Here is a 55,704-nt window from a genome sequence, read left to right on the forward strand (position 1 = left end):
GAGCCGGTCCTTGGCCACGTCGATGCCGATGTTGAGAGCGTCCATCCGATCCCATCCTTGCGCAAGCGGGCTTCGCTTCGAGCGGCCCAAGCGACTGTTCGGGTTCGATGGAACGGCGGACGAGGACCCTTGCTCTCCCACGGGCTTGGGGTCCCTCAGGGGCACCGGTCTCCCGTCCGCCACCGCAACCGGGACTATACCCGATCCGGCAGAGCCATAGTTACAAGGGGTGCGCCGGGTAAAGGATCGAGCGCCTGCAACGCGGCGCGCCTGCGCCGCCCGCCGCCAGGGCGAACGCCGTCCTCAGGCGGCCGCGCGGCGGCTCACCACCAGGACGTCACCACCAGGACGTCACCACCAGGACTTGCCGATGTTGAAGGTGTAGCTGACCGAGACGCCGGCCATGAACTGGTTAGCGTCGCTGGTGAGCGGCGAGGACGCGGCGTCGCCCAGGAGGCGGCCGTAGCTGGCGAAGGCGCCGGTCTCGAAGCCGTTGCGGAAATTGTAGGTGAGCTGCGCGGTGGCGCCGACCAGGTCGAACCCGGCGCCCGCCTTGTAGGCCGGCATGGGATTGCCGAGGAAGGTGGCGACCGCCGCCTGCTGCGGCGTGACGCCGAAGAAGGTCTCCATGTAGCCGGCGCCGCCATAGGTCAGGCGCGGGCCGATGGCGAAGCGCCACTGGCCGTAGGGCACGATCACGTCGGCGCCGAGCAGGCCGCGGACGGCCTCGAAGCCGCCGACGCCGTAGCGCAGTTCCGCGCGGGTGCGCAGCCAGTCGGTGACGTACCACTCGGCAAAGCCGCCGGCCTCCACCGAGGCGCCCACGTCGCCGAGGCCGGTGAGTCGCGACGAATCGCTGGCATTCCGCCCCCAGTCGATGCGGCCCACCGCGCCGACGCGGAAATTGCCGGTGTCGAAGAAGGCCAGCGACGGGTTGTCGTCGATGGAGCGGAACACGTTGAGCTGGCTCGCCTTGCGGACGGAGAAGATGAGGCCGGGACGAAAGGAGTAATTGTCTGCGCCGGGATAGCTCGGCTCGGCTGAGCCGGAGACGCCGATGGTCAGATACCAGTCCTCGTTCACCGACGGCGCCACGGGCGTCGCCGGCGGCGGCGAGAACATGTCGGCAGCCCCCGCGGCCCCGCCTGCTCCGGCGGTGAGCGCGGCGGCGAGCAGGACGGAACGCAGGCGGGGCAACGCAACCATGGGGGAAACCTCTGACAGAACCTGCGGCCATTCTGCGGCCGGCGGCTTTAGGAAGTCCCAAGACAAGCGCGCAGGCGCGGCGCGGCGGGACCGGAAAAGCCGTTGATGCAAAATGAGGTTAACGCTCTGCCGGGTCAACGCCGCCGGCACGATAGCCGGGCGGCGTTGCAGATCGGCCACGCGGGCGCCCCGCCGGCGGTGCCGGGCGCGGGGCGACGGCGGCCGGAACGGCTTCGGGCTGCGCCTCCCCGCCCCTCACCTCGGCGCGCGGCGCGGCCCGCACCGACAGTTGGGCGCGCCAGACGGCGGCCATGTCGGCAAGCGCCGCCAGGGTGCCGCGCGGCTCCAGGGCCAGGAAGGGCTGGAGCAGCGCCAGCCGGTCATCTCGGCCGCCGATCGCCTCGGCCACCAGGGCCGCCGTCAGCAAATGCGCGGACACCGGCTGGAGGCCGAGGCCGGCGATCACGTGGACGCCCTTGTCGATACGCCCGGCCACCGGCATTCCGTGCGGCGCCGAAAGGATGCGGTAGCCGCGCCCCTCCGGCCGGCCGGCCGGCCCGTCCGGCAGCAGGCCGCGCGCAGTACGAGACAGGATGCGCGCGGCACCTGCGGCGGTCCGCACGGGCAGCGCCGTCTCGACCGCGAGCACGAGCCCGCTCTCGTCCGCATGGTAGTCGATGCCGAGGCCGCCATATTCGCGCACCCGCCCGCCATAGGCCGGCGGCGCGCCGGCAAGCGGCACCCGGCCGGCGGCGAAATGGGTTGCCTTCAGCCCCGCCGCGAGGTGCGGCGCGCCCGCGCGCAGGATGGCGGTGCCGCACAGGATGACCTCGAACGCGCGGATGCGCAGGTTCGGCAGGTCGACATATTTGCGCAGGCCCTTCAGGTCGCAAGCGACCGCGCCGTCGGCGGCGATCTCCTGGATGCCCACCGAGGCGGCCGCCCGCGCGAGCGCTGCGGCCAGCGCCCCCGCCGGAATGCGCACCGCCGGCACGAGGCCGAGCGCCGCCACGAAGCTGCCGCTGCCGATCAGCCGTTCGAGGTCGGCGCCCGCCACGAGGCGCGCCGTGCCCGGCGCGATATGGGCGAGCAGTTCCTGCTCGTCGGCGAGACGGCCGGCCGCGTGCGGGCGCGCCGCCAGCAGCGCGCCCTTCGGCCCGAGCGGAACGCCAACCGCCTTGGCGAGATCGCGCCCCTGCGCCGCCGCCTCGCGCGACAGCGCCCACAGGGCGCCGGCATCGTCCTCGCCAATCCGGTGCACCAGCGCGCGGGCCGGCATGGCGAAGCCCGGCGCCAGCAGGTCGTCGAGCGGCAGCGCCGGGTCGGCGGGAACCGCGAGCCGCACCACCTCGCGCCCCGCCCCCGCCAGCCGGTGCGCCAGCGCCAAGGCGGCGAGGTCGGAGCCGACGACGACCACCTCGCAGTCGAGGATGCGCCGGCGGTCCGTGCCGCGCTCGGCGCCCGGCGCGCCGTTCGGGGATGCGCCCGTGCTCTTGGGGCGGGGCAGTATGCTGGTCATGGGGTCCTGCTTCGAACGGCGACTATGGGGCGATTCGGCGCCTGCGTGGCGCCCGATCGCGCGCCTTGTGGGACGCGGCTGTGGCGCCGCCGTGACGGGGCGGTGACGGGGCGCGCGCCGTCCGCTGGCTTGCGCGGCGCCCGCCGGCACCATAAGGGAGGGCCAGTCGTTCCTCGCCGGGACATCGCCATGCGCCGCCTCATGCTGTTGCGTCACGCCAAGTCCGACTGGCCCGATGGCGTCGCCGACCAGGAGCGGCCGCTCGCCGCCCGCGGCCGCGCCGACGCGCCGCGCATGGGCGCCTACATGGCGGCCGAGAACCTCATCCCCGACCGGGTGCTGGTCTCCCCCGCCCGCCGCACCCGCGAGACCTGGGAACTGGTGGGCGCCGCCCTGCCGCAGGTGGTGGACATGGCGAGCGAGCCACGGCTCTACGAGGCGAGCGCCGCGCGCCTTGTCGCGGTGCTGCGCGAGCAGCCGCGCGGCGCGCACACCCTGATGCTGGTGGGCCACAATCCCGGCCTCCAGGACCTCTCCGACCTGCTGGTGGCGTCCGGGCCGATCCGGCCGATCGAGCGCATGGCGGAGAAGTTCCCCACCGGCGCGCTGGCTGTGATCGACATTCCGGTGGATGACTGGGCGGAGCTGGCGCCCGCCTCCGGCCGGCTCGACCGCTTCGTCACGCCCCGCACCCTCGCCCCGGACAAATAGGCATGGCCGCCTGGAGCGACGCCATTGAGGGCGCGCGCATCGCCGTGATGTCGCTGGCCGACCGCATGGAGGGCCTCGCCCATCCCACGCTCCGGCTCGGCGTCACCGGCCTCTCCCGGGCGGGCAAGACGATCTTCACGACGGCGCTGATCCACGCCCTCACCAGAGGCGGGCGGCTGCCGGTGTTCGAAGCCGCCCAATCCGGCCGCATCGCCCGCGCCGTGCTGGAGCCGCAGCCCGACGACGCGGTGCCGCGCTTCGCCTATGAGGACCATCTCGCGACGCTGGCGCAGGAGCGTGCCTGGCCCTCCTCCACCACGCGGGTGAGCGAGCTGCGCATCCTGGTGCGCTATGCGAGCCCGCGCGGCGCCATGCGCTCGCTCACCCTCGACCTCGTGGACTATCCCGGCGAGTGGCTGCTCGATCTGCCGCTGCTGGACATGGATTTCGCCGCCTTCTCGCGCCAGAGCCTGGATCTGGCCCGCGCCCCCGCCCGCGCGGCGCTCGCCGGCCCCTATCTCGCAGCGCTGACGGCCGCCGACCCGACCCGGCCGGCGGACGAAAGCAAGGCGCGCGAATTGGCCGGTCTGTTTACCGCCTATCTCGCCGCCTGCCGCGCCGAGACCGTGGCCATGAGCCTGCTGCCGCCGGGCCGATTCCTGATGCCGGGCGAGCTGGAAGGCTCCCCCGCCCTCACCTTCGCCCCGCTCGACCCGCCGGAGCGCGCCTTCCCTTCGGGCTCGCTCGGGGTGATGATGGAACGCCGCTTCGAGGCCTATAAGAGCGCCGTGGTGCGCCCCTTCTTCCGCAACCACTTCGCCCGGCTCGACCGGCAGATCGTGCTGGTGGACGCGCTCGCCGCGCTCAATGCCGGGCCGGCGGCGCTCGCCGACCTCGAACGCGCGCTCGACGGTATCCTCGCCGCCTTCCGCACCGGGCGGAACAGCCTCGTCAGTGCGCTGTTCCGGCCGCGCATCGAAAAGGTGCTGTTCGCCGCCACCAAGGCCGACCACCTGCACCGCACAAGTCACGACCGGCTGGAGGCGATCCTCGCCCGTCTGGTGGACCGCGCCCGCGGCCGGGCGAGCGAGGGGGGCGCCGCGCTCGACGTGGTTGCGCTCGCCGCCATCCGCGCGACACGCGAGGCGCGGGTGACGCGCGGGGGCCACGAGCTGAGCGCCATCGTCGGCACTCCGGAGGCGGGCCAGGAGGCGGGCGGCCACGTGTTCGACGGCATCGAGGAGGTGGCGGTGTTCCCCGGCGAGCTGCCGGCGGACCCGGACGCGCTGTTCGACCCCTCCGGCGCCGGGTTCCGGGGCCTCGCCTCCGCCAGCGCCGAGGACGCCGACTTCCGCTTCCTGCGCTTCCGCCCGCCGGCCGGCATTGGCGCGGACAAGCCCATTCCCCATATTCGCCTGGACCGGGCGCTCCAGTTCCTGCTGGGCGACCGGTTCGGCTGACGGCTGCGCCGCGGCAAGGAACGGAAGGCCCCATGAGCCAGGATCACGGCGCCCGCCCCCCGGGGGCGGCCAAGCCCCAAGCGGCGCCCCACCCGGCGGCGCACACCGCCCAGCGGCGCCACCGGCCGCAGGTGTTCAAGCTCGACGAGGCCGAGGTCACGCTGGCGCCCGAGCCGATCGAGGCGGAGATCGCCGCCCTCGATTTGCCGGCCGAGGCGCGCCCGCGCCGCCGGGGCCTCTCCTGGAGCGGCCTGTTCTGGTCGGCCGTCGGCGGGCTCGCCAGCCTCGGCCTCTATCTCGCGATCAGCCGGCTGATCACCGACCTGTTCGCCCAGGCCGAATGGCTCGGCTATGTGGGCCTCGCCCTCGCGGGGCTTTTGGTGCTGGCCGCACTCATCATCGTCGGCCGCGAGGTGGCCGGCCTCTCGCGCCTGTCGAAGCTGGACGACATCCGCACCCGCGCCGCCGCCGCCATTGCCGCAGACGACCGGCCCGTGGCCGAGACGGTGGCGCGCGACATGCTGCGCCTCGCCGCCGAGAAGCCGACCCTGGCGCGCGCCCGCGCCGATCTCGACGGCCATATGAGCGGCATCATCGACGGCGCCGACCTGGTGCGCCTCACCGAGCGCACGCTGCTGCCGGCGCTGGATGCGCGGGCGCGGCAGATGGTGTCGGATGCGGCCAAGAGCGTTTCCGTGGTCACCGCCGTCTCGCCCAAGGCATTGATCGACCTCGCCTTCGTGCTGTTCACGGCGGCCCGGCTCGTGCGGTCGCTGGCGCTGCTCTATGGCGGACGGCCGGGTGCGCTCGGCATGCTGCGGCTCGCCGGCCACGTGGTGGGCCACCTCGCCATCACCGGCGGCATGGCGGCGGGCGATACGCTGGTGCAGCAGATCGTCGGCCAGGGGCTGGCCGCGCGGCTCTCCGCCCGTCTCGGCGAGGGAGTGGTGAACGGCCTCCTGACGGCCCGGCTCGGCCTCGCCGCCATCGCCGTGACCCGGCCCATGCCCTTCGCCGCTTTGCCCGCTCCCCGCCTTGCGGACGTCGCCACCGGCCTCCTGAAGAAGGCCGAGGAGGAGGAGGCGGCGGCGCCCGCCTCAACCCGGTAGCAGGCGCTCGGGCAAGGCGCGGGCGGTGTAGCGCACGGGGCGGTTGCGGGCGATCATCTCCACCGTGGGCCAGGCGACGAAGGCCGACACCACGGCGAGGAAGGCGGCGAAGTTCCATTGCCGGTCGATGAGGGCGATGCCGAAGATCGCCACCAGCCCGGCCAGCGTCGCGAAGCCCAGTACCGCCACCAGCCACCAGCGCAGCGCGGAGAAGCCGCCGCGATAGACCACCGGCGGCTGGCCGCGGAAGCCGCCCGCCGTCTCCAGATTTGCAAGGCGCTCATGCAGCGCGCGCACGAAGGCGGCATACTCGGTCCCCTGGTCCTTCACGCCGGTGATCGAGGTGCGCGAGGTGGAGCCGAGCTTGAGCTTCTCCCCGCCCCAGGTGCGGACCTCGGTCTCGTAGCTCGAATGGGCGAACTTGGCCGGATGGAAACGCAGCCGCACCCCCGCCACGTCGCGCAGCGAGAGCCGGCCCTCGCGCGGGCCGACGGCATAAGCCAGCGCGTCTCCGGTGAGCGTGACCCGCGTGCCCGGCCCGCCGAGGCGCGGCTGGTAGGCATAGGTCGCGTCGGCGCCCCACCACACGCGCTCGGCAGCCTGGGCGGGGCTCGGGCGGGCGTCCCGGATATCGGCGCTCACGTCAGCTCCCGCATGGCGCCATCCAGACCTTCGACGGTGAGCGGGAACATGCGGCCCTCCATGATATGGCGCACGAGGCGGATGGATTCGGTGTAGCCCCAATGGGCTTCCGGCACCGGATTAAGCCACACCGCCTTCTGGTAGGTCGAGAGCAGGCGGGAAAGCCATACCTTTCCCGGCTCGGCGTTGGAATGCTCCACCGAGCCGTTGGCCATGGTGATCTCGTAGGGGCTCATGGAGGCGTCGCCGACGAAGATCAGCTTGTAGTCGCCGCCATAGGTGTGGAGCACCTCGTGGAGCGGGGTGCGCTCGGCGGCGCGGCGGCGGTTGTCGCGCCACACGCTCTCATAGACGCAATTGTGGAAGTAATAGTGCTCCAGGTGCTTGAACTCGGAGCGCGCGGCCGAGAACAGCTCCTCGCACTGGGCGATGTGCCAGTCCATGGAGCCGCCCACGTCGAGGAACAGCAGCACCTTCACCGCATTGCGCCGCTCGGGGCGCAGGCGCACGTCGAGATAGCCCTGGCGGGCGGTCTCGCGGATGGTGCCGTCGAGGTCCAGCTCCTCCGCCGCGCCGATGCGGGCGAACTTCCTGAGGCGGCGCAGCGCCACCTTGATGTTGCGGGTGCCCAGCTCGACCTCGCCGTCGAGGTCGCGGAACTCGCGCTTGTCCCAGACCTTCACGGCGCGGAAGTTGCGGTTGCCGTCCTGGCCGATGCGGATGCCTTCCGGATTGTAGCCGTAGGCGCCGAACGGCGAGGTGCCGGCGGTGCCGACCCATTTGGAGCCACCCTGGTGGCGCCCCTTCTGCTCCTCCAGGCGCTGCTTGAGTGTCTCCAGCAGCTTGTCGAGGCCGCCCAGCGCCTCGATCTGGCGCTTCTCCTCTTCGGTGAGGTGCTTTTCGGCGAGCTTGCGCAGCCATTCCTCGGGGATGGCGTGCCCCTCCTCGCCGAGCGCCGCCTCCAGGCCTTTGAAGCACTGGCCGAAGACGCGGTCGAAGCGGTCGAGGTGGCGCTCGTCCTTCACGAGGCAGGCGCGGGCGAGAAAGTAGAAGGCGTCGACCTGGCGCTCGGCGAGGTCGGCGTCCATCGCCTCCATGAGGGTGAGATACTCCCGCACCGAGACCGGGACGCCGGCGGACTTCAGGGCCTCGAAGAAGGCGATGAACATGGCACCTCGTCGTGTCTGTCGGTCCTCACGGACAAAGCGGGCCGGCGCACGGCGAAAGCCGAGGTCCGCGGTCTTTCGCTCGCGCGAGCGCCCATCCTAACAGAAGCACGGACATGTCGCGCGGGAGGCACCCCGATCCATGCGGATCCGCAGATGAGTGCGGGTTCAAATGCCCGCCGCATCCACCGAACCGCCGTCATGCTCCGGCTTGACCGGAGCGTCCACCCACCCTGCCCGCCGTGCGCCCGGCTGGAGGATGGGCCCTCCGGTCGAGCCGAGGAGCGACGGTGGGGAGAAGGGTGGCTTCTGGGAAAGGGGCGACAGCGAGACGCAGGCCCGCCGCATTCCTCCAGATACCGCCGTCATGCGCTCGGCATGACCGTAGCATCCGAACAACCGCCCGGAACCCGGCCGGGCAGATACCGGGCCGGTGCCGAAGGTGTGTCCGAGACCCCTGTCAGGGCACCAGGACGTTCTGGGCGTCGCCGATCTCGCGGGCCGTGGTGGCGGCGAGGAGCACGATCTGCAGGAACTTGGCGAGGTCGACCGCGCCAGCGTTCGAGATATAGATGATGTCCTTGTCGCGCATATAGACCTTGGACGCGAGCAGGAAGCCGGTGGGATCGCCGAGATTGACCGTGTAGATGGTCGGCACGCGGCCAGCTCCCGGGGGCACGTCGCTCACGTCCACGCCCATGCGCTCCAGCGTGCTGCGCGCCTCCATGCGGAACATGAAGACCGACTGCGGATCGGCCTGACCGTCCGAAAGGCCGCCGGCCTTGGCGAGCGCCTGGCTGAGCGTGACGGTGTCGTCGCCGAACGCGAACTCGCCCTGCGCTCCGGAGGCGCCGAACGCCAGGAACTTGCGGGCGCGGGCATAGATGTAGATCGTGTCGCCCGGCTGCAGATAGACGTTGTTGGCCGGCTCGCGGATCAGGCGGTTGAAGCTGATCGTCCCCTCGCGGCCATTGCGCTGCAGGGTCAGGAAGGTGTCGTAGCCCTTGTTGGCCAACGATCCGGCCTGGCCCACCGCGTCGAGAACACGTTCTCCGGTGGAGCGGAGCGGGAACTTGATGGAGCCGCTGGTTTCGCCGATCACCGTCACCCAGGACGAACGCTGCTGCGTCACGGACACCACCGCCTGGGGCTCGATGGCGCGGTTGCGCAGCCGCTCGACGATCTCCGCCTCGATCTGCGCCGGCTCGCGGCCGACGGCCTTGATCAGGCCGGCATACGGGACCGAGATGTTGCCGTTGTTGTCCACCGTCTGGCGGGGAATGTCGACGAAGTTGCCGGCGCGGGAGGCGGCCTCGGCGGGGATGAAGAGGCCGCCGGACGACGCTTCGAAGATGCTGACCGCGACTTCGTCGCCCATGCCCACCTTCACGCGGGGCGGCGGGCGCTGGTCGCCGCGGAAAGTACCGATAAGGCCTTCACGCTCCTGGAAGGAGAGTACGCGAACCGCTTCCGCGCCCATCGGCACGAGCTTGTAGTTGAAGCCGTCCGTATCCTTCCGGTTGTTCTGGATTTCGCTGGTATAGGGACCCGAGGCGGGGAGGAAGTTGCATCCGGCAAGCGCGCCGAGCGCGGCGAGACTGCCCGCCGTTGCGCATAGACGCAAAATGTCCCGAAGCTTCGACACAGCCCACCCCTCTTTCGGTCCGTAAAGGCTAGTAGCACGGGCGTCCGAACTCGAACATCGACCGGGGGTTTCGGGGGTCGGCGGTGGGACGATTGGATAGCGCCTGTGCCCGGAATGCAACAGGTCGCCACGATCTTAACGTTCCATGATACCTCACCTCTACTCGTTAACCTTTTGTTAATAAATTGGCGCCCGTCAGAAACCCGCGAATCTCGTCGCCACAACGATTCTCGCGGCATTGCCGTAGCGGAAAGTGATGTCGGGTTAAGGCCTTGGGGCGGGCGGGATCATTCCGTCGGGCCGGTGCGCCCGGCGCCTCTCCGACGCCCAGGCGACATCACGCCCGAACGGCGCGCACGGTCCCCCATGGCGGCTCAAGGACCGCACGGGCGGGGGCGAGCGGCGCGGGGTCCCTCAGGTGGAAATCAGGAACCGGTCGACACCCTCAAGCACGAGGCAGGTGAGGTGTCCGGTCGCGTAGGCGCCGGTGTCGATGTTGATCCGGTTGCTGAGAACCTCGGCGCTGGGGATGGGCGTGTGCCCATGCACCACCAGATGGCCGAAGGAATGCGGGTAATCCAAGAACTCGCGGCGGATCCACAGCATGTCGCTGCGGCTCTGGGCCGCCAGGCTCACGCCCGGCCGGAGGCCGGCATGCACGAACAGATAGTCGCCGCACACATAGGTCGTGGGCAATTGGCGCAGGAAGTCCACATGGTCGACCCGCATGCCGGCACGCCACTCGGTCCACAGCTGCGACTGGTCGAGCATGCCGGAGGGCTGCACATAGGAGAACACGGTCTCCACTCCGCCGAGGCGCAGCCAGTTCGCGAACGCCTCCTGGGAGGTGAGCGCGTCCAGCATGATCTCCTCGTGGTTGCCGGCGAGGCAGATCGCGTTGCGGGTGCGCACGCGCTCCATGAGCACGTCGATGACGCCGGCCGACTGGGGGCCGCGGTCTACGTAGTCCCCGAGATAGACCTCGATGCACTGAGGGCCGGGGTGAAGCTCGATATCCTCGTCGATCGCCTCGTGGAGCGTGGTCAGCAGGTCGAGGCGACCATGGATGTCGCCCACCGCATAAACCCGCAGATTGTCCGGAATCATGGGCACAGTCGGCTCTCGAATATCCTCGGCCTGCCAGCCGGAGCGGGATTTCAGGAGAGAATTGACCGCCATGTCGTACTCCCAGGGCCGCACTGAACGGCCGAGCCTGGAAATGCTAACATCGTTTCCGCGTGTGTTGCCAAGAGATTGTTGCAACGCACCATTCGGAACCGGTGATTGGCGGTATCTTCCTGGGGTGACTCACAGGGGTTTGATCGACACGGTTAGTTCGCCGCAAATTGCGGCGCTGTCCAGGCCAAGGTGCCGGCGCGCGGGGTGGGGAATGGCATTCGAGATTGCGGCGCTCGCTATGGTGATCGAGCTTCTGGTCGGGTACCCCGACTGGCTGGTGCGCCGGATCGGCCATCCGGTGATGTGGATCGGCCGGCTGATCGGGCTGCTCGACCGCGCGCTCAACAGCGAGAGCCTGCCCGAAGAGCGCCGGCGCAAGCGCGGCGTCGTCGCCATCGGCTTCGTCGTCCTCGCCGCCGCGCTGCCCGCACTGCTGCTGCAGCTCGCGCTCGCCGGCAGCGCCCTCGGCCTCCTCCTGCTCGCACTCATGGGCAGCACGCTGATCGCCCAGCGCTCGCTGCACCAGCATGTGGAGCGCGTCGCCGAGGCGCTGGAGGGCGGCGACCTCGCGCAGGCCCGCAGCGCCGTCAGCCACATCGTCGGGCGCGATCCGCAGACGCTGGACGCGCACGGCGTGGCGCGCGCCGCCATCGAGAGCCTCGCCGAAAACTTCTCCGACGGCGTGGTCGCTCCGGTGGTCTGGATGGCGGCAGCGGGCCTTCCCGGTGCCGCGGCCTACAAGGCGATAAACACCGCCGACAGCATGATCGGCCACCTCACGCCGCGCCATTCCGCCTTCGGCCGGGCCGCCGCCCGGCTCGACGACGCGGTGAACATGCCGGCCTCGCGCCTGTCCGGCTGGCTCCTGGTGGGTGCGGCCGCGCTCATGCCGGGCGCCTCTGCCGGCCTCGCGACCGAGGCGATGCGGCGCGACGCGCTGCGCCACCGCTCGCCCAATGCCGGTTGGCCCGAGGCCGCCATGGCCGGGGCGCTGGGGCTCAAGCTCAACGGCCCGAAGGTCTATGCCGGCGTGCCGACCGAGGATGCTTACATGGGCGACGGCCGCCGCGAAGCGGGCGCCGCGGACGTGAGGCGCGCGCTCGCGCTCTACCGCCGGGCGGACGGCATGCTGATCGCCCTGATCCTTCTCGGCGCGATCGTGCAGACGGTGCTGTTCAGCTGATTGCGTCCCCCCGCGCCGCATGCCGCGCGCTGTCAGCGGGCGGCAGCCAGCAAGGCGTCGAGGTCGAGATGGGCGGCGAGGTGGGCCGCGAGGGCGTCCAGCGCGGCGTCGACCCGCGCCTCGAAGTTTGCGCCGTCCGCTGCCGCTCCGATGTGCGCGAGGAAGGCCGACCGGAAGGCATCCGCGGCGAACAGGCCGTGCAGATAGGTGCCGGCGATGCGCCCGTCCGCCGAGGTCGCACCCTCCCCTGCCCCGCCCTCCAGCCGCGCGAAGGGGCGCGCCGTGTCTGGGCCGGTGGTGACACCCATGTGCATCTCGTAGCCGCGCACCGGCGCGCCGAGCGCCGTGCCCGCCACCTCCACCAGCCGCTTCTCGCCGGAAAGCACCGTGTGCACGTCCAGGAGGCCCAGGCCGCGGGCGATCCGCGCCTCGCCCTCGACGCCCTCCAGATCGGCGATGGTCCGGCCCAGCATCTGGTAGCCGCCGCACAGGCCGAGCACCCGCCCGCCGCGCCGGGCGAAGGCGAGGATGTCGTGGTGCAGCCCGCCTGCCTTGAGCGCCGCAAGGTCGGCGAGCGTGGACTTCGAGCCCAGCAGCAGCACCAGGTCGGCATCCGGCGGCAGGCATTCATGCGGGCGCAGGCGGCGCACCTCGATGTCCGGCTCGGCGTCGAGCGGGTCGAGATCGTCGAAGTTCGACACGTGGGGCAGGATCGGCACGCACACGCGCCGCCGCGCGCCCGCCTTGGCGGGCGGCGGGGCGGCAAGCGCCAGCGCGTCCTCGGCCGGAAGCCGCACGGCATCGGCAAAATGCGGCACGAGGCCGAAGGGCCGCCAGCCGGTCAGCTCGGCGATGCGCGCCATGCCGTCGGCGAACAGCGCCGGATCGCCCCGGAAGCGGTTGACGATGAAGCCTGAGATCAGCGCCGCATCGGCCGGATCGATCACCGCCTTGGTGCCGACCAGGCTGGCGATGACGCCGCCCCGGTCGATGTCCCCGATCAGTACCACCGGCACGCCCGCGGCCTGGGCGAAGCCCATATTGGCGATGTCGTTGGCGCGCAGGTTCACCTCGGAGGCGCTGCCCGCGCCCTCCACGAGAACGAGGTCGGCCTCGGCCTTCAGCCGCGCGAAGCTGTCCAGCACCTGCGGCATCAATTGCGGCTTCAGCGACTGGTAGGCTGCCGCGCGTGCGGTGGCGAACACCTTGCCCTGCACCACCACCTGGGCGCCGGTCTCCCCCTGGGGCTTCAGCAGCACCGGGTTCATGTGCACCGAGAGCGGAACCCGAGCCGCCCGCGCCTGGAGCGCCTGGGCGCGGCCGATCTCGCCGCCGTCCGCCGTCACCGCGGCGTTGTTCGACATGTTCTGCGGCTTGAACGGGCGCACGGCGAGGCCCCGGTTCGCGAAGGCGCGCGCCAGCCCCGCCACCAGCAGCGACTTGCCCACATCCGAGCCGGTGCCCTGGAACATGAGCGCGCGCGCCGCCACGGGCTAGAACTCGATGCCCGGCTGCGCCTTCACCCCGGCGGCGAAATGGTGCTTCACGAGGCCCATCTCGGTGACGAGGTCGGCCGCCGCGATCATCTCAGGCTTGGCGTTGCGGCCCGTCACGACCACGTGGAGGCCGGGCCGGCGCGCCGTCAGTGCGTCGATCACTTCGGAAAGATCGAGATAGTCGTAGCGCAGTGCGATGTTCAGTTCGTCCAGGACAACAAGGCCGATGCTCTCGTCGGCCATCAGTTCGCGCGCCTTGGCGAAGGCGCGGGCGGCGGCGGCCCGGTCGCGGGCGAGGTCCTGCGTTTCCCAGGTGAAGCCCTCGCCCATGGTGTGCCAGGCGACGCGGTCGCCGAAGGCGGCGAACGCCTCCTGCTCGCCGGTGGACCAGGCGCCCTTGATGAACTGCACCACCCCCACGCGCCCGCCGCGCCCCAGCGTGCGCAGCGCGAGGCCGAAGGCGGCGGTGCTCTTGCCCTTGCCGGGGCCGGTATGGACCAGGAGCAGGCCCTTCTCGATGGTCTTGCCGGCCACCTCGGCGTCCTGCACCGCCTTGCGCTTCTCCATCTTGGCGCGGTGGCGCTCGGCTTCGCCGGTGGATGCGGGATCGGGGGTGAGATCGCTCATGGGGCGCCTCCCGGCGTCTTGAGATCGAGCGGCAGGCCGGCGACCACCAGCGTCACGCGGCCGGCGATCGCCGCGACTTGCTGGTTCAGCCGGCCAGCGGCGTCGCGGAAGCGCCGGGCAAGCGCGTTGTCCGGCACGATGCCGAAGCCCACCTCGTTCGAGACGCAGACCGTGAGGCCGGCCCGCGCCGCAAGCGCCGCCAGCAGGCGCTCCGCCTCGGCGTCGAGGTCATGGTCCGCCAGAAGATGGTTGGTGAGCCAGAGCGTCAGGCAGTCCACCAGCGCCGGCCGGCCATCCGGCAGAGCCGCCAGTGCGCCGGAGAGGTCGAGCGGGGCGTCCAGCGTCTCCCACCCCGCGCGGCGGCGGGCGCGATGGAGCGCGATGCGCGCCGCCATCTCGCCGTCGTGCGCCTCGGCGGTAGCGATATAGGCCCAGGGACCGGGCGCGGCCTCCACCAGCGCCTCGGCGAACCGGCTCTTGCCCGAGCGCGCTCCGCCGAGGATGAGGACGAGACCGCCCTCAGGCGTTGCCACCTCAGCCCGGAATGATCTGCCCGGCGAGCGCGGCGATGCCGATGCCTGCCACGGCGGCGCCGGCGAGGCGCGCATTGAGCGACACCGGGGCCTCCTTCACCGAGCGGGTGGCGAGCGCCACGCCCACGGCGATCACGCTCTGGATGATGACGAGGCCGACCAGATAGGCCACCAGAGGTGTCTGCTCCGCGCCGAAGATCGATTCGCCATAGGCATAGCCGTGGAACAGGCCGGCCACCGCGAACAGCGCGGCCCAGGCTGCCGGCGAAACCTTGGCGGCGCGCGCAAGCAGCACGCCGAGCAGCACCACCGAAGCCGCGACCACCAGTTCGGAGGCCGGCAGCGAGACGCCCGCCACGTGGATGGCGACGCCGATCGCCGAGGCGGCGACGAACAGGGCCGGCAGAGCGAGGTTCAGCCCGAACGCGCCCACCACCACGCCGATGCCGACGATGAAGGCCAGATGATCGAGGCCGATCACCGGATGGCCTAGACCGGAAAGCAGGCCCTGCGCGAAGGTGGACGGCATCTCGCCGCCCATCATGTGATGGGCCTGGGCCGGCGCGGAGGCCAGCACCGCCAGTGCGGCGGCGACAGATGCGGATACGGCGTGGAACGTCTTGGAACGTGACATCTTACCCCCTCGCCCTCCCACCGAGGGCGCCCTGGATGTGCCCGCGAGCGGGCGATGCGGCGGCGGCAGGTCTCCTGGCTTGCGGATCACCGCCCGCCCCGCGCCTTCCCGGATCGCTCCAGTGGCCCTTGCGGGGGGACTTTCCGCCTACAGTTGCGGGGGCAGCCGCGGCATAAGGCGACGAGCGCCCGCACCGCATTCCCTCTTTACGGCCCGCCGAAGCGGGCACCGACACCGGAAGCGACTATAGGGACGTCGTCCCGTGCACGGCAACTCGGCCGCGGGACTTTTTTGTGCGCCGCATGCAGAACGCCGCACGGCACGCCTTGGCCGGATCGACAGCCATCACCCAAGGCCCGCGGCTGGGAAGCACCGTCAGGCCGCGCCTACCCCTTCGCCTTCGCCACCAGCGCCGAGGTGGAGCGGCCCGCAACCAGCGGCACGAGGGCAACCCGGCCGCCATAGGCCTTCACCACGTCCGCCCCCACCACCTGGTCCTCGCGGTAGTCGGCCCCCTTCACCAGAACATCCGGCTTCAGCGTCTCGATGAGGCGCAGCGGCGTGTCCTCGTCGAACAGCACCACGAGATCGACGCAGCGCAGCGCGCCCATGACCCGGGCGCGCGCCGCCTCGTCCTGAACCGGGCGGCCCTCGCCCTTCAGCCGCTTCACCGAGGCGTCGGTATTGAGCGCCACCACCAGGCGGTCGCCCTCGCGCGCGGCCGCTTCCAGCAGCGCGACGTGGCCGGGGTGCATGAGATCGAAGCAGCCGTTGGTGAACACCACCCGCGCGCCCGCCGCGCGCCACTCGGCGAAGACGCGGGCCGCCTCGTCGGTTTCCAGCAGCGCGCCGGGCGGGATGCCGGGCGTGCCCGCCTCCTCCAGCGCCGCCAGAAGCTCTGCGCGGGTGACGACCGCGGTGCCGAGCTTGCCCACCGCCACCGCGGCGGCGGCATTGGCGAGATGGACGCAGGCTTCCAGCGGCTGGCCGGCGGAGAGCGCCACCGCCAGGGCGGCAAGCGCCGTGTCGCCGGCGCCGGAGACGTCGAACACCTCGCGCGCCTTGGCCGGAACGTGCAGCACCCGGCCGCCGCGCCGCCAGAGCGTCATGCCCTTCTCGGCGCGGGTGACGAGCACGTCCCCGCCGAACTGGGCCGATGCGGCCTCCGCCGCGCGGGCGGCTTCCGCGTCGGTGGTGTCGGGCAGGCCGGTGGCGGCGGCGAGTTCGCTGCGGTTGGGGGTGACGAGGCTGGCGCCGCGATAGGCCTCGAAGGTGCGCCTCTTGGGATCGACCACCACCGGCACGCCGGCCGCCTGGGCGGCGGCGATGGCAGCGGCGATCACGTTGTCCGAGAGCACGCCCTTGGCATAGTCGGACAGCACCACGACGCGGGCGCCGCGCACCGCCTCGGCCACCGCGCCGATCAGGGCCTCCAGCATCTGCGGCCCCGGCGGGGCGACCGTCTCGGCGTCGATGCGCACGATCTGCTGGCGCCCGCTCATGACGCGGGTCTTGGTGATGGTGGGCCGGCCGGGGTCGCGCACCAGGAGATCGAGCACGATGCCCGGATGGGCGGCGAGGGCCGCATTGAGCAGGTCCGCCTCGCGGTCGCGCCCGACGAGGCCCACCAGCGTCACCCGCGCGCCGAGCGCCGCCGCGTTCGCGGCGACGTTGGCGGCGCCGCCGGGGACGATGCGCTCGTCGCCATGCACGAGAACCGGCACCGGCGCCTCGGGCGAGATGCGCGAGACCGAGCCGGTGATGTAGCGGTCCACCATCACGTCGCCGATGACGACGATGGGACCGGGCGCGCCCTCAGGCACCATGGGGCATCCTTCCCTGCGCACCGGTCACGGCGTCGCCTCGTTGCGGCCGGAGAGATGGCCGGTCACGTAGGACGCGACGCCCTCCTCCAGCGAGGTGAAGGGGGCGGAATAGCCGGCCGCGCGCAGCTTCCCCATGTCCGCCTGGGTGAAATACTGGTAGGCGCCGCGCAGGTGCTCCGGCATGTCCACATAGGCGATGCGCGGCTCCCGGCCGAGCGCCGCGAACACCGCCCTGGCGAGATCCGCGAAGCTGCGCGCCTGCCCCGTGCCGACATTGAAGATGCCGCTCACCTGCGGGTTCTCCAGCAGCCACTGCACCACGGCGACGCAGTCGCGCACATGGATGAAGTCGCGCAACTGGCCGCCGTCGCCATAGGCCGGGTTGTGCGACTTGAACAGCGTCACGCTCTCCCCCGCCGCGGCGGCCGGGTGGATCTTGTGCACCACCGAGCGCATGTCGCCCTTGTGGGCCTCGCCGGGGCCATAGACGTTGAAGAAGCGCAGGCCCGCATATTGCGGCGGGCACGGCCGGCCGGCGCGCACGTCGGCCATGATGCGGCGGTCCACGAACAGCTTCGACCAGCCATAGGGATTGAGCGGCGCAAGGCGCGCCAGCGTGCCGTCGTCGTCCGCATCGGCGAAGCCTTCCGAACCGTCGCCATAGGTGGCGGCGGAGGAGGCGAAGACGAACGGCAGGCCCTTGGCCGCGCACTGCGCCCACAGATCGAGCGTCGCGCGGATGTTGCGGGCGACGATCTTGTCGCCGTCGCGCTCCGTGGTGGCGGAGATCGCGCCCATGTGGACGATGCCGCCGAGCCGGCCGCCCTCGCGCGCCACGAAGCTCTCGACCGCCTCGGGCCGGATCACGTCATCGAGCGGGATGTCCGCGATGTTGCGCCATTTCGGCCCGTCCTCCAGCCAGTCGGAGACCACCACGCGGCGGCCCTCCGCGGCGAGCGCGCGGGCGATGTTGGAGCCGATGAAACCGGCGCCGCCGGTCACCAGCATCAGGTCGCGGCCAGGGCCGCGGGAAAGCGTCATGGGGCTCGGCACCTCGCAATGGTGCCGCCGATGTGCCACGCCGCCTCGCCGCTTGTCCATAAGGGCGGCAGGGCGGGTGCCTCAATGCGGCGCCGACAGATCGCTCAGCGCCCGCCACACCGTCGCGGCCGCGAAGTCGGCGAGGCAGGGCGGACCCTCGATGGTGGCGGGGGCGATGCGGCAGCGGCCCTTCTCGCAGGGCGCGCAATCGCGCCGCGAGACCAGCTCGCGCACCCGCGCGCCTATGAGGCCGGTGAGGCGCGGATCGGTCGGCCCGTAGAGCCCGACCGTCGGCACGCCGAAGGCGGCGGCGAGGTGGCCGAGTCCGGTATCGACGCTCACCACGCCGGCAGCGGACGCGATGAGCGGAATGAGCGTTGCCAGCGGCTGGGGCGGCAGCGGCTCCACCGCCGGCCGGCCCTCGGCAATGGCAGCCGCCCGCGCCGCCTCGGCCGCGCCCTGGGTGAAGACCAGCGCCTGCATGCCGGCGGCCTGCGCCTCCCGCGCCAAGGCGCGCCAGCCGGCGACGGTCCAGGTCTTGGTGGGCCAGGTGGTGCCGTGCAGGAAGACGAGGTGCGGCGGGTCGCCCCCCGGCAGCGGCAGAGGCCGCAGCCCGGTGTCGAGCGGGCGTCCCTCCAGGGAATAGCCCAGCGCCGCGGCGAACAGCTTGCGGATGCGCTCCGCCATGTGCTCGACCTCGGGCACGCGGTGGCGGCCGTGATAGGCGATGGCGGCGAGCCCCTCGCGGGCGCTCTCGCGGTCGAAGCCGTGGCGCGGCCCCTGGGCGATCATCGACACGAGCGCGCTCTTCACCAGGCCCTGGGCGTCGATTACCACGTCATAGCGCCGGCCGGCGAGCGCGCGGCGGGTGGCCGCGGCCTCCCCGCCCGCGAGCGCGGCAAGCGGGCGCTTCTTCAGCCGCCGCAGCGGCACGGTGATGGTCTCGCGCACCGCGGGATGCAGCCGTGCGATGGGCGCGAACGCCTCCTCCACCGCCCAGTCCACCTCCAGGCCAGGCACGGCATGCATGGCGTCGGTCAAGGCGGGAAAGGTGTGGACCACGTCTCCGAGCGAGGAGAGCTTGACGACCAGCACCCTCATCGGGCGATGCGCTCGGCCGCCTCGAACACTTCGCCCGCGTCGATGCTCTCCAGGCAGGCCAGCGTGCCCAGCGGGCATTCGCGCTTCATGCACGGCCGGCAGGTCAGAGGACGCGAGATCACACGCGCGCCGGGCGAGGTGGGCGGCGTCATCTTCTCGGAGGAGGAGCCGAACACAGCCACCACGCGGCGGTCGAGCGCGCTCGCCACATGCATGAGACCGGAATCGTTGGTCACCACCACATTGGCCGCGGCGAGCACGGCCGCCGCCTCCATGAGGTTGGTGCGGCCGGTGAGGTCGTCGATGCCGGGCGCGGCGGCGGCGATCACCGCCCCGGCGGGCGCCTCCTTGGGCGAGCCCACCACGCGGACATGCCAGCCGGCGGCGACCGCGCGGGCAGCGAGCGCGGCGAACTTCTCGGCGGGCCAGCGCTTGGAGGGGCCGTATTCGGCACCGGGGCAGAGCGCCAGAACGGGCCCCTCCCCCGGCAGGGGAAATTTCGCGGCGGCGAGATCGGCCATCCCGTCGGGCAGGAACAGGCGCGGGCGCGGCGCGGGCGCGGGCGGCGTCCCCTCCGGCAGGCCGAGGGCGACGAAGCGGTCGATGGTGCGCGCGCTCTTGCGGTCGCGGTCGGGTCGCGCATCGGTCAGCAAAGGCGAGCGCATCTCGCCCTGGTAGCCGACGCGCTCAGGGATGCCGGCGGCGAACGGAACGATGGCGGCCTTGAACGCGCGCGGCAGGACGATGGCCTTGGAGTATCCCTCTTCCTTCAGCGCCCGGCCGGCCTTCCATCGCGCGACGAGGCCGAGTTCGCCATGGCCGAGGCCGAGGGGGATGGTGCGCCGCACGCCGCGGATCATGCGGGCGACCGGGAGGGCCGCCGCCGGGGCGATCACATCCACCGGACGGCCCGGCTCGCGCAGGCGCAGCACCTCGATGAGGCTCGCGGCCATGACCATGTCGCCCACCCAGGCGGGGCCCACGAGAAGAAGCGGCGAGACGGAACCGATGGCGCGCATGATCTGATCGCCGGGGAGCGCCCGGCCTGGAGGAGACCCCGTCTCCGGCGCCCACCCCGGGGGGCGCGGCGTGGACCTGTGTCCCGACCTTTTCAGCCATCCCGTCGCGGGCCGCTCGGCGGCGCGATCGGCCCGCAGTGCGAGCCGACCGGAACCTGCGCCAGGAGCGCCGCGCCCGTCAAGGGCGAGCGACGGGCCGCGCGCGATCCCAGTCGATTTCGGCCGCCGGCAGCAACCCTCCTGCCCGACGAGGACACCGTCCTGAAACCAAACCGCCGGCGCTTGCGGCGCCGGCGGTCGGTATCGAACCAGGATAAGGCCGCGCTTGCGGTACGCAGCGCAGGCCGGCCATCAGGCCGCCGGGCGCACCGACTTCTCGACCGTGCTCTTCAGGGGCTCGGAGGTGTCGGCCGCAACCTTCTGCGCCAGGGCCGAGAGATCCTTGGCCTGCGCCGACACGATCTCGAACTGCTTGCGCGCGTGGCCGGTGGACAGCTCCACCGCCTCCGCAAACGTCTTGGCCGACAGCAGCGCGTTGAAATAGTCGAACGAGGAATTCATGTTGGTCTGCAGCGCCTCGAGCATCTTCACGTTGAACGTGGAGACGCCCTTGCTGGCGGTGGTGCAGGTGTCCTCGATGGCCGCGTTCATCTGCTCGGCCGAAGACTTGATCTTGTCATAGTTGTCGCGGCAGGCGGAAAGGCCCTTCTCGGCGGCCTCGCGCATGGCCGGCGGCACCTCGAAGGCGGGCATGCCGTTGGCGGAGAAGGCCTTCTTGGCCGCGTCCAGTTGGTCCTGATAGGCCTTGATAAAGGTGTCGTTCATAGCATCCTCGGGTCGCTCGGGGGGCGGCTTTGGGAGGACGGGGGCGTGCGCGGGACGGGTGGCGCAGTCGACCGTCCGGCAAGCGAATGGCTCCACGCGACACGGCTCCGGGCACAGGCCCTGACCCCGGAACCGTTATAATCGAGGCCATCGTGCGGCGCAAAATCATTTTTGCGCCGCACAACATTTTAGGTATTTTAAAACCGCCTTACTGGCGGAGATTGGGGTCGACGGCCTGCTCGGTTGCGCTCTTGGCATCGCGCATGGCGGTCTCGCCCATGGACTTGAGATCCTGAGCCGCCTCCTGGGCATTCTGGGCCGCACTGGCGCTCAGCGCCTTCACCCGCTCCGCCAGGGCGCGGGCGTGCTCGTCGAGGGTGCGCACCGTGGTCTCGCCCAGCGCCTTGGCCTCGGCGCCGAGGCTTTTGGCCTGCTCGGCCACCGCCTGCATCTGGCTCGACAGGAACTCCGCCTGCAGGCTCATCATCTCCTGCGGGCTCTTGGCGGCCACCAGCTTGTGCAGAAAGTCGAAGCTCGCGGCGACGTTCGCCTCCATGAGGCCGATGGTCTTCTGGCGCAGGTCCTTCATGGAGGTGCGCATCTCCTCCAGCCGCCCCTCCCCGTCGCCCACCGCGTCGCGCGCGCTCTTGAACAGCGTTTCGAAGGCCTGGCGCGCCTGGGCCACGTTCTTCTCCGCGACGGCGCGCATCTCCGCGGGCAACTCCAAGTCCGGACCGATCTTCGTCATGGGCGTCACTCCTCGGGTTGGGGCCAGCGGCCGGCGGCCACGCGCCCTCGCGATCTTAGTATGCTCCGCCCACACCTCGGCAATATGAAAGAGGTCAAATCCGCCCGATTGCGGCGGCGTTAATCATTGCCCGCCACAATAGCCGGCCAAGCGTGCCCGGCGCCCAACTCAGCCCGGCAGGCAATCACGAAGGTATTCGCGGACCAAAGACGATGACGGAGACGAGATCACGTCCCCTTTACCTCGCCGGGCCGCGCCCTGACGCTCTGGCCGCGCCGTCGCCGCCCGCCTTCCTCGCGGATGCCGAGGGCAGGCGCGTGCTCGATGCGAACGCCGCGGCGATCCGGCTCGGCTTTGCGCCCGGCAGCGCGGCGGCGCCCGCCCTTGGGCCGCTTCTGCGCGCCATGGACCGCGCTCCAGCGCTCGCCCCGCTCGCGCGCCTGCGCCCGCCCTTGAGCCTCGGCACCCTCACATTCCGGCTGGTGCGCGCCGATGGCGGCGTGCTTGCGACCGCGCTCGACGCTGCGGCCCCGCCTCCGCCCGCCCCGGGACCCGAGGCGGCACCCATCAGCCCCGATCCGCCGCCGCTGCGCTTCACCTTCGAGGCGGACGCCGAGGGGCGCGTCCGTGACATCTCCGACGCGCTGGCGCACGCCCTCGGCCCGATGGCGGACCACCTGGTGGGCGCCACCTTCGCCGAGCTCGAGGCAAAGGACCTCGCCCGCGGGGCCGCCGCGGCGTCCACCGCCCTCTCCGGCGGAGCGAGCTTTACCGGCGCCCGCGTCACGCTCGCCGGCGATCCCCCATTGGAGCTCGAACTCGGCGCCGCGCCGGTGCTGGGCGCAGGCCTCAGCCGCGGCGCGATGCGCGGCTTCGGCATCGCCCGCCGCCGCCCGAGGCTGCATCTACCGCTGCCCGCGCCGTCCGAACCCGCGCCCGCCAAGCCGAAGGTGGTGCAGCTGCGCGGAGCCGGGGCGCTGTCCCCCGCCGAGCATTCGGCGTTCCGCGAGATCGCCCGCACGCTCGCCGCCGCAGTCGAGGACTGGCCCAAGGGCGACGAGAGCGCGGCGCCGCTGACGGGCGACGCGCCGTTCCTGTCGACGGAGCCGCCCGAGCCGGTGTTTGAGAGCACGCCGCCGGACAGCTTCGCCGCCGCCGAGGCGCTGCTCGACCGGCTGCCGGTTGGGCTGCTGGTGGAGCAGAACGGCGCGGCGATCCACGCCAACCGCGCCTTCCTGAAATGGACCGGCCATGCCGACCTTCCCGCCTTCCAGGAGGCCGGCGGGCTCGCCGCCGCTCTGGAGCGCGGTGCGGACGGCGTGCTGCGCCTCGTCACTCCCGAAGGCGAGCGCCTGCCGGTGACGGTGCGCCTGATGGCGGCCCCCTATGACGGTCGCAACGCGCTCCTGTACGTGGCCCGCCCGATCGAAGACGGGCCGCCGTCCGCCGACGCGCGCGCCGAGGCCCTCAGCCGGGCGCGGCGCGAGGCGCTCGATCTCGTTCCCTGGCCGGTGCTTCTGCTGGAAGAGGACGGACTGGTGATGTTCGCCAACCGGGCCGCGCTGGGCCTTCTGGAGCGGAGCGAGCCGGAGACCATCGGCACGCCCTTCCTGGCGCTGGTGGACGGCGACGACCGGGCTGCCGCGGCAGAAGCTCTGCGCGCCGCGATCGCCGCCGAGCCCGCCGCACCCGCCCCTCTCGATCTGACCATGCGCACGGGCGAAGCGGGCGGATCGCCCATGCGGGCCGCGCTGGCGCGCGGCGGGCGAGAGGACCGGCTGGTCTGCGTGGTGCTGGCGCCGCGGGCGGCCGCCGCCCCACCGCCGGAGGCGGACGTCGCGTCCGCCGCCGCGCCTGAATTGCCTGCCCTGCCGCCGGCCGCCCCCGAACTCGTCCCCGTCCGGCTCGCGTCCCTGGCGCGCCTGGTCTGCGAGCGTCTCGCGCCCGCCCTGGAGACCCTTCTGCCCGCCGAGGACGCTCCGCGCGAAGCCCCTGCCGTAGGCCTTGACGGCCAAACCCGTGCCGCGCTCACCACCCTGCGCAGCGAGCTGGACGACCTCAGCGGCCTCGCCGCGCCGGAGCCGCCGCCGCCCTCGATGTGCGACCTCGCGGCATTGACGCGCGAGGTGCTCGCCTTGCTGGAACCCGCCGCGCGCCGGCGCGGCGTGCGGCTGCGCGCCGATCTGCCGCCGACCGCCCCCGCGGCGGCGGATGCGCCGCGGCTCGCCCGTCTGCTGCGCCACCTCCTTGAGGATGCGCTCGCAGCCAGCCCCGAGGACGCCGCCATCGCCGTCGCCATCCTGCCCGCCCCGGAAGAGGCCGACGCCGTGGCGATCGAGATCGCCGACGGCGGCCCGGCCCTGGACGAGGTGGCGATGGCCCGCGCGCTGGACCCTCTGGCCCCTGGTGGCGCCGCGGACCGGCTGCCGCGACCGGACATCGGGCCGCTGCGCTTCGCCCGGCTGGCCCACGAGGCCGAAGCGCTCGGCGGCACGCTCACGCTGCGGCGCGGCCTGTCGTCCGGGATGGTGGCGCGCCTGCGCCTGCCCCAAACGCCGCGGATTTGACCTCGCCTGATCGCACGCCGGCCTATGAGCCTCGGACGTTCGAGGCCGCGAGCCGCGCATTCTGGCGGTTCATTGTGGCTGCGATTCACCGCTGCGGCTTCGTGGCCACTGCTTCACTTGCGCCTGCCCGCCTCCACCAAGGGAAACCGGCCGGGATCGGTCACAATGGAATTGCTTAAAAGTAGAACTGCTCAATCTTTTCAAATGCCGGCGCAACCACCATGTCGCATTTCTACGGAGTTGACGCGAAGCCGGCCGTTCTGCGAAATAGCCTCAAGTAGTCAGGCCTTTTTGGAATTGCTCTAAGCAAGCTGATCTGGATCAAACCATGATCGTGTGTTCCTGCAACGTCTTTTCCGACCATCAGGTCCGCGACGCCTGCGCCGGCGCGGCGAGCGTTCGGACGCCGGGCGAGATCTACCGCTGCCTCGGCTGCTCCCCCCAATGCGGGCGCTGCGCCCGTACCATCCGGGCCATCCTGGACCAGGTGCAGGCCCATTCCTGCGCGTCCTGCGCCGAGGAATGCCCGGTCGCCGCCCTCACCGGAATGGTCGCCGCGGAGTAGGCGCGGACCCGCGACGGTATCCCTGCTGTTGCGAACAGATTAGAATTTGTCTAAAAGCAATTCGAGATAACAAGGCCGCTTCGTCGGCATGAGGAGTGAGTCATGAAGGGTGATCCGAAGGTCATCGAGTATCTCAACCGGGGATTGCGTTCGGAGCTCACCGCCATCAACCAGTACTGGCTGCATTACCGCATGCTGGACAATTGGGGCTACAAGGCGCTCGCCAAGAAGTGGCGCGCCGAGTCCATCGAGGAGATGGTGCACGCGGACAAGTTCACCGACCGCATCCTGTTCCTCGACGGCTTCCCGAACATGCAGGTGCTCGACCCGCTGCGCATCGGCCAGGACGTGAAGGAAATCCTCGAAGCGGACCTCGCCGCCGAGGTGGACGCCCGCGCCCTCTATCAGGAGGCCGCCACCTATTGCGCCTCGGTCAAGGACTATCCCAGCCGCGACCTGTTCGAGGAGCTGATGGCGGACGAGGAAGGCCATATCGACTTCCTTGAGACCCAGCTCGACCTCGTGGCCAAGCTCGGCCTTCAGCTCTACGCCCAGCACCATATCGGCGAGCTGGACGAGGACTGATCTGCGTTCCGGTGCGACTCGTGACCCAGGCCCGGCCGATCCGCCGGGCCTTTTTTTGCCCAGTCCCCTCCCCTATACGCCCGGGCGTTGATCTCACGACTTCACCGCGCGGATGCGTCCCCGCACTTTCGGGATGCCGTGAAGCGCGGCCGCCGTTCCTGGGTGTCCTTCCCCGGGGGCTTGCCGGGTCGCATGGTGAGGCGTGGCAGCATACCAGACTGGAATCATGACAATTTAGATGCGCTCCAAAGTATTTCTTGGACCCGCTCTAATGTTTTGGACCTCTCCGGTTTATTCATTGACGCTCCGTCACAGCCAAGGCTAGGCGAACACACGCAGTGACCGCGTTCGACACTGAGCGCATCCCATCGCCGCGGAGAGGACGCCATGCCCCATCTCACTCCCATGCGCGCAGCGCTTCTGGCGACCGCGCTTCTCGCCGGTGCCACCCTTCCGGCCTCGGCCCAGCAGGTGGTCAACGTCTACACCACCCGCGAGCCCGGCCTTGCCGCGCCGCTGTTCGAGGCCTTCACCAAGGCCACCGGCATCGAGGTGAAGAGCGTCTTCATCAAGGACGGCCTCGCCGAGCGCGTGAAGGCCGAGGGCGCCAGCTCGCCGGCCGACGTGCTCATGACGGTGGATGTGGGCAACCTGCTCGACGTGGTGGATGCCGGCGTGACCCAGCCGGTGGACAGCGCGGCGCTGAAGGCGGCCATTCCCGCCAACCTGCGCGACCCCGACGGCAACTGGTTCGCGCTCTCGCTGCGCGCCCGCCTCGTCTACACGGCCAAGGACCAGGTGAAGCTCGACGCCATCACCTATGAGGGCCTCGCCGACCCCAAGTGGAAGGGCAAGGTCTGCATCCGCTCGGGCCAGCACCCCTACAACGTGGCCCTCACCGCCGCCTACATCGTCCACCACGGCGAGGCGAAGACGGAAGAGTGGCTGCGCGGACTGAAGGCCAATCTCGCGCGCAAGCCTGCCGGCGGCGACCGCGAGGGCGCGCGCGACATCCTCGGCGGCATCTGCGACCTGGCGCTGGGCAATTCCTACTATGTGGGCCTGATGCGCGCCGGCAAGGGCGGCGCCGAGCAGCAGAAGTGGGGCGACGGCATCGGCGTGCTGCTGCCCACCTTCGAGGGTGGCGGCACCCATGTGAACGTCTCCGGCGCCGCGGTGGCCAAGAACGCGCCCCACAAGGACGCCGCCATCAAGTTCCTGGAGTTCGCCGTCTCCCCGGCCATGCAGTCGGTCTACGCCAAGATGAACTACGAGTATCCGGTCATCACCGGCGCCGAGACCGACCCGATCATCGCCAATCTCGGCCCGCTCAAGGTGGATCCCATCTCCCTCGTCGCCATCGCCAAGGCGCGCAAGCGCGCCAGCGAGCTGATCGACAAGGTCGGCTTCAACGACTGAGGCCCAAGGTCCGCGCGAAGCAGCGGCCATGGCCACGCAAGCCCTGATCGCACCTCGTCGCAAGGCGCGCCTCCTGCCCGTCATCGGGCGGGAGGCGTCGTCGTTCTGGGTGTGGGGCGCCGCCGCGGTAGCGCTCGCCGTGCTGCTGCCGCTGGTCGCGCTGGCCGCCATCGCCGCCGAAGGCTCCGGCGACCTCTGGCCGCATCTGCTCGCTTATGTCCTGCCGAGCGCGCTGACGCAGACCTTCATGCTGCTGATCGGCGTCGGCCTGCTCTCCTGCCTGTTTGCCATTCCCTGCGCCTGGCTGGTGGCCAATTGCGACTTTCCGGGCCGCGGCCTGTTCGAGTGGGCGCTTTTGATGCCGCTGGCCGTGCCGGGCTACATCGTCGCCTATTCCTATCTCGACGTGCTGCACCCGCTCGGGCCGGTGCAGGAGCCGCTCCGGGCGCTGCTCGGCATCGCGTCGCCGCGCGATTTCCGGCTGCCGGACGTGCGCTCCATCGGCGGCTGCGTGTTCGTGCTGTCGTGCGTGCTCTACCCTTATGTCTACCTCTCGGCGCGGGCGAGCTTCCTGGTGCAGTCCGCCGCCGCTTTGGAGGTGGCGCGCACGCTCGGCGCCAGCCGGACCAAGGCCTTCTTCAAGGTCGGCCTGCCGCTCGCCCGGCCGGCGGTGGTGGCCGGCCTCACGCTGGTGCTGCTGGAGACTCTAGGCGACATCGGCGCTTCCGAATTCCTCGGCGTGCGCACGCTCACGGTGTCCATCTACGCCACCTGGGTCAACCGCTCGAACCTGCCCGGCGCGGCGCAGATCGCGCTGGTGATGCTGACCCTGGTGCTCGCGCTGATCCTCGCCGAGCGCGCCGCGCGCTCCACCCGCCGCTTCGTCGCCAGCGGCACCGCGCGACCCGCGCCGCCGGCGCGGCTTTCCGGCCTCGCGGCCGCCGGCGCGGTCCTGCTGTGCGCCCTGCCAGTGGCGCTCGGCTTCGCCGTTCCGGTGCTGCATCTCGCCGTCTCGGCCGTGCGACGGGTGGCCGAGACCGGGATGTCCGCCACCCTGCCGCGAGAGGCCGCGACCACCGCCGTCATCGCCATCGCCGCCACGGGTCTCACGCTCGCGGCCGGGCTGGTGGTGGCGCTGGCGCACCGCCTCGCGCCGTCGGCCCTGTCGGGCGGCCTCGCGCGGCTGGCGAGCCTCGGCTATGCGGTGCCGGGAACGGTGCTCGGCATCGGCCTGCTCAGCCCGCTCGCCGGCTTCGACAACATGGTGGACGCCGCCCTGCGCCAGACCTTCGGCATCTCCAGCGGCCTGCTGATCTCCGGCTCGGGGGCGGCCCTGGTTCTGGCGCTCGCCATCCGGTTCCTGGCCATCCCCATCGGCGGCATCGAGGCAGGCTTCGCCAAGCTCTCGCCCCATCTCGACATGGCGGCGCGCAGCCTTGGCGCGACGCGCGGGGGAACCGTCACCCGCATCCACCTGCCGCTGCTGAGGCCGGCGCTGTTCACCGCTGCGCTCCTGGTGTTCGTCGACGCCATGAAGGAGCTACCCGCCACCCTTCTGCTGCGCCCGCTCGGCCTGGAAACCCTGGCGACCCACATCTATGCCGAGGCAGCCCGCGGCACCTACGAGGACGGCGCGCTCGCCGCTCTGCTGATCGTCCTGGTGGGTCTCGGCCCGGTGATCCTGCTGGCCCGCCTGTCGGCCTCGGCCGTGCGCGGCAGCTCTGCCTCCCGCCCCTCCCCGTCCCGTTCCCCGCACGCCTGAGGGGCCGCTCCGGCCGGCGGCGGCGAGGCCATCAAAGGGACACAGAGCCGGGGAATCGTGCCGCCTCCTCCTGCCGTCTTCCGGGAGGCCGCGCCGCTTTCCCGGCCGTGAGCCGCGCATGGCGCCCGACCCGTTCTGACCGATCGATGAGGCAATGCTGAAACACGGCGTACCCACGCGACGCACCCTTCTGATCGCCCTCGCCGGCAGTTGCGCCGTAGCGGCCGCGATTCTGGTCGCCGCGCTCGCATTGCCGCTTGTCATTCCCGCCGAAGAGCTGCGCCGTGCCGCGACCCAGGCCATCACCGGCACCACCGGCCAGAGGGTGCGCATGTCGGGCGAGCCGACGCTGCGCCTGCTGCCCTATCCGCGCCTGACGCTCGGCAAGGCCGAATTCCCCCTGCCGCAGGGACAGTCGCTGGATGCCGAGAGCGTCGAGGCGCGGCTCCAGCTTTGGCCGCTCCTGTTCGGCAGCGTCGAGGTGTCGGACGTCACCCTCAATCGGCCGACGCTGATCCTCACCGGCGCCGGCGCCTTGTCCGCCATCATCCTGGCGCCGGTGCTCGGCGACAAGGACCTGCCCGAGCTGCGGGTCCGCCGCGGCACGATCGCCCTGCGGGACGAGAACGGGCTGACGCGCGAGCTTGTGAGCAACATTTCCGGCAGCCTCGACCGCATCCTCGACGGCAAGGGCATCGCCGTCGTCGTCGACTTCGACTGGCGCGAGAAGACCGTCTCCACCAAGCTGCTGATGGAGGATACCCCGGCCTTCATGGCCGGACGTCCGACCGTGACCCGCGCCTCCCTCTCCGCGCGCTCATCCCAGGGTTCGTTCCGCGGCGAGACGGCGTTGCGTCGCGACAGTCTCGCGGCCGAGGGCAATCTCAGCTTGAAGACCGAGTCGCTGCGCGATGTCCTCGCCTGGCTCGGCATCGAGGCGCCCACCACGGGCGGCTTCGGCGCGTTCGGCCTCGCCGGCCAACTGAAGGCCGACGGCCCGCAGATCGGCCTTACCAAGGCGGCGCTGGAACTCGACGGCAACCGCTCGGAGGGGGCGCTGCTGGTCAAGCTCGGCGGCGAGCGGCCGCTGATCCAGGGCACGCTCGCCGCCGACAGCCTCGACCTGACGCCCTATGGCCGCATGCGCCTGACCGATGCCGGCGGACGCGAATGGGACCGCCACACCCTCAACCTCGCCGCGCTGGAGCGCTTCGACCTGGACCTGCGCCTCTCGGCGGCATCGGCCACGGCCGAGAACACGCGCATCTCCACCCTCGCCGCCAGCGCCGTTCTTTCGAGCGGCCGGCTCGCATTGGCACTTGGTCAGGCGCGCATCTGGGGCGGGCGCATCCGTGCCTCGGCGGTGCTCTCGCCGCGCCCCGCGACCATGGCCGCCGACCGCTCGGGCGCGGTGGTGCGCATCGAGGCCGACTGCGCGGACGTCTCTTTGGAGCCCGCGCTCGACGATATCGCCGGATTCCGCCGCCTGGAGGGAACCGGCGACATCACGGTGAGCCTGGAAGGCTCGGGCCGGAGCATCCAGGACATCGCCCAGACCCTGACGGGCGGCTTCTCGATCTCCGGCGCCGACGGGGCGCTGGTCGGCTTCGACGTCGCCCAGGTGCTGCACCGGATCGAGCGCCGCCCGCTCTCCGGCGGCGGCGACCCGCGCGGCGGGCGCACCGACTTCACGACGCTTGACGGCAAGATCACGATCGAAAAAGGCCGCGCCGACGTCGAGAGCATGCGGCTCGAAGGAAAGCGGGTGCGCCTCGCGCTCGTGGGAACCGCGAGCATCGGCATGCGTGACCTCGACCTGAAGGGCAAGGCGGCCCTGGTCGCGCCGGCCCAGGGTGCCGCGGACCAGGTGCCCGCCGACCTGCCCTTCGTCGTCCAGGGTCCGTGGGACAGCCCCCTGGTGATCGCCGATCCCCAGAGTCTGCTGCAGCGCTCGGGCGCGGCCCAGCCGCTGATCGAGGCGGTCCGCAGCCGTGCCGGCGCGGCTGCGGTTCGGGGCATCATCGAGAGCCTGACGCGCGTGCCCGATCCGACCCCGGCCGTCACCACCGCCCCGGCGAACTGATCGGCGCGGCACCGGCGGCGGCTCCGCTTTTCCAGAGCTGCGCCGAATGGCGCATCATCTCCCGCGAAGCCTCCCGCGAACCGGTCCGCGCGGGGGCGAATCCGCCTGCCGCGCCCGCCCTATTGTGCCGCCCTGGACGCCGCCTCGCCGAGCCCCGCGCAGATGATGGGATCGCGGCGCAGCCGCGCGAACAGCAGGTGGTCCTCCCACACGCCGTTGATGCACAGATATTCGCGCGAATAGCCCTCGCGCACGAAGCCGCTGCGCTCCAGGAGATGGATCGACGGCGCGTTGGTCGGCATGCAGGCGGCCTCGATGCGCCGCAATTGCAGGCGCTCGTGGGCCACCGGCAGCAGCGCCGCAAGCGCGGCGCGCATGTGGCCCTTGCCGGCAAACCGCTCGCCCATCCAGTAGCCGAGACTCGCCGCCTGGCACACGCCGCGCCGGACATTGGACAAGGTGAGCCCGCCGAGCAGGGCATGGTCCGCGCTGCGGAACACGAACATCGGATAGGCGTGGTCGGCGAGCATATCGCGCGCATAGCGCCGGAGCCTGCGGGAGAAGGCGGCGCGGGTGAGATCGTCCGCCGGCCAGAGCGGCTCCCAGGGCGTCAGGAAGGCGCGGCTGGAGGCGCGAAGATCGCGCCACTGGGCGAAGTCCGAGCTTTGGGGCACCCGCAGATAGACCCGGTCGCCCTCGACGGCCGGGAGGGGATCGGCGGAGAAGAGCGATGTCAGCGGCCACATGAGCGTGCCCCCGCCGACATCCCAAATGCCCGCCGCCAGGAAATGGCCGCCGCGGCGCCGGACGATGGACCGCCGGGCGATGCGCTGCCTGCCTGACCCCGAGGCGACACTGCGTCCGCCATTCTCAACCGGCCCCCGCCTGGAGGCCGCCTCCTCGGCCGCGCCGGCCCCTCCGGCCGCGACCGTCTCCTAACCCGCCAGACGTTCCACGATCCGCGCGGCAGGTTCAAGGCCCGCGCCGGGACCGATGGCCGCAAGCGTGGGCCGCGCCCCCTGAACCAGGCGGCGCGCCGCGGCGCGCACCTTGGCGACATCCACCGCCTCCACCTTGGCGACGATCTCCTCCACCGGGATCACCCGGCCGAAGGCGAGCATCTGCCGGGCGAGCTGGTCCGCCCGCGCGCCCGAGCTCTCCAGGGCGGCGAGCAGGCCCACCTTCATCTGCGCCTTGGCGCGGGCCACCTCGGTCTCGGTGACGGTGTCGCCGGTCTCCAGCATCTGGTCGATGACCGCGGCCGTCAGTTCGCCCACGTCGCCCTCGTCGGTGCCGGCATAGACCCCGAACAGGCCGGTGTCCGCATAGCTCCAGTGGAAGGCGTAGATGGCGTAGCAGAGGCCGCGCTCCTCCCGCACGTCCTGGAACAGGCGCGAGGACATGCCGCCGCCGAGCACGTTCGCGAGCACCTGGACGGCGTGGTATTCCTCGTCCTTGAACGAGCAGCCCTCGATGCCGATCAGCAGGTGCACCTGCTCCAGTTCGCGCGGGGCAAGGTGGATGCCGCCGGCATAGGCGGCCGGCATCTGCAGTGCCGGCTGCTGCGAGGATACGGAGGCAAGGCGCGCGCCCGCCTCCTCCACCAGCCTGTCATGCTCCACAGCGCCCGCCGCGGCGACCACCATGCGCGGCCCGCGATAGTGGCGCAGCAGGTAGGTCGCCAGCTGGCCGCGGTTGAAGGAGCGCACGGTCTCCGGCGTGCCGAGGATGGAGCGGCCCACCGCCTGGTCGGGGAAGGCGCGCTCCTGGAAATGGTCGAACACCAGGTCGTCCGGCGTGTCCATGACCGCGCCGATCTCCTGGACGATGACGTTCTTCTCGCGCTCCAGTTCGTCGGCGGCGAAGGCCGGCTCGGTCAGGATGTCGGCAAGGATGTCGACGCCGAGCGCCACGTCCTCGCCCAGCACCCGGACGTTGTAGGAGGTCTGCTCCACCGAGGTCGCGGCATTGATGTCGCCGCCCACCTGTTCGATCTCCTCGGCGATGCCGCGGGCCGAACGGCGCTTGGTGCCCTTGAAGGCCATGTGCTCCAGGAGGTGCGAGATGCCGTGCTCGTCGTGCGCCTCGTCGCGCGCCCCTGCGCCCACCCAGATGCCGAGCGAGGCCGTTCCCAGATGGGGCATGTCGTCGGAGACGACGGTGATGCCGTTCGGCAGCGTCGAGAGCTTCACGCTCATGCGGCGGCGCCCGCGCCCAGGCGGGCGGTGCGGGAGATGAACGCCTCCACGGCGGACAGATCGTTGGGCAGCACGGTGACGTGCTCCTTGCGGGTCATCAGGTCGGCCATGTGCGGCGGCAGCGGCGGGCGCAGGCCCGTGGCCGCCTCCACCGCATCTGGGAACTTGGCCGGATGGGCGGTGGAGAGCACCACCTGCGGCACCTTGCGGGAATGCTCCACCTTGTCCGCCACCGCGAGGGCAACGGCGGTGTGGGGGTCCGCGAGATAGCCGGCATCCTCAAAGGCGCGGGCGATGGTCTTGGCGGTCTCCGGCTCGTCGGCCCGCCCGGCGGAGAAATCGGCCGCGATCGCCGCCTGGGCGGCGCGCGGCAGGCTGAACGCGCCGGACTGGGCAAGCGAGCCCATCAGTTCGCGCACGGTTGCGGCATCCCGGTCCAGGGCCTCGAACAGCAGGCGCTCGAAATTGGACGAGACCTGGATGTCCATGGAGGGCGAGGACGAGGGCTTCACGCCCTTGGTCTCGTAGCGCCCAGTTTCCAGCGTGCGCGCCAGGATGTCGTTGACGTTGGTGGCGATGGAGAGGTCGGCGATGGGCAGGCCCATCTTCTTCGCCACCCAGCCGGCGAGGACGTCGCCGAAATTGCCGGTGGGCACCACGAACGACACGGTGCGGTGCGGCGCGCCGAGCGCGGTGGCGGCATAGAAATAATAGACCACCTGGGCGACGATGCGGGCCCAGTTGATGGAGTTCACGCCGGCGAGCGCGAGGCGATCGCGGAAGGCGTGGTGGTTGAACATGGCCTTCACCATGGCCTGGCAGTCGTCGAACGTGCCTTCCACGGCGATGGCGTGCACGTTGGGCGAGGCGACCGTGGTCATCTGCCGCCGCTGCACCTCGCTGACGCGCTTGTGCGGGTAGAGGATGAACACGTCCACCGCGTCCGAATGGCGGAAGGCCTCGATGGCCGCCGAGCCGGTATCGCCCGAGGTTGCTCCGACGATGGTCGCCCGCGCCCCGCGCGCGCCGAGCACATGGTCCATGAGGCGGGCGAGCAGCTGCATCGCCACGTCCTTGAACGCCAGCGTCGGGCCGTGGAACAGCTCCAGCACGAACCGGTTCGGGGCGATCTGCACCAGCGGCGCCACCGCGGGATGGCGGAAGCCGGCATAGGCATCCTCGATCATCAGATCGAGCGCCCGGCGCGGAATCGAATCCGCCACGAACGGCGCGATCACCGCCTTGGCCACCTCGGCATAGGGCTTGCCCGCCAGCGCCGCGATCTCGTCGTCCGACAGCGTCGGCCAGGTTTCGGGCACGTAGAGGCCGCCGTCGCGCGCGAGGCCGGCGAGCAAAGCGTCGGCGAAGGACAGAACGGGGGCCTCGCCCCTTGTGGACACGTAGCGCAAGGGATCCTCTGGATTTGCATGCCGATAGGTGCGCCGCGCCAGACTAGACGCATAGGCCGCCCGGCGAAAGCCGGCAGAGGCCGGGAATGCGGCGCTCCGCCCCGCGACCGGGAAGGGCTGGCGCGGCCGACGCTACTCAGGACGGCCGATCTCTGCTAGATCGCCCGCTTGAATGTTGAAGGAACCGACGACCTCATGATCCCCCGCTACAGCCGCCCCGAAATGGCCGCCATCTGGACCCCCGAGCAGCGCTTCCGCATCTGGTTCGAGATCGAGGCGCACGCGGCGGACGCCATGGCCGAAATCGGCATCGTGCCGAAGGAGGCGGCGGCCAAGATCTGGGAGCTGGGCGGCCCGGCGAAGTTCGACATCGAACGCATCGACGCCATCGAGCGCGAGGTGAAGCACGACGTCATCGCCTTCCTCACCCACCTTTCCGAGTTCGTCGGCCCGGACGCGCGCTTCGTGCACCAGGGCATGACCTCGTCCGACGTGCTGGACACCTGCCTGTCGGTGCAGCTCACGCGCGCCGCCGATCTGCTGATCGCCGACCTCGACAAGCTGCTCGACGTGCTGGAGCGCCGCGCTTTCGAGCACAAGCTCACCCCCACCGTCGGCCGCTCCCACGGCATCCACGCCGAACCCACCACGTTCGGCGTGAAGCTCGCCATCGCCGCGGCCGAGTTCCAGCGCAACCGCGCCCGCCTCGTCGCCGCGCGCGAGGAGATTGCCACCTGCGCCATCTCCGGCGCGGTCGGCACCTTCGCCCATGTGGATCCGCGGGTAGAGGAGCACGTGGCCGCCAAGATGGGGCTGAAGGTGGAGACCGTCTCCACCCAGGTGATCCCGCGCGACCGCCACGCCATGTTCTTCGCCACGCTCGGCGTGGTCGCCTCCTCCGTCGAGCGGCTCGCCACCGAGGTGCGGCATCTCCAGCGCACGGAAGTGCTGGAAGCGGAGGAATACTTCTCGCCGGAGCAGAAGGGCTCCTCAGCCATGCCGCACAAGCGCAACCCGGTGCTGACCGAGAACCTCACGGGCCTCGCCCGCATGGTGCGCGCCTATGTGACGCCGGCGCTGGAGAACGTGGCGCTCTGGCACGAGCGCGACATCTCGCACTCGTCCGTCGAGCGCATGATCGGCCCCGATGCCACCGTGACCCTCGACTTCGCCCTCTCCCGCCTCACCGGCGTGATGGACAAGCTGGTGGTCCATGCCGACAACATGCAGAAGAACATGGACAAGCTGGGGGGCCTCATCCACTCCCAGCGCGTGCTCCTGGCGCTGACCCAGAAGGGCGCGAGCCGCGAGGACAGCTATCGGCTGGTCCAGCGCAACGCCATGAAGGTCTGGCGCGGCGAAGGCGACTTCCGCACCTTCCTGCTCAACGATCCGGACGTGCGCAAATTCCTCTCGGAAGAGGACATCAACGAGAAGTTCGACCTCGGCTACCACCTCAGGCACGTGGATACCATCTTCAAGCGGGTGTTCGGCCACGCTTGAGAGCGCATGCCCTCGCAGAATTGGCCCGCGTGAGCGGACCATCGATCTGAGGGCGAGGGAAAAGAGACGCGCGCTGTGGGGTGGTCCGCAGGCGAATGTCACCCAAAGAGTTCGGCGTGGGTCCCGGCGCGGACGAAATTCACCTGATTCCCTTCAATCTGGTAAATCAGAAGAAAATCACCGCCCACATGGCATTCGCGGTGGTCACGCCATTCCCCTTTGAGAGGATGATCCAACCACTCCGCACCCAACGGCGCGTCGTTTGCGATCAATAGCAGCATGACTTCTTTGAGACGCGGCATGTCGTAGCGCGCGGATCGCGACAGACGCTCCCAGTCTTTTTCAAACTGCTTCGTGAAATCGGAGGCTCGCGGCAGGTTCGCCCGCTTTTTGTCAGCGGCCTTTTTTGTCGAGGACATCAATCAGGTCCTGCCCTTCGTGGAAGCGGGCCTGCCGTGCCGCCATCATCGCGCGCGATTCCTCGATCGCAGCCTGCGTTTCAGCATTGGGAATCTTCAGTTCCAGAGGCAGCGCCCCGTCGCGCGCGATGCGCGTCAAGGTCATCCGGACCGCATCCGAAATGTTCAGCCCGAAATAGCTGAGGACGGCCTCGGCCTCCTCCTTCACCCGCTCGTCGACCCGGGCGCGAACAAACGCAGTCGTCGCCATGTTACGTCTCCATTCTCGAGCCTTGTAGCTCAATTGAGCAACAAAGGCCAGAGCATGGGGCGAAGCGGGCTCCAGTTCGCTTGGAGAGAAGCTCAAAAATCAAGCTCCTGAAACAGCCCGGCAGATCCGTGGAAAGCTGAGCCGGTTCGAATGGGACGAGTGCGGCGCACATGTCCACGCTGCTTGCAGGCTGCTTCGCTTGACGCGCCGTCTCCCTCAGCGCGCCACCACGGCCCCGACGAGGATCGCGAGCGGCGGCAGCCAGGCCATGGCGAGCGCGAGGTCGCGCCGGCCGCGCCGCCACATCACCAGGCCGAGCAGCGGCGAAAGCACGCACACCGCAAGGCTGATGCCCCAGCCCGCCACCGCCGACGCCTCGCCCCGCGCCCCTTCCGGCCCGCCGAAGACGAAGCCGGAAATGGCGATCAGCAGCACCACGATCGCCGCATCGGCGAGGATGCCGAGCGTGATCGCGATCTTGAGCGCAAGGGTTGGCGCGGTGGAGGCCTCAGCCAACGGCGCGGTCCCCGAGGGCGACGCCCTTCTCTTCCAGGAACGGGACCAGTTCGCCCGCCTGGAACATCTCGCGGACGATGTCGCAGCCGCCCACGAACTCGCCCTTCACGTAGAGCTGGGGAATGGTCGGCCAGTTGGCATATTCCTTGATGCCCTGGCGCAGTTCGTCCGACTGGAGCACGTTGATGCCCTTGAAGGGCACGCCCACGTGGTCGAGGATCTGCACCACCTGCCCCGAGAAGCCGCACTGCGGGAACTGGGGGGTGCCCTTCATGAACAGCACCACGTCGCTGCTCTTGACTTCCTGATCGATAAAATCGTGCGCGCTCATGTTCTCGCTTCCGCAATTCGTGGCCGCCAGGCGGCAACCGTCGGTGTAAAGATCGGCCGCCCGAAGCGAAAGTGCAAGATGGCGCCGTCCCGGCAGCCCGGAGCCGGCGCTGCCAAAAATATCAGCAACGCTTCAGCTCCTGAGCCGCGCCGCTACTTCTTCGCCGGCGCGTAGAAGGTGCCCTCCACTTCGACGATGTCGTCCTGGTTGAGGCGATCCACCTCGATGATGGTGCGCGGCGGGTAAGGCGGCTTGCCCCACAATTCCTCCTGCACCTTGTTCACGATGGGCCGGTAGCGGAACATGTCGGTGACGTAGACCACGAGCCGGGTCGCATCCTGCAGGGTCGCCCCGCCCGATTCGGCGATCGTCTTCATGTTCAGGAACGCCTGGCGCACGCGCGCCTCGTCGCCGGCAACCAGCTGGTTGGTGGCGGGGTCGATGCCGCGCATGCCGGCCACGAAAACGAAATCGCCGGCTTTCGTGCCGAGATTCCAGGTGCCGGTCGGCTTGATCGCGCCCGGCGGCGAGAGCGTCACCACCCCATTGGGCGACTGGGCCGCGGCAGCGCCCGACGCAAGGGCTGCGATCAGGGCAAAGGCGAGGAAGCGCGCGGAACGCATGGGTTTTTCCTTCGGCTGGTGAAAGAACGGCCAGCCGAGGGTCGATCAGCGCAAGAGCGCAGTCACGTCCAAATTGAATGCAGGTGCGCCGCCGGTCTGCCTGCGCACCGGTCAGGGCGTCTCGGGGACGCTGGTCTGCAGCGCGAGCGCGTGCAGCACGCCGCCCATGTTCCCCTTCAGGGCCGCATAGACCATCTGGTGCTGCTGCACCCGGCTCTTGCCGCGGAACGCCTCGGAGACGATGCGCGCGGCATAGTGGTCGCCGTCGCCCGCGAGGTCCTCGATCACCACGGTGGCGTCGGGCAGCGCCTCCTTGATGAGCTGCTCGATCTCTCGCGGGTGCATGGGCATCAGGCTGTCCTCGAAATCTGGCCTCAGGAGGCGCCCATATAGATGGGCAGCCACGTCTCGTGCCGGTCGCGCAGGGATTCGACCATGATGGCCCGGTCATCGGGGATTGCAAGCTTGTCGCCGCCGGTCTTGCCGATCTTGGCCAGCGGCACGCCCAGCGCCTCCGCCTTGCGCGCGATCTCGGCCGTATGGCCGCTCGGCACGGTGACGATGTAGCGCGCCTGGTCCTCGCCGAACCACCAGGCGAACGGATCCATGCCCGCCGGCGGCGCTTCCAGCGAGGCGCCGATGCGCCCGGCCATCGCCATCTCGGCCAGCGCGACCAGCAGGCCGCCGTCGGAGATGTCGTGCACCGCCGTGGCGATGCCGTCCAGGATCAGCGACCGCACGAAGTCGCCATTGCGCTTCTCGGCCAGAAGGTCCACCGGCGGGGGCGCCCCCTCCTCCCGCTCGCAGATGGTGGAGAGGAACTTGCTGGCGCCGAGCCAGCCCACCGTCTTGCCGATCAGCAGGACCGGCTCGCCGGCCGCCTTGAAGCCGAGCGTGGCGGTCTTGTGCATGTCCTCGATCAGGCCCACGCCGCCGATGGTGGGGGTGGGCAGGATCGCCTGGCCGTTGGTCTCGTTGTAGAGGCTGACGTTGCCCGAGACGACCGGGAAATCGAGCGCCTCGCAGGCCGCGCCGATGCCTTTCACGCAGCCCACGAACTGGCCCATGATCTCGGGCTTTTCGGGATTGCCAAAGTTCAGGTTGTCGGTCACGGCGATCGGCAGCGCGCCCACCGCGGTGAGATTGCGCCAGGCCTCGGCCACCGCCTGCTTGCCGCCCTCGAACGGATCTGCCTCGCAATAGCGCGGCGTGACGTCGGTGGTGAAGGCGAGCGCCTTCGGCCCGTCCTCCACCCGCACCACACCGGCGTCGCCGCCCGGGCGCTGCACGGTGTTGCCGAGGATGAGGTGGTCGTACTGCTCCCACACCCAGCGCTTGGAGCACAGGTCCGGCGAGGCGATGAGGCGCTCCAGCGCGTCGGCCACCGAGGAGGAGGTGCGCACGTCCTCCGGCGCGATCACCGGGCGCGGCTTGGGCTCCTCGTAGGGCCGGCGATACTCCGGCGCCTCGTCGCCCAGTTCCTTGATCGGCAGGTCGGCTTCCACCAGTCCCTTGTGCTTCACCACGAAGCGCAGGGTGTCGGTGGTGTGGCCGACGATGGCGAAGTCGAGCCCCCATTTGCGGAAGATCGCCTCGGCTTCTTCCTCCTTGCCGTCGGCGATCACCATGAGCATGCGCTCCTGGCTTTCGGAGAGCATCATCTCGTAGGCGCTCATGCCGGCCTCGCGGCACGGCACCTTGTCGAGGTCCAGCTCGACGCCGAGATTGCCCTTGGCGCCCATCTCCACCGCCGAGCAGGTGAGGCCGGCGGCGCCCATGTCCTGGATCGCCACGACGCAACCCGCCTTCATGATTTCGAGGCAGGCCTCCAGCAGCAGCTTCTCGGCGAAGGGATCGCCCACCTGCACGGTCGGGCGCTTCTCCTCGGCATCGGCGCCGAACTCGTTGGAGGCCATGGTGGCGCCATGGATGCCGTCGCGCCCGGTCTTCGAGCCGAGATAGACGATGGCCCGGCCGACGCCAGTCGCCGCCGCGTAGAAGATCTCGTCGGTCTTGGCGAGGCCGACCGCCATGGCGTTGACCAGGATGTTGCCGTTGTAGCGCTTGTGGAAGCCGACCGAGCCGCCCACCGTGGGCACGCCGAACGAATTGCCGTAGCCGCCGATGCCCGCCACCACGCCCGCCAGCAGGCGCCGGGTCTTCGGATGATGGCAGTCGCCGAAGCGCAGGAAGTCGAGCGCCGCGATCGGCCGCGCGCCCATGGTGAACACGTCGCGCAGGATGCCGCCGACCCCAGTCCCTGCGCCCTGGTAGGGCTCGATGAAGGACGGGTGGTTGTGGCTCTCCATCTTGAATACCACGGCGAGGCCGTCGCCGATGTCCACAACGCCGGCATTCTCGCCCGGCCCCTGGATCACCCGTTTGCCCTTGGTGGGCAGGGTGCGCAGCCACACCTTCGAGGACTTGTAGGAGCAGTGCTCGTTCCACATCGCCGAGACGATGCCCAGCTCGGTGATCGAGGGCTCGCGGCCGATCAGCTTGAGGAAGTGCTCGTACTCCTCCGGCTTGAGGCCGTGCTCGGCCACCAGTTCGGGGGTGATGCGGGGCGTGTTGGGGATGAGGTTCACGTTATTCGTTTCCCGGCCGTGTCGCTGCGGTGAGGCATCACGAGGCATCACTTGGCGCGATGGGCGTCATAATAGGCGCGCAGGATGGCATTCATGCGCGTGAGGTGGCCCTTTCCCTGGGCCTTGAACCAGTCGAGCACGTCGCTGTCCAGCCGCAGGTGGACCGAGGTCTTTCCGGGAGGCTCGGGGAACACCACGCGGGCATTGTCCCAGAAGCCGTCGGGCAGTTCGTAGGTCGGCGCGTCGGAGGCGGTCTCGAACACCTCACCGCGGGCGCGCATGGCGCGCAGCTCCTCCAGCGAGCACCTTCTGATATCGCTTGGCTCCGCTGGGGCCGACACGCCAGGCGGAGATGACGCGGCGGATGCCGGAGCGCCACGTGAATGCGACGACGTAATGCTGACCCTCGAACGCTCCGATCGCAAGGAAGCGCTCTTCTTCGTAGGGGAAGCGTGTGTCTTGGGCTTCGACATGAGGGCCTTCAAATATCTCGACGGCAAGGCCGAAATCGACCTTATGCTTGCGCAGGTTCTCGACCCGCTTCCCCTCGTCCCACTCGAATTCCATAGGTACACATCCGTGTACACATATTCAAGCCGATGGGTCACGCTGCCTTGAGGGCGCCGGCGAGGCTCTCGAACAGGCCGCGGCCGTCGGTGGGGCCGATCTCGGCCTCGATGTAGTTCTCCGGGTGGGGCATCATGCCGAGCACGTTGAACTTTTCGGAATAGATGCCGGCGATGCCGTTGATGGCGCCGTTCGGGCCGTCCGTCTCGTCGATCTGTCCGTCGCGGCGGGCATAGCGGAACGCGACGCGTCCCTCGCTCTCCAGCCGGGCGATGGTGGCTTCGTCCGCCGTGTAATTGCCTTCGCCGTGGGCGACGGGGATGCGGATCAGGTCGCCCTTGCGATAGGCCTTGGTGAAAGGCGTGTCGGCGCGCTCCACGCGCAGCAGCACCTCGCGGCACACGAACCGCAGCCGGGCATTGCGCACCAGCACGCCCGGCAGCAGGCCGGCCTCACACAGGATCTGGAAGCCGTTGCAGATGCCCAGCACCAGGCCGCCTTTGGCGGCATGGGCGCGCACAGCATCCATGATGTTGGCGCGCGCGGCGATGGCGCCGCAGCGCAGATAGTCGCCATAGGAGAAGCCGCCGGGCAGCACCACGAGGTCGGTGCCCTGCGGCAGTTCGTGGTCGGCATGCCAGACCACCTGCGGCTTGGCGCCGCCGACGATCTTGAGCGCGCGCACGGCGTCCTGCTCGCGGTTGGAGCCGGGGAAGAGGATGACGGCTGGTTTCATGGTCTCTCAGTGGGTGCCGACGAGGTCGAGCCTGCGTTCGATGCGGTCGAGACGCGCGTCGTGGCGCGCGAGGATTCCGTAGATGTTGTTCACGTCCTGCTGGATGGCGTGCACGTGGCTGCGCCGGGCAATCATCTCTTCACGGGCCTGCGCCTGCCCCTCGCGCAGGAGAGACACCTCGCGCTGGATCGGCTTCAGAACCTCATAAAGAAGCTCGTTGGTGACCTCGGCCATCGCGCCCTCTCGGCGGCATTCCCCTGGCCGCGTCACGCAAGGATATCACATCACTCCGCGAACTCGACCTTGTAGGTCTCGATCACGGTGTTCGCGAGCAGCTTGTCGCAGGCTTCCTTGAGGGCGCCCTCGGCGCTGGCGCGGTCGTTGCCCGCCAGTTCCACGTCGAACACCTTGCCCTGCCGCACGCTCTGCACGCCCGAGACGCCCAGCGAGCGCAGCGCGCCCTCGATGGCCTTGCCCTGCGGGTCGAGCACCGCCGACTTCAGGGTGACGATCACTCGGGCCTTCATGGCACCCTCGCCTTCATGACAACCTTCATGGCACCTGTCGCTCCGCTTGCCGACCGGGGGGCTGCCCCGCCGCCCGCCTCAAGGAATGCTGCAACGCAAAACGGGGGCCGCACCGGCCCCCGTCGTGCTCGATCTTTCCCGGCCGGCAACTCGCTAGCACTTTTCCGGCGCAGCGCTCAACCGGGTGGCGGCCTCACTTGACGAGGACCGGCCCCTTGCCCTGGGTCGGGTCGTTCTCCATCAGGATGCCGAGCCGGCGCGCGACCTCGGAATAGGCCTCGACGAGGCCGCCCATGTCGCGGCGGAAGCGGTCCTTGTCCATCTTGTCGTTCGACTTGATGTCCCAGAGACGGCACGAATCGGGGCTGATCTCATCGGCCACCACGATCCGCATCATGTCGTTCTCCCACAGGCGGCCGCACTCCATCTTGAAGTCGATGAGGCGGATGCCGACGCCGAGGAAGAGGCCGGACAGGAAGTCGTTCACGCGGATCGCCAGCGCGATGATGTCGTCGATCTCCTGGGTGGTGGCCCAGCCGAAGGCGGTGATGTGCTCTTCCGAGACCAGCGGATCGTTCAGCGCGTCGTTCTTGTAATAGAACTCGATGATCGAGCGCGGGAGCTGGGTGCCCTCCTCGATGCCGAGGCGGGTGGAGAGCGAGCCGGCCGCCACGTTGCGGATCACGATCTCGAGGGGAATGATCTCCACTTCCCGGATCAGCTGCTCGCGCATGTTCAGGCGGCGGATGAAGTGGGTCGGCACGCCGATGTCGTTCAACCGGGAGAAGATGTACTCCGAAATCCGGTTGTTGAGCACCCCCTTGCCATCGATCACTTCATGCTTCTTGGCGTTGAAGGCCGTGGCATCGTCCTTGAAGTGCTGGATCAGGGTGCCGGGCTCGGGGCCTTCATAGAGGACCTTCGCCTTGCCTTCGTAGATTCGGCGGCGGCGGCTCATGGGGGTATACCGTGACTTGAGGAAATCCATTGTTGCCAAGGCTCCGTTCGGGTGACGCTCCTCGGCGGGGCATGGAGGCGGACGCGCACCACACCCGTCAGGACACTAGCCGATCACGCGCCGCGATACAACGCGGCCGCTCGGCAGGCACTTCACCAGGCGCCGCAGGACGTTGGCCCCGGCGCGTCGCGCAGCGGCGGCGGCGGCCGGATCGGGGGAGCGACCATCCGCGGCATGCCGCTGCGTCTTCCACCGTTGATCTAGTCCGTGCCCCGCACTATGCAAGAGCCGCCTCGCGCCGTGCGCCGCACGAGCCGGGATCAGGTCACGCAAACGTCAGGAAGAGGACTGCCATGACCACGTTCGACAAGCGCGAGGAAGGGTTCGAGAAGCGCTTCGCCCTGGACGAGGAGTCCCGCTTCAAGGCGCTCGCCCGCCGCAACAAGAAGCTCGGTCTCTGGGCCGCCGAGAAGCTCGGCCTCGCCGGCGAGGACGCCCAGGAATATGCCAAGTCCGTCGTGATCGCCGATCTGGAGGAGGCCGGCGACGAGGACGTGATCCGCAAGCTGCGCGCCGACTTCGACGCAAAGGGCGTGGAGGTCTCCGAACACCAGATCCGCCGCAGCATGGACGAGTTCCTCGCCGCGGCCGCCGCCGAGGTGAAGGCGGCCGGCTGAGGCCGCGGGTCCGGCGCCCGCGCCGCCTTAAGGCACCGGATACGGCACCAAAGAAAAAGGCCGCCCGAAAGGGCGGCCTTCTTGATTCCAGAGGCTGAAACCGGTCAGCGCGAGTAGTACTCGACCACCAGGTTCGGCTCCATCTGCACCGGGTAGGGCACTTCGTTCAGCTCCGGGATGCGGGCGAACTTGGCGCTCAGCTTGTGGCTGTCCAGCTCGATGTAGTCGGGCACGTCGCGCTCGGCGAGCTGCTGGGCCTCAAGCACCAGGAGCATCTGGCGGGAGGCTTCCTTCACCTCGATCACGTCGCCGACCTTCACGAGGTAGGACGGGATGTTGACCCGCTTGCCGTTCACCTTCACGTGGCCGTGGGAGACGAACTGGCGGGCGGCGAAGATGGTGGGCACGAACTTGGCGCGGTAGACCACCGCGTCGAGGCGGCGCTCCAAAAGGCCGATCAGGTTGGCGCCGGTGTCGCCCTTCAGGCGGGCGGCTTCCACATAGATGCGGTGGAACTGCTTCTCGCCGATCGAGCCGTAATAGCCCTTGAGCTTCTGCTTGGCGCGCAGCTGCACGCCGAAGTCGGACAGCTTGCCCTTGCGGCGCTGGCCGTGCTGGCCGGGGCCGTACTCGCGGCGATTGACGGGGCTCTTCGGGCGGCCCCAGATGTTCTCGCCCATACGGCGATCGATCTTGTGCTTGGCCGCAATGCGCTTGCTCATGTAACGCGGATCCTTGATGTTCTTCAGTGGGTTGGGATCGCGCCCCTCCTCTGCGGCAAAGGTCCGGACAAAAGGTCCCTCCCCTTCCCGCCGACAGGCTCGCCCGGCGCGCTGCCTTGCGATGCCACGGGTGCGTGAAACGCCGAACGGGCCGAAGGCGGCCCGCAAGGTCTGGCGCTCTTAGTCGCGCCAGCGCGCGGAGTCAATGCCGGCGGCCTTTTTCAGCCGGCAGGCGCATTCATTCATGGCTCGAATGTTTCACTGTCAAGAAATATTCTTGCATCCTGATGGTCCCCGCCCCCAGTATCCGGGGACCAGTCGATCCCCTTCCCCGTTCCGGAGGCGTTCCTTGAAAGTCCTCGTCTTCCAGCACGTCGCCGCCGAGCACCCCGGCAGCTTCCGCGACCTCATGCGCGCCGACGGTGTCACCTGGGACGCGGTGGAGCTGGACGAGGGCGAAAAAATCCCGCCGCTCGAAGGCTACGACGCCCTGATGGTGTTCGGCGGCCCCATGGACGTCTGGCAGGAGGAGGAGCATCCCTGGCTCGTGGCCGAGAAGCAGGCGATCCGCGACTGGATGGCGACCGGCCGCCCCTATCTCGGTGTTTGCCTTGGGCATCAATTGCTCGCCGACGCGCTGGGCGGCAAGGTCGGGCTCATGGCGAAGCCCGAGGTGGGCGTAACCGACGTTAGCCTGACTTCCGATGGCGCGGCGTCGCCGCTGTTCCAGGGGCTCGACGGGACGTTCCCGACGTTGCAATGGCACGGCGCGGCGGTGCTGGAATTGCCCGAAGGGGCCAAGATTCTGGCCGAGAACGCCCACTGCCCGATCCAGGCGCTCCAGGTGGGCGAGCGGGCCTTCGGCATCCAGTACCATGTGGAGCTGACCGAGGCGACGGTGCCCGAATGGGGCGAGATCATCGAGTATCGCTGCGCCCTGGAAGCCATCACCGGTCCCGAGGGCCAGAAGCTGCTGGAGGCGGCCACGCGGGAGAAGATGCCGGTGTTCCGCGAGGCCGCCGGCAAGCTCTACCGCAACTTCCGCTCAACCTGGGGCTGATCGCCCACGCGCCGAGCCAAAGACGGCGACCCCGCGCCGCCGGGTTCACGTGCCCCGGCGCAGGGTGTTCAGCACCACGAGCCCGGCATAGCCGTCCGCCGGCGAAATGCCGGCCTTCTGCTGGAAGGCGCGCACGGCCCGCTGGGTCATCGTGCCGACCCGACCATCGGTTCCGCCCGTATCGAAGCCGAGCGCGGTGAGGCGGCGCTGGATCTCCTGGATCTCCGAGAGGGTGAGCGCCCGCTCGCCGCCCGGCCAGGGGGTGCGGAAGCCCTCATAGCCCATCACCCGGTCGCCGAGGTGCACCACGGCGAGGGCGTAGTTCGACGACGGATTGTAGGACCGCACCGCATAGAAGTTGTGCAGCAGCATCAACGCCGGCCCGCCCGGGCCGCCCGGCAGCCACAGCCGCGCCGGATCCGGCAGGCCGGCGAGCGACTGCCCGTCGATGGAGGCGAGCCCCATCTGGCTCCAGTCGCTCAGCGCGCGGCGGGTCTTGTTGTCGGCAAGATTGGTGTCGAAGCCCATGGGCAGCCGCGCCTCGAAGCCCCAGGGCTCGCCGCGCCGGTACTTGCCGCGCTTCACCAGGTAGTTGGCGGTGCCGGCGAGGGCGTCGTCCGGCGGCCCGAAGGGCGAGATGCGCCCGTCGCCGTCATAGTCGACGCCCATGTTGAGCCACACCTCGGGCATCCACTGGGTGTGGCCCATGGCGCCCGCCCACGACCCGTTCATCTGCGCCGGCGTGCCCCAGCCGCGCTGGACGATCACCAGCGCGTTGAGCAGCTCGGTCTCCCAGTATTTGCGCCGGCGCGGCTCGCCCCAGGCCAGCGCCGCGAGGCTCGGGAACACCGGCGGCATGGCGTTCACATTGCTCAGGATGTCGCCATAGGCGCTTTCCATGCCCCAATAGCCGAGCATGACGGAGCGCTCGACGCCGAAGTCGCGCTCGATGCGATCGAACAGGCTGGAATATTCCTTGCACCGCTGGCGCCCGCGCTCGATGCGCCAGTCGGAGACGCGGCGGTTGAGATACTGCCAGACCTCCTCGGTGAATTCCGGCTGCGCCTGGTCCTGCGCATAGACGCGGGTATCGGGCTTCAGGCCGTTGAAGACGCGGTCATAGACCTCGTCCGAGATGCCGCGGTCCTTGGCGCGGGCGCGGAAGCGGCGCACCCAGGCATCGAACGGCTGGGCCGCCGACTGGGCAAAGGCGGACGGCGCCGCGAGCAGCGGCAGCGCCGCGCCCGCGCCGGCCAGTCCCAGAGTGAAGGCGCGCCGGCTCAGCAGGCCGGAAACGCCGCGCGCGGAATGGTTCGAAGAGTCATGAGCCATGGCTCCCCCTTTCAGCTCGCGGTTTCAACTCAAGACGCCGAGCGGCGTCTCCAGGAGGTCGGGCGCCGCGACCGGGCGGCCGATGATGGCGCCGATGCGCCGCTCGTCCAGAGGGCGCCCGGTGGAGACCAGGCGAACCGGCTCGGGATCGTCCATGTGCTGCGGCGCCGGACCGATGAGCGAGACCACGCGGCGGGCGATGGCGGGCGCCGGATCGATCCAGGACACCAGCCACGGCGCAAGGCGCGCCAAACGGTCGGCGATCAGCGGGTAGTGCGTGCAGGCGAGCACCACCGTATCGGTGGCGCGGCCGCCCTGGTCCACGAAGCAGGGCGCGATCTCGGCGGCGATCTCGCCGTCGTCGACGGCCGCGCCGGAGAGGACCGCCTCGGCCAGCGCGGCAAGGTGCGGGCTCGGCACCAGGTCGACGGCGCAGCCGTCGGCGAAGGTGCGCACCAGTTCGAAGGTGTAGTCGCGCTTCACCGTTCCGGGCGTGGCGAGGATGCTCACCCGGCGCGAGCGCGAGGCGGCGCAGGCCGGCTTCACCGCCGGCACCGTGCCGACGAAGGGAATGGCATGGCGCGCGCGCAGGCTCGGCAGCGCAGCGGTGGAGGCGGTGTTGCAGGCGATCACCGCAAGGTCGGGGCGCAGCGCGCCGATCAGGCGGTCCATCACCTCGTCCACCCGCGCCACCAGCGCGCGCTCGGTGAGGTCGCCATAGGGGAAGCCGGCATCGTCGGCGGCATAGACGAAGGTGGCGTCGGGCCGCGCGCGGGCGATCTCGCGGAACACCGACAGCCCGCCGAGCCCGGAATCGAACACGAGTATGGTGGGCGGCTTCGCGGCGCCGGGCATCACGGCTGCAGGTCTCTCGGCAATGTCAGTGACGGTCGCCATGGCTTATCCTAACCGGCCCCGGCGATATTGTGACGGCCGATCGGTAAAGGAAAGCTGACCGCGGTGCCGCAGCGGGAGCGCAGCCCCGCCGCTGGTTCACGCCGCGCCATCCAGCATCCCGCCGTCATGCTCCAGCTTGACCGGAGCATCCACGCCCCGGCTCGGGGATAGCGGCAACCGTCCATGGGCCCTCCGGTCAAGCCGGAGGGCGACGGCGGAGAGACGGAGAGGTCCGGGCTCAAGCACCACGGCATCCCCTCACCGCCGTCATGCTCCAGCTTGACCGGAGCATCCACGCCCCGGCTCGGGGATAGCGGCAACCGTCCATGGGCCTTCCGGTCAAGCCGGAGGGCGACGGCGGTTCGAGGCGGCGCTCAGCCCTGCCGCTCCGGCAGGCGCAGCACCAGGCCGTCGAGGGCGGGCGTGAGCTTGATCTGGCAGGACAGGCGCGAGTTGGGCGCCACCTCGGAGGCGAAGTCGAGCATGTCTTCCTCCATCGGGGAGGGCTCGCCCACCTTCGCGCGCCAGGCCTCGTCCACATAGACGTGGCAGGTGGCGCAGGCGCAGGCGCCGCCGCATTCGGCATCGATGCCGGGCACGCCGTTGCGCACCGCCGCCTCCATGGCGGTGGCCCCGTCCAGGGCCTCCACCTTGTGGACCGTTCCGTTGAACTCGATGAAAGTGATGGCGACCATGCCGATCTCGCCCTGTGCCTGCCTGCGGACGCCGTCGCGCTCGGGGGGCGCCGACACTGCCGCGGTGGGGAAGTGCGCCCTATAGCCTCCCGCGCCGGGCCGCGCCAGTGCTCGGCCCGCACCGTTAACGATATCTTCATAATCGTGGCACGGCCGGTTCATTCCCTACGGAGGTGGGGCTAAGATAAGGCATGGTAAACCAATTCCGCATCCTCCCGGAGCGCGGAAGAGGACGGCACGAAGCATCGGCGGCGGGGCGGAACGTTTGTATCTCCGTACCACTCCCGGCGACAAAGGCGACAGCGACATGAAGAACCCGAAGAAGATCCAGGATCCGACGGAGGCGGCGCTCTCGGCGATCCAGGAGGCTCTCACGCTGGAGCTGGACGCGGCCGAGCAGCCGCCCGCACCGGCCGAGCGGGCGCCGCCCGAGCCGGTTCATCAGATCGAGCGCCGGGCCGAGCCGGTGGCCGGCGAACGCCCGATGGAGCGCCCCTTTCCGCAAGGCCGCGAGGGCCGCCCGCGCCGCATGGCGCGCGCCGATGATGCGCCGCGGGGCGAAGGACGCCCCGAGCAGCCGGAAGGCCGCCCCGAACCGCGCCGTCCCGAGGGCCGCCAGGGTCCCGGCCGCCCGCGTCTCGATGTGGCCGGGCGCGCCGCCAACGACGACCGGCAGACGGTCGGGCAGCTGGTGGGCCAGCTCCAGCGCCGCGGCTCCGCGACGCCCTATTGGTGGGCCGCAGGCGCCTCGCTCGGCTGGATCATCCTCGGCGCGGCATTCGCTCTGGTCTATCACCGCGGGCTGATGGCGGACTCCGGCGGCGTGCAGTCGCTCGGCACCTCGCCGGCGGTGCTGGCGATCTTCGCCGGCATCGTCCTGCCGCCCATCGCCTTCTTCGCCATGGCGAGCATCATCCGCCGCTCGCGCGAACTGCAGAGCATCGCCCGCTCCATGACCGAGGTGGCGCTGCGCCTCGCCCAGCCGGAGGCGATCGCGACGGAGTCCGTGGTCACGGTCGGCCAGGCGGTGCGCCGCGAGGTTGCCGCCATGGGCGACGGCATCGAGCGCGCCGTGGCGCGCGCCACCGAGCTTGAGAGCCTGGTGCGCGCCGAGGTCTCGATCCTGGAGCGCGCCTATGAGCAGAACGAGGTGCGCATCCGCACCCTGATCGAGGAACTGCAGACCGAGCGCCAGATCATCAAGGAGGAAACCGACAGCCTGCGCGAGAACATCACCAGCGCCGAGGCGATCCTCTCCAGCGAGGTCAAGGACGTGGCGGCCCGCATCAACGCCACCATGCTGGAGGCGTCCGACCGCGTCACCGACATCCTCGCGCAGAAGGGCGAGCACATCACGGGCGCCCTCGCCCGCGTCGGCGACAGCATGATCGACAACCTCACCGCCAAGGGCAGCGAGCTGATCGACCGGCTCCAGATCACCGGCACCGACATCCGCCAGGACCTCGCCCAGTCCGGCGACGACCTGATCCGCCTCCTGAAGGAGCGCACCGACGACGTCGCCAACAACCTGCTCGGCACCACCACGGACGTGGCGGCGCTGATCTCCACCTGGGGCGACGACGTCAACGTCAACATCGACCGCCTGAAGCACGGCATCTCGGACACGCTCAACGACCACACCGCGCGACTGTCGGAGGACATCGGCGACCGGGTGGCGGACGTGAACGCCGCCATGCGCGAGATGGGCGATGCCTGGGTGCTCGACTTCTCCACCCGCGGCGGCGACATGGTGCGCCGGATCGCCGAGACCGGCGAGCGCGTGGCGGAAACCCTTTCCGTCAACGGCTCGGATCTCGCCGACCGCATCGAGACCACCGGCAACCGCATCTACGAGGCGGTGGCGGTGCGCGGCGAGTCGCTCCAGCAGCGGCTCCAGGACACCGGCGAGAAGATCGCCTCCTCGCTCGACCGCTCCGGCGGCCAGGTGACGGCGGCGCTGATGGAGAAGGGCGACGAGATCGCCTCCTCCCTCACCAATGCCGGCGCCGACATGACCGAGCGCCTGTCCCTGGTGGCCGGCGAGGTCACCAAGGCCATCGGCACCCGCGGCTCGAAGGTGACGGACGCCTTCCGCGAGACCGCCGACATGCTGGTGGCGACCATCGGCAACAAGGGCGACGCGATCAAGGAGATGCTCACCTCCCGCCTGAAGGCGATGGAAGAGACCATCACCGTGCGCGGCAACGAGCTGGCCGACCGTATCCACCACGACGGCTCGAACCTCGCCCGCGCCATGCAGGAGGGCGTGAAGAGCTTCGACACCACGGTGCGCGTCCATGCGCCCGAACTGGTGGACCAGATCACCCACCGGGTGAACTCGGTGAACGAGAACCTGCGCGTCGCCGTCTCCACCCTCGACGAGCGCCTCGCCACCACCACCTCCACGGTGGCGAGCACCATGGACCAGCGCATCGCGCGCATCGAGCAGACCCTGGACCAGCGGGCCCAGAGCCTGACCGAGACGCTCGCCACCCGCACGGTGACGTTCTCGCGCACCATCGCCGACGGCACGCGCGGCGCTACCGAGGCGGTCGACAAGTCGCTGGAGCAGTTGGAGACCTTCTTCGCCAGCCGCGGCAAGGCGCTGGGCGAGGTGCTCATGGACCGGGCCGAGAACGTGCACCGCTCCATCGGCAGCCGCGCTCAGGAGATCGCCTCCGTGCTCGACGGCCGGGTCAACCGCATCGAGGAGCTGGTGCTCGGCCGCCTGGAGGGCGTCGCCACCTCCATCGAGGTGCGCGGCACCGCCATGGCGGACGTGCTCACCAACCGGATCGAGGGCGTCACCTCGCAGCTGCGCGGCGAGGCCGTGCAGGTGGAGCGCTCGCTCTCCCAGCTGTCCGAGAATGTCGGCCAGTCTCTCACCACCCACGCCGAGAAGGTGGCCGAGGCGCTCGGCACGCGCCTCACCGAGATCGCCCACCTCATCGACGACAAGAACGGCACGTTCCTGCTGGCGCTGGAGCGCACCAGCCACCGCGCGGTGGCCGAGATCACCGCCACCAACACCTCGCTCAAGGGCGACGTGCAGTCCATCATCGAGCGCCTTGGCGAGGCCAACTCGACGTTCCAGAGCGCCATGTCGAGCGCGGTCGGCAACCTCGGCCACTTCTCGAGCACCTTCTCCAAGCAGGTCGAGGCGTTCAACACCACCGTGACCGGCATCGGCCTCACCGCCGAGACCACCGCCTCGCGCTTCGACGGCCAGGTGCGCTCGCTGAAGGACCTCTCGCAGGGCGCCCTCTCCGAGATCGCCGGCCTCACCGACCGCTTCGAGCAGCAGAGCCGCTTCATGGCCGAGGCCTCGCAGGCGCTCGGCGCCACCCACGACCGCATCGACGCGACGCTGAACGCGCGCCGCTCGGCCATCGAGGAAGTGTCCACCACCATCGCCCGGCGCATCGCCGACATCGACAGCCGCCTGCAGAACTTCCACACCATGCTGGAGGAGACGTTCCGCAACGCACAGGAGCGGGCGCGGCAGATCACCGGCCTGGTGTCGGAATCCGCCAGCGGCTCGGCGCGCAGCATCGAGAGCCAGTTCGAGCAGGTGCGCGAGGCCGCGGAAGCCGAGCGCGAGCGCACCGCCGAGGCCCTGCGCGAGGTCCACGCCAGCGCGCTCGCCGACGTGAACCGCCTGTTCGCCGAGAGCGGCGGGCGCTTCACCGCCGTCGCCTCGGACCTCAAGCAGGCCGCCGAGGACGTGCAGAAGGCGATCGAGCTGGCCCGCGAGGAGATGAAGCGCGGCATCCTGGAGCTGCCTTCCGAGACCGAGGCCAGCGCCGCCACCATGCGCCGCGCCGTCGCCGAGCAGATCAAGGCGCTCGCCGAGCTGAACGAGATCGTCGCCCGCCAGGGCCAGGCGCTCGACTTGGTGGAGCAGGATGCCCGCACCGTGGTGCAGGGCATCGCCCGCAGCACCGCCGCCCGCGACGCCGTGGCCCGGGCCCGCGACACCGCCCCGGCCGAGCCGGCCCGCCGCCCGTCTGCGCCGCAGCGCCGGCCGGAAAGCCAGGACGCGCCGGCCCAGCGGCCGGCGGCCCGCCGCGAGACCGGCGAGGAACGGGACGGCTGGCTCAACGACCTGCTCGCCCGCGCCAGCGACGACCTCGACGAGGACGACGCCGCGCCCCAGCGCCCGGCCGCCCGCGGCCCGCGCGCCGCCGACGCCTCGCCGCTCGACAGCCTCGCGGCGGACATCGCCCGCATGGTGGACCACCGCGCCGCGGCGGACGCCTGGGACCGCCAGCAGCGCGGCGAACGCGGCACCTTCACCCGCCGCCTCTACACCGCGCAGGGGCAGCAGACGTTCGAGGAGCTGCGCCGCAAGTACCGCTCCGACGCCGACTTCCGCGGCGTGGTCGACCGCTACGTGACCGAGTTCGAGAGCGTGCTCGACGAGGTGTCCGAGGACGAGCGCGGCGCGGCGCTGACCCGCACCTACCTCACCTCCGACACCGGCAAGGTCTACACCATGCTCGCCCATCTCTCGGGCCGCCTGGACTGACGGGAGCGACCGCCCCCGTCGCCCCGCCGCCACGGCGCGCCGCCGGAGCCGCGCAGCGAGGGTCCCAACCGGACCCTTCCTGCCCGGCTCCGGTATTTTTTTGCCTCCACGCCGCCACGGCGTTTCGGCATGGTGCGTTGCAAAACCGACCGTTGCCCAAAGGCTTCGCCGCATCCGCTCCAGGCGCGGACCACTGCGTCCCGGACCTTGAAGATATTGACTTTTGCGGCGGCGTCGTCTGTGTTCGAGGCCTGCCGTCGGCGCTCCGGCGGCCGACATCCCACCGGCCAGCGGGAGCCCCGCCTTCATGAAAACCTATATCTGCGCCGCCTATGCGGGCGGTCAGGGCAAGACGACCCTCGCCCAAATGGTCTATTCCGCGCTTAGGAAGCGGGAGCTGGCCTACAAGCTCGTCGCCGCGGACTTCACCGACGGCACCGGCCATTCCAAGATCGGCAAGTTCTTCCCCTCGCGGGTGCTGGAGCTGGGGATCGGCTCCTCGCTCGCCTCCAGCAAGACCGAGAACGACGCCAACGCGCCGCTGCGCTATTGGGACCGCTTCGGCGGGCTGCTTCTGACCGGCGGCGCGGTGCTCGACATGGGGGCGAACGTGGTGCCGCAGCTGGTGCAGTGGGCGCACCACCGGCGCGTCGCCTACATCATGCAGCAGCGCAATTCGCCCGAGATCGACCTGTTGGTCATCACCAAGCCCGAGACCCATTCCATCGAGAACGTCGCGACCCTGATCGAGGACGTGGTGGTCGGCGGGGCGCTGCCTGTGGCCAACGTCATCATCGTGCAGAACGAGGTGGGCGGGACCTTCGAGGGCCAGTCCATGGCGCGCATCCAGAAGGCGGCCACGGGGCGGAACCTGCACTTCATCACCATCCCGCGCTGCTCCTCCGAGCTGTGGCCCCATCTGGAGCGCACCTTCACGCCGGTGGAAGACGCGCTGGCGTCCACCGAGAACGACCTCGCCGAGAAGTTCGGCATCGAGATCTGGTCCGCTTATGCCGGCCTCATGGACCTGCGCACCTGGGCCGACGAGGTCTACGCCCAGCTCGCGAAGGTCGGCATCTGAGACGCAGCGCTGCCCGCTCCCGGCCGACAAGCGGACAGCGGGCAGAGAGCCGGGTCATGACAGCAAGAGGCCGCGACCCAGGCGGTGCCGAAGCCCTCTCCCGCTTGCGGGGGAGGGCTGGGAGGGGGCACGACCAGGCGCGGCTTTCCCGGCGCGGCCTCCGGTGCACGGCACGCCCCATCTGCGGGCCGCCCCCACCCGCCCTCCCCCGCAAGCGGGAGAAGGGGCGCGAACGACGGGGCCGTCGCGAGCTTCATGTCACGATTGAGGGCGACCTCTGCCTCGAAGGCCACGGCAATCCGTGCGCTTCCGATTGGGAGCGCCGTCCGCGGGTCGCGCGCCGCTCAGAACCGGCGGGAGGCCCAGCGCACCAGCGCCACCAGCACCTGGTCCGTCGCCTGGTCGAGTGCCAGCGTCACCACCTCGCCGGAGGTGCCGGCGGCCGGCACGCGGGCCTTGAACACTTCGGCAGCGAGGATCCGGCCCGATTGGGCGCCGATCAGCTTGGCGGACAGTTCCACCACCGCCATCGGTCCCTCGGGGGTGATGCGCAGGCCGAAGGAGCGCACGTCCGTCACCAGGAGATAGTCGGCGTTAACGCCGTCGCCGGGGCGCGCCACGCGCTTCAGCTTGCTGCCGTTCTCGAACGCCTGGATGGTTCGCGCCTGGAGCAGCGCCGGCAGGCGGTCGCTCCACTGGGCGTCGGAGAGGTAGGTCACCTGGCCGCCGCCCGGCTCCACCACGATCTTGTCGGTGTCGAGCACCGCGAGCGCTACCGGCACCGCCACCACCAGCTGACCGCTGCCGCCGCCCGTGGCCTGGAAGCTGCCGGGCGCGGTGAGGTTGTAGGTTGGCACCGGCGAGGCGCCGCAGGCGGCAAGACCGAAAGCGAGCACAAGGCCAAAAGCGATGCGCGCCGCGCTCGCCATGAGGCCGGTGGGTCTCGTCAGCATGGAAGGGGTCATGCGCCGCTCACCGCCTGTACTGGGGAATGGCGCCGCTGCCGCCGCCGTAAAGTAGCCGCTGGGGATTGCGCTCCAGGCTCTTCAGAACCCGGTCGATCTCGCTCAGGGTGCGCCGGCCGTCGGTGGCGAGCGCCTCGTACTGGCGCAGGCCCGGGCCGGTGAAGCGGCTGATCTCCTGGGTCAGCAGCGCGGTGCGCTGGTCGAGATTCTCGGCCAGCTTGCGCACCGAGGTCGCGGCGTCCGTGGCCTGGGACAGCAGCCCGTCCTTGTCCTCGGCGGCGTGCTGCAGGCTCACCACCACCTTGTCCACCTTGCCGGCGATGTCGTTGAGCTGCGTGGAGAGCTGGTTCGCCTGCTCGATCAGGCTCTTCACGTCCTCGGACTTGTCGGCGAGCGTCTTGGAGAACAGCTCGACGCTGGCGATGATGGAGCGCACCTGATCGGGGTTCACCGCGTCGAGCACGCTCTCGA

53 protein-coding genes and 1 riboswitch (1 of these 54 only partly in view) are annotated in these 55,704 nt (G+C 70.2%); of the genes, 15 read left to right on the forward strand and 38 right to left on the reverse strand.

The annotated features are described in order from the left end of the window. Positions 1–351: 351 nt before the first annotated feature. A complete protein-coding gene (locus tag D9R14_RS20035; RefSeq protein WP_121625133.1) occupies positions 352–1,206 on the reverse strand; it encodes a MipA/OmpV family protein in 855 nt (284 codons plus the stop codon). A 118-nt stretch (positions 1,207–1,324) separates the two neighbouring features. After that, on the reverse strand, positions 1,325–2,725 hold the full coding sequence (locus D9R14_RS20040; protein WP_121625134.1) for a hypothetical protein: 1,401 nt from the start codon (positions 2,723–2,725) through the stop codon (positions 1,325–1,327). A 189-nt stretch (positions 2,726–2,914) separates the two neighbouring features. Here D9R14_RS20040 and D9R14_RS20045 point away from each other — a divergent pair, with 189 nt between their 5' ends. Genes D9R14_RS20045 through D9R14_RS20055 form a run of 3 tightly spaced genes read left to right on the forward strand, consistent with a single transcriptional unit; the run spans position 2,915 to position 6,005 of the window. Then, positions 2,915–3,436 carry a SixA phosphatase family protein gene (locus D9R14_RS20045; RefSeq protein ID WP_121625135.1) on the forward strand — a complete coding sequence of 174 codons (522 nt, stop codon included), beginning with the start codon at positions 2,915–2,917 and terminating at the stop codon, positions 3,434–3,436. Between the two features lie 2 nt (positions 3,437–3,438). Then, on the forward strand, positions 3,439–4,896 hold the full coding sequence (locus D9R14_RS20050; protein WP_121625136.1) for a YcjX family GTP-binding protein: 1,458 nt from the start codon (positions 3,439–3,441) through the stop codon (positions 4,894–4,896). A gap of 32 nt (positions 4,897–4,928) precedes the next feature. Next, complete coding sequence (locus tag D9R14_RS20055) at positions 4,929–6,005, forward strand: YcjF family protein (RefSeq protein ID WP_121625137.1); 1,077 nt, start codon at positions 4,929–4,931, stop codon at positions 6,003–6,005. Here the strand turns inward: D9R14_RS20055 and D9R14_RS20060 are convergent. From D9R14_RS20060 to D9R14_RS20075, 4 genes are all read right to left on the reverse strand, one after another. Next, positions 5,994–6,647 (reverse strand): hypothetical protein, encoded by a 654-nt coding sequence (locus D9R14_RS20060; RefSeq protein ID WP_121625138.1) that lies wholly within the window; start codon positions 6,645–6,647, stop codon positions 5,994–5,996. The genes D9R14_RS20055 and D9R14_RS20060 overlap by 12 nt on opposite strands. Next, a complete protein-coding gene (locus D9R14_RS20065) occupies positions 6,644–7,816 on the reverse strand; it encodes a vWA domain-containing protein (RefSeq protein ID WP_121625139.1) in 1,173 nt (390 codons plus the stop codon). The genes D9R14_RS20060 and D9R14_RS20065 overlap by 4 nt, the downstream gene beginning before the upstream one ends. Positions 7,817–8,273: 457 nt before the next feature. Continuing rightward, positions 8,274–9,458 carry a polysaccharide biosynthesis/export family protein gene (locus tag D9R14_RS20070; protein ID WP_121625140.1) on the reverse strand — a complete coding sequence of 395 codons (1,185 nt, stop codon included), beginning with the start codon at positions 9,456–9,458 and terminating at the stop codon, positions 8,274–8,276. Positions 9,459–9,872: 414 nt separating this feature from the next. Then, a complete protein-coding gene (locus tag D9R14_RS20075) occupies positions 9,873–10,637 on the reverse strand; it encodes a metallophosphoesterase family protein (RefSeq protein ID WP_121625141.1) in 765 nt (254 codons plus the stop codon). A gap of 211 nt (positions 10,638–10,848) precedes the next feature. Here D9R14_RS20075 and cbiB point away from each other — a divergent pair, with 211 nt between their 5' ends. Beyond that, positions 10,849–11,820: an adenosylcobinamide-phosphate synthase CbiB gene (gene cbiB / locus D9R14_RS20080; protein ID WP_121625142.1), complete on the forward strand. Its 972-nt coding sequence runs from the start codon at positions 10,849–10,851 to the stop codon at positions 11,818–11,820. A gap of 32 nt (positions 11,821–11,852) precedes the next feature. Here the strand turns inward: cbiB and D9R14_RS20085 are convergent, their stop codons facing one another. The 10 genes from D9R14_RS20085 to D9R14_RS20130 all read right to left on the reverse strand — a co-directional run bounded on the left by D9R14_RS20085 (position 11,853) and on the right by D9R14_RS20130 (position 21,670). Beyond that, entirely contained in the window at positions 11,853–13,292 is a 1,440-nt protein-coding gene (locus D9R14_RS20085; protein ID WP_121625219.1) for a cobyric acid synthase, read from the reverse strand. Positions 13,293–13,313: 21 nt separating this feature from the next. Next, on the reverse strand, positions 13,314–13,943 hold the full coding sequence (gene cobO, locus D9R14_RS20090) for a cob(I)yrinic acid a,c-diamide adenosyltransferase (RefSeq protein ID WP_121625143.1): 630 nt from the start codon (positions 13,941–13,943) through the stop codon (positions 13,314–13,316). After that, a complete protein-coding gene (gene cobU, locus D9R14_RS20095) occupies positions 13,940–14,476 on the reverse strand; it encodes a bifunctional adenosylcobinamide kinase/adenosylcobinamide-phosphate guanylyltransferase (RefSeq protein ID WP_245420914.1) in 537 nt (178 codons plus the stop codon). The genes cobO and cobU overlap by 4 nt, the downstream gene beginning before the upstream one ends. 1 nt (position 14,477) lies before the next feature. Next, on the reverse strand, positions 14,478–15,110 hold the full coding sequence (locus D9R14_RS20100) for a HupE/UreJ family protein (RefSeq protein ID WP_121625145.1): 633 nt from the start codon (positions 15,108–15,110) through the stop codon (positions 14,478–14,480). A 47-nt stretch (positions 15,111–15,157) separates the two neighbouring features. Beyond that, a riboswitch (cobalamin riboswitch) is annotated at positions 15,158–15,358 on the reverse strand. 138 nt (positions 15,359–15,496) lie between these two features. Next, positions 15,497–16,936, reverse strand: a complete 1,440-nt coding sequence (gene rfaE1 / locus D9R14_RS20105) for a D-glycero-beta-D-manno-heptose-7-phosphate kinase (protein WP_121625146.1) — start codon at positions 16,934–16,936, stop codon at positions 15,497–15,499. Positions 16,937–16,960: 24 nt separating this feature from the next. Next, the gene (gene rfaD, locus D9R14_RS20110) at positions 16,961–17,947 is read right to left on the reverse strand and encodes an ADP-glyceromanno-heptose 6-epimerase (protein WP_170168692.1); all 987 of its coding nucleotides are present in this window, start codon (positions 17,945–17,947) and stop codon (positions 16,961–16,963) included. A 111-nt stretch (positions 17,948–18,058) separates the two neighbouring features. Next, positions 18,059–19,078, reverse strand: coding sequence for a lipopolysaccharide heptosyltransferase I (gene waaC / locus D9R14_RS20115; protein WP_121625148.1), 1,020 nt, complete (start codon positions 19,076–19,078; stop codon positions 18,059–18,061). Further along, positions 19,075–20,097: a lipopolysaccharide heptosyltransferase II gene (gene waaF, locus D9R14_RS20120; protein ID WP_121625149.1), complete on the reverse strand. Its 1,023-nt coding sequence runs from the start codon at positions 20,095–20,097 to the stop codon at positions 19,075–19,077. The genes waaC and waaF overlap by 4 nt, the downstream gene beginning before the upstream one ends. Positions 20,098–20,448: 351 nt before the next feature. Continuing rightward, a complete protein-coding gene (locus D9R14_RS20125) occupies positions 20,449–20,922 on the reverse strand; it encodes a phasin (RefSeq protein ID WP_121625150.1) in 474 nt (157 codons plus the stop codon). 208 nt (positions 20,923–21,130) lie between these two features. After that, a complete protein-coding gene (locus D9R14_RS20130) occupies positions 21,131–21,670 on the reverse strand; it encodes a phasin family protein (protein ID WP_121625151.1) in 540 nt (179 codons plus the stop codon). A gap of 212 nt (positions 21,671–21,882) precedes the next feature. Between D9R14_RS20130 and D9R14_RS20135 the strand changes: the two genes are divergently transcribed. The 6 genes from D9R14_RS20135 (at position 21,883) to D9R14_RS20160 (ending at position 30,651) form a co-directional block, all read left to right on the forward strand. Then, positions 21,883–24,237, forward strand: a complete 2,355-nt coding sequence (locus tag D9R14_RS20135; protein ID WP_121625152.1) for a PAS domain-containing protein — start codon at positions 21,883–21,885, stop codon at positions 24,235–24,237. Positions 24,238–24,565: 328 nt separating this feature from the next. Then, complete coding sequence (locus D9R14_RS20140; protein ID WP_121625153.1) at positions 24,566–24,802, forward strand: (2Fe-2S)-binding protein; 237 nt, start codon at positions 24,566–24,568, stop codon at positions 24,800–24,802. Positions 24,803–24,904: 102 nt separating this feature from the next. After that, positions 24,905–25,387, forward strand: a complete 483-nt coding sequence (gene bfr, locus D9R14_RS20145; RefSeq protein ID WP_121625154.1) for a bacterioferritin — start codon at positions 24,905–24,907, stop codon at positions 25,385–25,387. Positions 25,388–25,774: 387 nt separating this feature from the next. After that, a complete protein-coding gene (locus D9R14_RS20150; RefSeq protein ID WP_121625155.1) occupies positions 25,775–26,806 on the forward strand; it encodes a Fe(3+) ABC transporter substrate-binding protein in 1,032 nt (343 codons plus the stop codon). 28 nt (positions 26,807–26,834) lie between these two features. Further along, on the forward strand, positions 26,835–28,568 hold the full coding sequence (locus D9R14_RS20155; protein WP_121625156.1) for an ABC transporter permease: 1,734 nt from the start codon (positions 26,835–26,837) through the stop codon (positions 28,566–28,568). A gap of 154 nt (positions 28,569–28,722) precedes the next feature. Next, positions 28,723–30,651, forward strand: a complete 1,929-nt coding sequence (locus D9R14_RS20160; RefSeq protein ID WP_121625157.1) for an AsmA family protein — start codon at positions 28,723–28,725, stop codon at positions 30,649–30,651. 119 nt (positions 30,652–30,770) lie between these two features. On the opposite strand, the gene D9R14_RS20165 is transcribed toward D9R14_RS20160, so the two are convergent. From D9R14_RS20165 to thrC, 3 genes are all read right to left on the reverse strand, one after another. Next, a complete protein-coding gene (locus D9R14_RS20165; RefSeq protein WP_121625158.1) occupies positions 30,771–31,397 on the reverse strand; it encodes a GNAT family N-acetyltransferase in 627 nt (208 codons plus the stop codon). Between the two features lie 189 nt (positions 31,398–31,586). Continuing rightward, positions 31,587–32,849 (reverse strand): M16 family metallopeptidase, encoded by a 1,263-nt coding sequence (locus D9R14_RS20170; protein ID WP_121625159.1) that lies wholly within the window; start codon positions 32,847–32,849, stop codon positions 31,587–31,589. Continuing rightward, positions 32,846–34,258 (reverse strand): threonine synthase, encoded by a 1,413-nt coding sequence (thrC, locus tag D9R14_RS20175; RefSeq protein ID WP_121625160.1) that lies wholly within the window; start codon positions 34,256–34,258, stop codon positions 32,846–32,848. The genes D9R14_RS20170 and thrC overlap by 4 nt, the downstream gene beginning before the upstream one ends. A gap of 195 nt (positions 34,259–34,453) precedes the next feature. Here thrC and purB point away from each other — a divergent pair, with 195 nt between their 5' ends. Further along, positions 34,454–35,761, forward strand: coding sequence for an adenylosuccinate lyase (gene purB, locus D9R14_RS20180; protein ID WP_121625161.1), 1,308 nt, complete (start codon positions 34,454–34,456; stop codon positions 35,759–35,761). Positions 35,762–35,859: 98 nt separating this feature from the next. On the opposite strand, the gene D9R14_RS20185 is transcribed toward purB, so the two are convergent. The 13 genes from D9R14_RS20185 to purC form a co-directional block, all read right to left on the reverse strand. Beyond that, a complete protein-coding gene (locus D9R14_RS20185; RefSeq protein ID WP_121625162.1) occupies positions 35,860–36,180 on the reverse strand; it encodes a type II toxin-antitoxin system YafQ family toxin in 321 nt (106 codons plus the stop codon). After that, complete coding sequence (locus tag D9R14_RS20190; protein WP_121625163.1) at positions 36,155–36,430, reverse strand: type II toxin-antitoxin system RelB/DinJ family antitoxin; 276 nt, start codon at positions 36,428–36,430, stop codon at positions 36,155–36,157. The genes D9R14_RS20185 and D9R14_RS20190 overlap by 26 nt, the downstream gene beginning before the upstream one ends. 216 nt (positions 36,431–36,646) lie before the next feature. Further along, on the reverse strand, positions 36,647–36,946 hold the full coding sequence (locus D9R14_RS20195; RefSeq protein ID WP_121625164.1) for a hypothetical protein: 300 nt from the start codon (positions 36,944–36,946) through the stop codon (positions 36,647–36,649). Next, entirely contained in the window at positions 36,939–37,277 is a 339-nt protein-coding gene (grxD, locus tag D9R14_RS20200) for a Grx4 family monothiol glutaredoxin (RefSeq protein WP_121625165.1), read from the reverse strand. Before grxD ends, D9R14_RS20195 begins: the two co-directional genes overlap by 8 nt. A 152-nt stretch (positions 37,278–37,429) precedes the next feature. Further along, positions 37,430–37,900, reverse strand: a complete 471-nt coding sequence (locus D9R14_RS20205) for a RidA family protein (protein ID WP_121625166.1) — start codon at positions 37,898–37,900, stop codon at positions 37,430–37,432. A 111-nt stretch (positions 37,901–38,011) separates the two neighbouring features. Next, positions 38,012–38,251 (reverse strand): BolA family protein, encoded by a 240-nt coding sequence (locus D9R14_RS20210; RefSeq protein WP_121625167.1) that lies wholly within the window; start codon positions 38,249–38,251, stop codon positions 38,012–38,014. A 23-nt stretch (positions 38,252–38,274) separates the two neighbouring features. Next, on the reverse strand, positions 38,275–40,536 hold the full coding sequence (gene purL / locus D9R14_RS20215; RefSeq protein WP_121625168.1) for a phosphoribosylformylglycinamidine synthase subunit PurL: 2,262 nt from the start codon (positions 40,534–40,536) through the stop codon (positions 38,275–38,277). Then, a complete protein-coding gene (locus tag D9R14_RS20220) occupies positions 40,536–40,769 on the reverse strand; it encodes a BrnA antitoxin family protein (RefSeq protein WP_121625169.1) in 234 nt (77 codons plus the stop codon). The genes purL and D9R14_RS20220 overlap by 1 nt, the downstream gene beginning before the upstream one ends. Next, entirely contained in the window at positions 40,753–41,055 is a 303-nt protein-coding gene (locus tag D9R14_RS20225; RefSeq protein WP_121625170.1) for a BrnT family toxin, read from the reverse strand. Before D9R14_RS20225 ends, D9R14_RS20220 begins: the two co-directional genes overlap by 17 nt. A gap of 37 nt (positions 41,056–41,092) precedes the next feature. Further along, on the reverse strand, positions 41,093–41,791 hold the full coding sequence (purQ, locus tag D9R14_RS20230) for a phosphoribosylformylglycinamidine synthase subunit PurQ (protein ID WP_121625171.1): 699 nt from the start codon (positions 41,789–41,791) through the stop codon (positions 41,093–41,095). Between the two features lie 6 nt (positions 41,792–41,797). Beyond that, entirely contained in the window at positions 41,798–42,025 is a 228-nt protein-coding gene (locus tag D9R14_RS20235) for a hypothetical protein (protein ID WP_121625172.1), read from the reverse strand. Between the two features lie 50 nt (positions 42,026–42,075). Then, positions 42,076–42,318 carry a phosphoribosylformylglycinamidine synthase subunit PurS gene (purS, locus tag D9R14_RS20240; protein WP_121625173.1) on the reverse strand — a complete coding sequence of 81 codons (243 nt, stop codon included), beginning with the start codon at positions 42,316–42,318 and terminating at the stop codon, positions 42,076–42,078. A 193-nt stretch (positions 42,319–42,511) separates the two neighbouring features. Continuing rightward, positions 42,512–43,306: a phosphoribosylaminoimidazolesuccinocarboxamide synthase gene (purC, locus tag D9R14_RS20245; protein ID WP_121625174.1), complete on the reverse strand. Its 795-nt coding sequence runs from the start codon at positions 43,304–43,306 to the stop codon at positions 42,512–42,514. Between the two features lie 323 nt (positions 43,307–43,629). On the opposite strand from purC, the gene D9R14_RS20250 reads away from it, so the two are divergent. Continuing rightward, a complete protein-coding gene (locus D9R14_RS20250) occupies positions 43,630–43,953 on the forward strand; it encodes a DUF1476 domain-containing protein (protein ID WP_121625175.1) in 324 nt (107 codons plus the stop codon). 104 nt (positions 43,954–44,057) lie between these two features. On the opposite strand, the gene rpsD is transcribed toward D9R14_RS20250, so the two are convergent. Beyond that, positions 44,058–44,675, reverse strand: a complete 618-nt coding sequence (gene rpsD, locus D9R14_RS20255) for a 30S ribosomal protein S4 (protein ID WP_121625176.1) — start codon at positions 44,673–44,675, stop codon at positions 44,058–44,060. Positions 44,676–45,024: 349 nt separating this feature from the next. On the opposite strand from rpsD, the gene D9R14_RS20260 reads away from it, so the two are divergent. Then, the gene (locus D9R14_RS20260) at positions 45,025–45,735 is read left to right on the forward strand and encodes a type 1 glutamine amidotransferase (RefSeq protein WP_245420915.1); all 711 of its coding nucleotides are present in this window, start codon (positions 45,025–45,027) and stop codon (positions 45,733–45,735) included. Between the two features lie 45 nt (positions 45,736–45,780). Here the strand turns inward: D9R14_RS20260 and D9R14_RS20265 are convergent, their stop codons facing one another. From D9R14_RS20265 to D9R14_RS20275, 3 genes are all read right to left on the reverse strand, one after another. Beyond that, positions 45,781–47,067: a lytic murein transglycosylase gene (locus D9R14_RS20265; RefSeq protein ID WP_121625177.1), complete on the reverse strand. Its 1,287-nt coding sequence runs from the start codon at positions 47,065–47,067 to the stop codon at positions 45,781–45,783. 24 nt (positions 47,068–47,091) lie between these two features. Then, positions 47,092–47,922, reverse strand: a complete 831-nt coding sequence (gene murI, locus D9R14_RS20270) for a glutamate racemase (protein ID WP_121625178.1) — start codon at positions 47,920–47,922, stop codon at positions 47,092–47,094. A 416-nt stretch (positions 47,923–48,338) separates the two neighbouring features. Next, entirely contained in the window at positions 48,339–48,659 is a 321-nt protein-coding gene (locus tag D9R14_RS20275; protein ID WP_121625221.1) for a 2Fe-2S iron-sulfur cluster-binding protein, read from the reverse strand. 307 nt (positions 48,660–48,966) lie between these two features. On the opposite strand from D9R14_RS20275, the gene D9R14_RS20280 reads away from it, so the two are divergent. Further along, positions 48,967–53,187, forward strand: coding sequence for an apolipoprotein A-IV repeat region-like domain-containing protein (locus D9R14_RS20280; RefSeq protein WP_121625179.1), 4,221 nt, complete (start codon positions 48,967–48,969; stop codon positions 53,185–53,187). Between the two features lie 307 nt (positions 53,188–53,494). After that, positions 53,495–54,268 (forward strand): hypothetical protein, encoded by a 774-nt coding sequence (locus D9R14_RS20285; protein ID WP_121625180.1) that lies wholly within the window; start codon positions 53,495–53,497, stop codon positions 54,266–54,268. 344 nt (positions 54,269–54,612) lie between these two features. Here D9R14_RS20285 and D9R14_RS20290 read toward each other — a convergent pair whose 3' ends face one another. Continuing rightward, on the reverse strand, positions 54,613–55,221 hold the full coding sequence (locus D9R14_RS20290; RefSeq protein ID WP_245420916.1) for an ABC-type transport auxiliary lipoprotein family protein: 609 nt from the start codon (positions 55,219–55,221) through the stop codon (positions 54,613–54,615). Between the two features lie 19 nt (positions 55,222–55,240). After that, on the reverse strand, positions 55,241–55,704 hold the 3' portion of the coding sequence (locus D9R14_RS20295; protein WP_121625182.1) for an MlaD family protein. Its footprint extends 463 nt past the window's final position; 464 of the gene's 927 nt are visible here — the last part of the coding sequence; its start codon lies off the right edge, out of view; it ends in the stop codon at positions 55,241–55,243.

Source organism: Xanthobacter tagetidis (assembly GCF_003667445.1).
GTDB classification, from domain to species: domain Bacteria; phylum Pseudomonadota; class Alphaproteobacteria; order Rhizobiales; family Xanthobacteraceae; genus Xanthobacter; species Xanthobacter tagetidis.

What these genes read in the sequence shown, in the direction of transcription:
- D9R14_RS20165 (WP_121625158.1), bottom strand. Translation starts at nt 31,397, where the DNA reads ATGTGGCCGCTGACATCGCTCTTCTCCGCCGATCCCCTCCCGGCCGTC.
- purC (WP_121625174.1), bottom strand. Translation starts at nt 43,306, where the DNA reads ATGGATTTCCTCAAGTCACGGTATACCCCCATGAGCCGCCGCCGCCGA.
- D9R14_RS20275 (WP_121625221.1), bottom strand. Translation starts at nt 48,659, where the DNA reads ATGGTCGCCATCACTTTCATCGAGTTCAACGGAACGGTCCACAAGGTG.
- purS (WP_121625173.1), bottom strand. Translation starts at nt 42,318, where the DNA reads ATGAAGGCCCGAGTGATCGTCACCCTGAAGTCGGCGGTGCTCGACCCG.
- D9R14_RS20160 (WP_121625157.1), top strand. Translation starts at nt 28,723, where the DNA reads ATGCTGAAACACGGCGTACCCACGCGACGCACCCTTCTGATCGCCCTC.
- D9R14_RS20280 (WP_121625179.1), top strand. Translation starts at nt 48,967, where the DNA reads ATGAAGAACCCGAAGAAGATCCAGGATCCGACGGAGGCGGCGCTCTCG.
- D9R14_RS20205 (WP_121625166.1), bottom strand. Translation starts at nt 37,900, where the DNA reads ATGCGTTCCGCGCGCTTCCTCGCCTTTGCCCTGATCGCAGCCCTTGCG.
- D9R14_RS20150 (WP_121625155.1), top strand. Translation starts at nt 25,775, where the DNA reads ATGCCCCATCTCACTCCCATGCGCGCAGCGCTTCTGGCGACCGCGCTT.
- waaC (WP_121625148.1), bottom strand. Translation starts at nt 19,078, where the DNA reads ATGAGGGTGCTGGTCGTCAAGCTCTCCTCGCTCGGAGACGTGGTCCAC.
- D9R14_RS20170 (WP_121625159.1), bottom strand. Translation starts at nt 32,849, where the DNA reads ATGAGCGTGAAGCTCTCGACGCTGCCGAACGGCATCACCGTCGTCTCC.
- D9R14_RS20040 (WP_121625134.1), bottom strand. Translation starts at nt 2,725, where the DNA reads ATGACCAGCATACTGCCCCGCCCCAAGAGCACGGGCGCATCCCCGAAC.
- D9R14_RS20285 (WP_121625180.1), top strand. Translation starts at nt 53,495, where the DNA reads ATGAAAACCTATATCTGCGCCGCCTATGCGGGCGGTCAGGGCAAGACG.
- D9R14_RS20045 (WP_121625135.1), top strand. Translation starts at nt 2,915, where the DNA reads ATGCGCCGCCTCATGCTGTTGCGTCACGCCAAGTCCGACTGGCCCGAT.
- waaF (WP_121625149.1), bottom strand. Translation starts at nt 20,097, where the DNA reads ATGCGCGCCATCGGTTCCGTCTCGCCGCTTCTTCTCGTGGGCCCCGCC.
- murI (WP_121625178.1), bottom strand. Translation starts at nt 47,922, where the DNA reads ATGCCCGGCGCCGCGAAGCCGCCCACCATACTCGTGTTCGATTCCGGG.
- D9R14_RS20135 (WP_121625152.1), top strand. Translation starts at nt 21,883, where the DNA reads ATGACGGAGACGAGATCACGTCCCCTTTACCTCGCCGGGCCGCGCCCT.
- D9R14_RS20210 (WP_121625167.1), bottom strand. Translation starts at nt 38,251, where the DNA reads ATGCCCATGCACCCGCGAGAGATCGAGCAGCTCATCAAGGAGGCGCTG.
- bfr (WP_121625154.1), top strand. Translation starts at nt 24,905, where the DNA reads ATGAAGGGTGATCCGAAGGTCATCGAGTATCTCAACCGGGGATTGCGT.
- D9R14_RS20085 (WP_121625219.1), bottom strand. Translation starts at nt 13,292, where the DNA reads ATGTTCCAGGGCACCGGCTCGGATGTGGGCAAGTCGCTGCTGGTGGCG.
- D9R14_RS20100 (WP_121625145.1), bottom strand. Translation starts at nt 15,110, where the DNA reads ATGTCACGTTCCAAGACGTTCCACGCCGTATCCGCATCTGTCGCCGCC.
- rfaE1 (WP_121625146.1), bottom strand. Translation starts at nt 16,936, where the DNA reads ATGGTGCCTGAGGGCGCGCCCGGTCCCATCGTCGTCATCGGCGACGTG.
- D9R14_RS20225 (WP_121625170.1), bottom strand. Translation starts at nt 41,055, where the DNA reads ATGGAATTCGAGTGGGACGAGGGGAAGCGGGTCGAGAACCTGCGCAAG.
- D9R14_RS20140 (WP_121625153.1), top strand. Translation starts at nt 24,566, where the DNA reads ATGATCGTGTGTTCCTGCAACGTCTTTTCCGACCATCAGGTCCGCGAC.
- D9R14_RS20235 (WP_121625172.1), bottom strand. Translation starts at nt 42,025, where the DNA reads ATGGCCGAGGTCACCAACGAGCTTCTTTATGAGGTTCTGAAGCCGATC.
- D9R14_RS20035 (WP_121625133.1), bottom strand. Translation starts at nt 1,206, where the DNA reads ATGGTTGCGTTGCCCCGCCTGCGTTCCGTCCTGCTCGCCGCCGCGCTC.
- cbiB (WP_121625142.1), top strand. Translation starts at nt 10,849, where the DNA reads ATGGCATTCGAGATTGCGGCGCTCGCTATGGTGATCGAGCTTCTGGTC.
- purL (WP_121625168.1), bottom strand. Translation starts at nt 40,536, where the DNA reads ATGCCTCGTGATGCCTCACCGCAGCGACACGGCCGGGAAACGAATAAC.
- D9R14_RS20190 (WP_121625163.1), bottom strand. Translation starts at nt 36,430, where the DNA reads ATGGCGACGACTGCGTTTGTTCGCGCCCGGGTCGACGAGCGGGTGAAG.
- purB (WP_121625161.1), top strand. Translation starts at nt 34,454, where the DNA reads ATGATCCCCCGCTACAGCCGCCCCGAAATGGCCGCCATCTGGACCCCC.
- cobO (WP_121625143.1), bottom strand. Translation starts at nt 13,943, where the DNA reads ATGAGCGATCTCACCCCCGATCCCGCATCCACCGGCGAAGCCGAGCGC.
- grxD (WP_121625165.1), bottom strand. Translation starts at nt 37,277, where the DNA reads ATGAGCGCGCACGATTTTATCGATCAGGAAGTCAAGAGCAGCGACGTG.
- D9R14_RS20265 (WP_121625177.1), bottom strand. Translation starts at nt 47,067, where the DNA reads ATGGCTCATGACTCTTCGAACCATTCCGCGCGCGGCGTTTCCGGCCTG.
- D9R14_RS20220 (WP_121625169.1), bottom strand. Translation starts at nt 40,769, where the DNA reads ATGCGCGCCCGCGGTGAGGTGTTCGAGACCGCCTCCGACGCGCCGACC.
- rpsD (WP_121625176.1), bottom strand. Translation starts at nt 44,675, where the DNA reads ATGAGCAAGCGCATTGCGGCCAAGCACAAGATCGATCGCCGTATGGGC.
- D9R14_RS20250 (WP_121625175.1), top strand. Translation starts at nt 43,630, where the DNA reads ATGACCACGTTCGACAAGCGCGAGGAAGGGTTCGAGAAGCGCTTCGCC.
- D9R14_RS20065 (WP_121625139.1), bottom strand. Translation starts at nt 7,816, where the DNA reads ATGTTCATCGCCTTCTTCGAGGCCCTGAAGTCCGCCGGCGTCCCGGTC.
- D9R14_RS20185 (WP_121625162.1), bottom strand. Translation starts at nt 36,180, where the DNA reads ATGTCCTCGACAAAAAAGGCCGCTGACAAAAAGCGGGCGAACCTGCCG.
- D9R14_RS20290 (WP_245420916.1), bottom strand. Translation starts at nt 55,221, where the DNA reads ATGCTGACGAGACCCACCGGCCTCATGGCGAGCGCGGCGCGCATCGCT.
- D9R14_RS20155 (WP_121625156.1), top strand. Translation starts at nt 26,835, where the DNA reads ATGGCCACGCAAGCCCTGATCGCACCTCGTCGCAAGGCGCGCCTCCTG.
- D9R14_RS20050 (WP_121625136.1), top strand. Translation starts at nt 3,439, where the DNA reads ATGGCCGCCTGGAGCGACGCCATTGAGGGCGCGCGCATCGCCGTGATG.
- D9R14_RS20125 (WP_121625150.1), bottom strand. Translation starts at nt 20,922, where the DNA reads ATGAACGACACCTTTATCAAGGCCTATCAGGACCAACTGGACGCGGCC.
- D9R14_RS20075 (WP_121625141.1), bottom strand. Translation starts at nt 10,637, where the DNA reads ATGGCGGTCAATTCTCTCCTGAAATCCCGCTCCGGCTGGCAGGCCGAG.
- D9R14_RS20130 (WP_121625151.1), bottom strand. Translation starts at nt 21,670, where the DNA reads ATGACGAAGATCGGTCCGGACTTGGAGTTGCCCGCGGAGATGCGCGCC.
- purQ (WP_121625171.1), bottom strand. Translation starts at nt 41,791, where the DNA reads ATGAAACCAGCCGTCATCCTCTTCCCCGGCTCCAACCGCGAGCAGGAC.
- D9R14_RS20055 (WP_121625137.1), top strand. Translation starts at nt 4,929, where the DNA reads ATGAGCCAGGATCACGGCGCCCGCCCCCCGGGGGCGGCCAAGCCCCAA.